66 protein-coding genes (1 of these 66 cut by a window edge) are annotated in these 53440 nt (G+C 62.8%); 41 read left to right on the forward strand and 25 right to left on the reverse strand.

Going from position 1 to position 53440, the window contains the following annotated elements; all coding sequences use genetic code 11:
* The first annotated feature begins 676 nt into the window (after positions 1-676).
* From O5O54_RS19445 to O5O54_RS19485, 9 genes are all read left to right on the forward strand, one after another.
* Positions 677-1015 carry a hypothetical protein gene (locus tag O5O54_RS19445; RefSeq protein ID WP_279483513.1) on the forward strand — a complete coding sequence of 113 codons (339 nt, stop codon included), beginning with the start codon at positions 677-679 and terminating at the stop codon, positions 1013-1015.
* A 309-nt stretch (positions 1016-1324) separates the two neighbouring features.
* Positions 1325-1582 carry a hypothetical protein gene (locus O5O54_RS19450; RefSeq protein WP_279483514.1) on the forward strand — a complete coding sequence of 86 codons (258 nt, stop codon included), beginning with the start codon at positions 1325-1327 and terminating at the stop codon, positions 1580-1582.
* A 794-nt stretch (positions 1583-2376) separates the two neighbouring features.
* Positions 2377-2514, forward strand: a complete 138-nt coding sequence (locus O5O54_RS19455; protein ID WP_279483515.1) for a hypothetical protein — start codon at positions 2377-2379, stop codon at positions 2512-2514.
* A 126-nt stretch (positions 2515-2640) separates the two neighbouring features.
* Positions 2641-3075: an antirestriction protein gene (locus O5O54_RS19460; RefSeq protein ID WP_279483516.1), complete on the forward strand. Its 435-nt coding sequence runs from the start codon at positions 2641-2643 to the stop codon at positions 3073-3075.
* Between the two features lie 217 nt (positions 3076-3292).
* Complete coding sequence (locus O5O54_RS19465; protein ID WP_279483517.1) at positions 3293-3568, forward strand: hypothetical protein; 276 nt, start codon at positions 3293-3295, stop codon at positions 3566-3568.
* A gap of 1 nt (position 3569) precedes the next feature.
* Entirely contained in the window at positions 3570-3695 is a 126-nt protein-coding gene (locus O5O54_RS19470; RefSeq protein ID WP_279483518.1) for a hypothetical protein, read from the forward strand.
* 87 nt (positions 3696-3782) lie between these two features.
* Positions 3783-4133 (forward strand): hypothetical protein, encoded by a 351-nt coding sequence (locus O5O54_RS19475; protein WP_279483519.1) that lies wholly within the window; start codon positions 3783-3785, stop codon positions 4131-4133.
* Positions 4134-4182: 49 nt separating this feature from the next.
* Positions 4183-4440, forward strand: coding sequence for a type II toxin-antitoxin system Phd/YefM family antitoxin (locus O5O54_RS19480; protein ID WP_279483520.1), 258 nt, complete (start codon positions 4183-4185; stop codon positions 4438-4440).
* On the forward strand, positions 4433-4849 hold the full coding sequence (locus O5O54_RS19485; protein WP_279483582.1) for a hypothetical protein: 417 nt from the start codon (positions 4433-4435) through the stop codon (positions 4847-4849). The genes O5O54_RS19480 and O5O54_RS19485 overlap by 8 nt, the downstream gene beginning before the upstream one ends.
* Positions 4850-4922: 73 nt before the next feature.
* On the opposite strand, the gene O5O54_RS19490 is transcribed toward O5O54_RS19485, so the two are convergent.
* Both O5O54_RS19490 and O5O54_RS19495 read right to left on the reverse strand, forming a co-directional pair.
* Positions 4923-5219, reverse strand: coding sequence for a hypothetical protein (locus O5O54_RS19490; RefSeq protein ID WP_279483521.1), 297 nt, complete (start codon positions 5217-5219; stop codon positions 4923-4925).
* 72 nt (positions 5220-5291) lie between these two features.
* Positions 5292-5771, reverse strand: coding sequence for a hypothetical protein (locus O5O54_RS19495; protein ID WP_279483522.1), 480 nt, complete (start codon positions 5769-5771; stop codon positions 5292-5294).
* Between the two features lie 559 nt (positions 5772-6330).
* Between O5O54_RS19495 and O5O54_RS19500 the strand changes: the two genes are divergently transcribed.
* Positions 6331-6834, forward strand: coding sequence for a hypothetical protein (locus tag O5O54_RS19500; protein WP_279483523.1), 504 nt, complete (start codon positions 6331-6333; stop codon positions 6832-6834).
* A gap of 593 nt (positions 6835-7427) precedes the next feature.
* On the forward strand, positions 7428-7730 hold the full coding sequence (locus tag O5O54_RS19505) for a single-stranded DNA-binding protein (RefSeq protein WP_279483524.1): 303 nt from the start codon (positions 7428-7430) through the stop codon (positions 7728-7730).
* A gap of 40 nt (positions 7731-7770) precedes the next feature.
* On the opposite strand, the gene O5O54_RS19510 is transcribed toward O5O54_RS19505, so the two are convergent.
* On the reverse strand, positions 7771-7965 hold the full coding sequence (locus O5O54_RS19510; protein ID WP_279483525.1) for a hypothetical protein: 195 nt from the start codon (positions 7963-7965) through the stop codon (positions 7771-7773).
* Between the two features lie 141 nt (positions 7966-8106).
* Between O5O54_RS19510 and O5O54_RS19515 the strand changes: the two genes are divergently transcribed.
* Both O5O54_RS19515 and O5O54_RS19520 read left to right on the forward strand, forming a co-directional pair.
* The gene (locus O5O54_RS19515; protein ID WP_279483526.1) at positions 8107-8370 is read left to right on the forward strand and encodes a hypothetical protein; all 264 of its coding nucleotides are present in this window, start codon (positions 8107-8109) and stop codon (positions 8368-8370) included.
* Between the two features lie 151 nt (positions 8371-8521).
* Positions 8522-9361, forward strand: a complete 840-nt coding sequence (locus O5O54_RS19520) for a helix-turn-helix domain-containing protein (RefSeq protein WP_279483527.1) — start codon at positions 8522-8524, stop codon at positions 9359-9361.
* Between the two features lie 272 nt (positions 9362-9633).
* Here O5O54_RS19520 and O5O54_RS19525 read toward each other — a convergent pair whose 3' ends face one another.
* Genes O5O54_RS19525 through O5O54_RS19535 form a run of 3 tightly spaced genes read right to left on the reverse strand, consistent with a single transcriptional unit; the run spans position 9634 to position 11844 of the window.
* Positions 9634-11340, reverse strand: a complete 1707-nt coding sequence (locus tag O5O54_RS19525; protein ID WP_279483528.1) for a type IV secretion system DNA-binding domain-containing protein — start codon at positions 11338-11340, stop codon at positions 9634-9636.
* Entirely contained in the window at positions 11337-11567 is a 231-nt protein-coding gene (traD, locus tag O5O54_RS19530) for a conjugal transfer protein TraD (RefSeq protein ID WP_279483529.1), read from the reverse strand. Before traD ends, O5O54_RS19525 begins: the two co-directional genes overlap by 4 nt.
* 16 nt (positions 11568-11583) lie before the next feature.
* Complete coding sequence (locus tag O5O54_RS19535) at positions 11584-11844, reverse strand: TraC family protein (protein WP_279483530.1); 261 nt, start codon at positions 11842-11844, stop codon at positions 11584-11586.
* A gap of 309 nt (positions 11845-12153) precedes the next feature.
* Between O5O54_RS19535 and traA the strand changes: the two genes are divergently transcribed.
* The 7 genes from traA (at position 12154) to O5O54_RS19570 (ending at position 21232) form a co-directional block, all read left to right on the forward strand.
* Positions 12154-16044, forward strand: a complete 3891-nt coding sequence (traA, locus tag O5O54_RS19540; protein ID WP_279483531.1) for a Ti-type conjugative transfer relaxase TraA — start codon at positions 12154-12156, stop codon at positions 16042-16044.
* Between the two features lie 137 nt (positions 16045-16181).
* Entirely contained in the window at positions 16182-17135 is a 954-nt protein-coding gene (locus O5O54_RS19545; protein ID WP_279483532.1) for a hypothetical protein, read from the forward strand.
* A gap of 128 nt (positions 17136-17263) precedes the next feature.
* On the forward strand, positions 17264-17764 hold the full coding sequence (locus O5O54_RS19550) for a DotD/TraH family lipoprotein (RefSeq protein WP_279483533.1): 501 nt from the start codon (positions 17264-17266) through the stop codon (positions 17762-17764).
* Positions 17761-18690, forward strand: coding sequence for a type IV secretory system conjugative DNA transfer family protein (locus O5O54_RS19555; RefSeq protein WP_279483534.1), 930 nt, complete (start codon positions 17761-17763; stop codon positions 18688-18690). Before O5O54_RS19550 ends, O5O54_RS19555 begins: the two co-directional genes overlap by 4 nt.
* Positions 18687-19898 carry a type IV pilus twitching motility protein PilT gene (locus tag O5O54_RS19560; protein ID WP_279483535.1) on the forward strand — a complete coding sequence of 404 codons (1212 nt, stop codon included), beginning with the start codon at positions 18687-18689 and terminating at the stop codon, positions 19896-19898. The genes O5O54_RS19555 and O5O54_RS19560 overlap by 4 nt, the downstream gene beginning before the upstream one ends.
* Positions 19899-19911: 13 nt before the next feature.
* Complete coding sequence (locus O5O54_RS19565) at positions 19912-20790, forward strand: hypothetical protein (RefSeq protein WP_279483536.1); 879 nt, start codon at positions 19912-19914, stop codon at positions 20788-20790.
* 100 nt (positions 20791-20890) lie between these two features.
* Entirely contained in the window at positions 20891-21232 is a 342-nt protein-coding gene (locus O5O54_RS19570; protein ID WP_279483537.1) for a hypothetical protein, read from the forward strand.
* Between the two features lie 25 nt (positions 21233-21257).
* On the opposite strand, the gene O5O54_RS19575 is transcribed toward O5O54_RS19570, so the two are convergent.
* The 10 genes from O5O54_RS19575 to O5O54_RS19620 all read right to left on the reverse strand — a co-directional run bounded on the left by O5O54_RS19575 (position 21258) and on the right by O5O54_RS19620 (position 31956).
* On the reverse strand, positions 21258-23492 hold the full coding sequence (locus O5O54_RS19575) for a DotA/TraY family protein (RefSeq protein ID WP_279483538.1): 2235 nt from the start codon (positions 23490-23492) through the stop codon (positions 21258-21260).
* Positions 23489-23782 (reverse strand): hypothetical protein, encoded by a 294-nt coding sequence (locus O5O54_RS19580; protein ID WP_279483539.1) that lies wholly within the window; start codon positions 23780-23782, stop codon positions 23489-23491. The genes O5O54_RS19575 and O5O54_RS19580 overlap by 4 nt, the downstream gene beginning before the upstream one ends.
* A gap of 202 nt (positions 23783-23984) precedes the next feature.
* Positions 23985-25136, reverse strand: coding sequence for a hypothetical protein (locus tag O5O54_RS19585; protein WP_279483540.1), 1152 nt, complete (start codon positions 25134-25136; stop codon positions 23985-23987).
* Complete coding sequence (locus tag O5O54_RS19590) at positions 25133-25717, reverse strand: hypothetical protein (RefSeq protein ID WP_279483541.1); 585 nt, start codon at positions 25715-25717, stop codon at positions 25133-25135. The genes O5O54_RS19585 and O5O54_RS19590 overlap by 4 nt, the downstream gene beginning before the upstream one ends.
* A complete protein-coding gene (locus O5O54_RS19595) occupies positions 25714-26487 on the reverse strand; it encodes a hypothetical protein (RefSeq protein WP_279483542.1) in 774 nt (257 codons plus the stop codon). The genes O5O54_RS19590 and O5O54_RS19595 overlap by 4 nt, the downstream gene beginning before the upstream one ends.
* Positions 26487-27377 (reverse strand): hypothetical protein, encoded by an 891-nt coding sequence (locus tag O5O54_RS19600; RefSeq protein ID WP_279483543.1) that lies wholly within the window; start codon positions 27375-27377, stop codon positions 26487-26489. The genes O5O54_RS19595 and O5O54_RS19600 overlap by 1 nt, the downstream gene beginning before the upstream one ends.
* Positions 27374-30394, reverse strand: coding sequence for a hypothetical protein (locus O5O54_RS19605; protein ID WP_279483544.1), 3021 nt, complete (start codon positions 30392-30394; stop codon positions 27374-27376). The genes O5O54_RS19600 and O5O54_RS19605 overlap by 4 nt, the downstream gene beginning before the upstream one ends.
* Before the next feature lie 5 nt (positions 30395-30399).
* Positions 30400-30774 carry a hypothetical protein gene (locus tag O5O54_RS19610; protein ID WP_279483545.1) on the reverse strand — a complete coding sequence of 125 codons (375 nt, stop codon included), beginning with the start codon at positions 30772-30774 and terminating at the stop codon, positions 30400-30402.
* 7 nt (positions 30775-30781) lie between these two features.
* The gene (locus tag O5O54_RS19615; RefSeq protein WP_279483546.1) at positions 30782-31258 is read right to left on the reverse strand and encodes a hypothetical protein; all 477 of its coding nucleotides are present in this window, start codon (positions 31256-31258) and stop codon (positions 30782-30784) included.
* 65 nt (positions 31259-31323) lie between these two features.
* A complete protein-coding gene (locus O5O54_RS19620; RefSeq protein ID WP_279483547.1) occupies positions 31324-31956 on the reverse strand; it encodes a hypothetical protein in 633 nt (210 codons plus the stop codon).
* Positions 31957-32168: 212 nt separating this feature from the next.
* Here O5O54_RS19620 and O5O54_RS19625 point away from each other — a divergent pair, with 212 nt between their 5' ends.
* From O5O54_RS19625 to icmT, 5 genes are read left to right on the forward strand one after another with little or no spacing between them, the layout of a single operon-like run.
* On the forward strand, positions 32169-33134 hold the full coding sequence (locus O5O54_RS19625; RefSeq protein ID WP_279483548.1) for a thioredoxin fold domain-containing protein: 966 nt from the start codon (positions 32169-32171) through the stop codon (positions 33132-33134).
* Positions 33131-33769: a type IVB secretion system apparatus protein IcmL/DotI gene (locus tag O5O54_RS19630; RefSeq protein WP_279483549.1), complete on the forward strand. Its 639-nt coding sequence runs from the start codon at positions 33131-33133 to the stop codon at positions 33767-33769. Before O5O54_RS19625 ends, O5O54_RS19630 begins: the two co-directional genes overlap by 4 nt.
* Positions 33750-34814: a DotH/IcmK family type IV secretion protein gene (locus tag O5O54_RS19635; protein WP_279483550.1), complete on the forward strand. Its 1065-nt coding sequence runs from the start codon at positions 33750-33752 to the stop codon at positions 34812-34814. The genes O5O54_RS19630 and O5O54_RS19635 overlap by 20 nt, the downstream gene beginning before the upstream one ends.
* On the forward strand, positions 34814-36370 hold the full coding sequence (locus tag O5O54_RS19640) for a DotG/IcmE/VirB10 family protein (RefSeq protein WP_279483551.1): 1557 nt from the start codon (positions 34814-34816) through the stop codon (positions 36368-36370). The genes O5O54_RS19635 and O5O54_RS19640 overlap by 1 nt, the downstream gene beginning before the upstream one ends.
* A gap of 1 nt (position 36371) precedes the next feature.
* A complete protein-coding gene (gene icmT, locus O5O54_RS19645) occupies positions 36372-36779 on the forward strand; it encodes an IcmT/TraK family protein (RefSeq protein ID WP_279483552.1) in 408 nt (135 codons plus the stop codon).
* Here the strand turns inward: icmT and O5O54_RS19650 are convergent.
* The 5 genes from O5O54_RS19650 to O5O54_RS19670 form a co-directional block, all read right to left on the reverse strand.
* Positions 36765-37262 carry a DUF922 domain-containing protein gene (locus O5O54_RS19650; RefSeq protein WP_279483553.1) on the reverse strand — a complete coding sequence of 166 codons (498 nt, stop codon included), beginning with the start codon at positions 37260-37262 and terminating at the stop codon, positions 36765-36767. The genes icmT and O5O54_RS19650 overlap by 15 nt on opposite strands.
* A 76-nt stretch (positions 37263-37338) precedes the next feature.
* Positions 37339-37626: a hypothetical protein gene (locus O5O54_RS19655; protein WP_279483554.1), complete on the reverse strand. Its 288-nt coding sequence runs from the start codon at positions 37624-37626 to the stop codon at positions 37339-37341.
* The gene (locus O5O54_RS19660) at positions 37623-38300 is read right to left on the reverse strand and encodes a ParA family protein (protein ID WP_279483555.1); all 678 of its coding nucleotides are present in this window, start codon (positions 38298-38300) and stop codon (positions 37623-37625) included. Before O5O54_RS19660 ends, O5O54_RS19655 begins: the two co-directional genes overlap by 4 nt.
* A gap of 428 nt (positions 38301-38728) precedes the next feature.
* Positions 38729-39427: a hypothetical protein gene (locus O5O54_RS19665; protein ID WP_279483556.1), complete on the reverse strand. Its 699-nt coding sequence runs from the start codon at positions 39425-39427 to the stop codon at positions 38729-38731.
* A gap of 138 nt (positions 39428-39565) precedes the next feature.
* Positions 39566-41608: a bifunctional diguanylate cyclase/phosphodiesterase gene (locus O5O54_RS19670; protein ID WP_279483557.1), complete on the reverse strand. Its 2043-nt coding sequence runs from the start codon at positions 41606-41608 to the stop codon at positions 39566-39568.
* 277 nt (positions 41609-41885) lie between these two features.
* Here O5O54_RS19670 and O5O54_RS19675 point away from each other — a divergent pair, with 277 nt between their 5' ends.
* The 4 genes from O5O54_RS19675 to O5O54_RS19690 all read left to right on the forward strand — a co-directional run bounded on the left by O5O54_RS19675 (position 41886) and on the right by O5O54_RS19690 (position 44646).
* Positions 41886-42923, forward strand: a complete 1038-nt coding sequence (locus O5O54_RS19675; RefSeq protein WP_279483583.1) for a class I SAM-dependent methyltransferase — start codon at positions 41886-41888, stop codon at positions 42921-42923.
* A gap of 312 nt (positions 42924-43235) precedes the next feature.
* Positions 43236-43778, forward strand: coding sequence for a hypothetical protein (locus tag O5O54_RS19680; RefSeq protein ID WP_279483558.1), 543 nt, complete (start codon positions 43236-43238; stop codon positions 43776-43778).
* 138 nt (positions 43779-43916) lie between these two features.
* Positions 43917-44387 (forward strand): hypothetical protein, encoded by a 471-nt coding sequence (locus O5O54_RS19685; RefSeq protein WP_279483560.1) that lies wholly within the window; start codon positions 43917-43919, stop codon positions 44385-44387.
* Complete coding sequence (locus O5O54_RS19690) at positions 44374-44646, forward strand: hypothetical protein (RefSeq protein ID WP_279483561.1); 273 nt, start codon at positions 44374-44376, stop codon at positions 44644-44646. The genes O5O54_RS19685 and O5O54_RS19690 overlap by 14 nt, the downstream gene beginning before the upstream one ends.
* 18 nt (positions 44647-44664) lie before the next feature.
* Here O5O54_RS19690 and O5O54_RS19695 read toward each other — a convergent pair whose 3' ends face one another.
* Together O5O54_RS19695 and O5O54_RS19700 are read right to left on the reverse strand one after the other, a co-directional pair.
* Positions 44665-45357, reverse strand: a complete 693-nt coding sequence (locus O5O54_RS19695; protein ID WP_279483562.1) for a thermonuclease family protein — start codon at positions 45355-45357, stop codon at positions 44665-44667.
* Positions 45354-45734 carry a helix-turn-helix transcriptional regulator gene (locus O5O54_RS19700; RefSeq protein WP_279483563.1) on the reverse strand — a complete coding sequence of 127 codons (381 nt, stop codon included), beginning with the start codon at positions 45732-45734 and terminating at the stop codon, positions 45354-45356. Before O5O54_RS19700 ends, O5O54_RS19695 begins: the two co-directional genes overlap by 4 nt.
* A gap of 590 nt (positions 45735-46324) precedes the next feature.
* Between O5O54_RS19700 and O5O54_RS19705 the strand changes: the two genes are divergently transcribed.
* From O5O54_RS19705 to O5O54_RS19715, 3 genes are read left to right on the forward strand one after another with little or no spacing between them, the layout of a single operon-like run.
* Positions 46325-47233, forward strand: a complete 909-nt coding sequence (locus O5O54_RS19705) for an ArdC family protein (protein WP_279483564.1) — start codon at positions 46325-46327, stop codon at positions 47231-47233.
* Between the two features lie 58 nt (positions 47234-47291).
* Positions 47292-47558: a hypothetical protein gene (locus O5O54_RS19710; protein ID WP_279483565.1), complete on the forward strand. Its 267-nt coding sequence runs from the start codon at positions 47292-47294 to the stop codon at positions 47556-47558.
* Positions 47559-47580: 22 nt separating this feature from the next.
* Positions 47581-48309, forward strand: coding sequence for a hypothetical protein (locus O5O54_RS19715; RefSeq protein ID WP_279483566.1), 729 nt, complete (start codon positions 47581-47583; stop codon positions 48307-48309).
* Between the two features lie 66 nt (positions 48310-48375).
* Here the strand turns inward: O5O54_RS19715 and O5O54_RS19720 are convergent, their stop codons facing one another.
* On the reverse strand, positions 48376-48738 hold the full coding sequence (locus O5O54_RS19720) for a helix-turn-helix transcriptional regulator (RefSeq protein WP_279483567.1): 363 nt from the start codon (positions 48736-48738) through the stop codon (positions 48376-48378).
* A gap of 250 nt (positions 48739-48988) precedes the next feature.
* On the opposite strand from O5O54_RS19720, the gene O5O54_RS19725 reads away from it, so the two are divergent.
* Together O5O54_RS19725 and O5O54_RS19730 are read left to right on the forward strand one after the other, a co-directional pair.
* The gene (locus O5O54_RS19725) at positions 48989-49234 is read left to right on the forward strand and encodes a hypothetical protein (protein ID WP_279483568.1); all 246 of its coding nucleotides are present in this window, start codon (positions 48989-48991) and stop codon (positions 49232-49234) included.
* 131 nt (positions 49235-49365) lie between these two features.
* Positions 49366-49887, forward strand: coding sequence for a hypothetical protein (locus tag O5O54_RS19730; protein ID WP_279483569.1), 522 nt, complete (start codon positions 49366-49368; stop codon positions 49885-49887).
* A 5-nt stretch (positions 49888-49892) separates the two neighbouring features.
* On the opposite strand, the gene O5O54_RS19735 is transcribed toward O5O54_RS19730, so the two are convergent.
* The gene (locus O5O54_RS19735; RefSeq protein ID WP_279483570.1) at positions 49893-50270 is read right to left on the reverse strand and encodes a helix-turn-helix transcriptional regulator; all 378 of its coding nucleotides are present in this window, start codon (positions 50268-50270) and stop codon (positions 49893-49895) included.
* A 229-nt stretch (positions 50271-50499) separates the two neighbouring features.
* Here O5O54_RS19735 and O5O54_RS19740 point away from each other — a divergent pair, with 229 nt between their 5' ends.
* The 7 genes from O5O54_RS19740 to O5O54_RS19770 form a co-directional block, all read left to right on the forward strand.
* Positions 50500-51291: a hypothetical protein gene (locus O5O54_RS19740; protein ID WP_279483571.1), complete on the forward strand. Its 792-nt coding sequence runs from the start codon at positions 50500-50502 to the stop codon at positions 51289-51291.
* 74 nt (positions 51292-51365) lie between these two features.
* Positions 51366-51608, forward strand: a complete 243-nt coding sequence (locus tag O5O54_RS19745; protein ID WP_279483572.1) for a type II toxin-antitoxin system VapB family antitoxin — start codon at positions 51366-51368, stop codon at positions 51606-51608.
* Positions 51608-52084 carry a type II toxin-antitoxin system VapC family toxin gene (locus O5O54_RS19750; RefSeq protein WP_279483573.1) on the forward strand — a complete coding sequence of 159 codons (477 nt, stop codon included), beginning with the start codon at positions 51608-51610 and terminating at the stop codon, positions 52082-52084. Before O5O54_RS19745 ends, O5O54_RS19750 begins: the two co-directional genes overlap by 1 nt.
* Positions 52084-52284, forward strand: coding sequence for a hypothetical protein (locus tag O5O54_RS19755; protein ID WP_279483574.1), 201 nt, complete (start codon positions 52084-52086; stop codon positions 52282-52284). The genes O5O54_RS19750 and O5O54_RS19755 overlap by 1 nt, the downstream gene beginning before the upstream one ends.
* A gap of 148 nt (positions 52285-52432) precedes the next feature.
* Positions 52433-52864, forward strand: a complete 432-nt coding sequence (locus tag O5O54_RS19760) for a MucR family transcriptional regulator (RefSeq protein ID WP_279483575.1) — start codon at positions 52433-52435, stop codon at positions 52862-52864.
* Positions 52861-53385 carry a hypothetical protein gene (locus tag O5O54_RS19765; RefSeq protein ID WP_279483576.1) on the forward strand — a complete coding sequence of 175 codons (525 nt, stop codon included), beginning with the start codon at positions 52861-52863 and terminating at the stop codon, positions 53383-53385. The genes O5O54_RS19760 and O5O54_RS19765 overlap by 4 nt, the downstream gene beginning before the upstream one ends.
* Positions 53386-53408: 23 nt before the next feature.
* Positions 53409-53440, forward strand: the 5' end (the start) of a protein-coding gene (locus O5O54_RS19770; protein WP_279483577.1) for a helix-turn-helix transcriptional regulator. The gene runs 352 nt beyond the window's last position; only the first 32 of its 384 coding nucleotides appear in the window; it begins with the start codon at positions 53409-53411; its stop codon lies beyond the right edge, outside the window.

Raw genomic sequence — 53440 nt, forward strand, 5'->3', positions numbered from 1 at the left:
ATGGCGCCCCCACGGCATTTACTGCATCACCCGACCTCAACGAGCCAATCGCCGTCGTCATCGATCCGACCGGATCGACGATTGACGATCGTCAGAAATGAGCGGGCCAGCTCGGAAGGCGACCTCCATTGCATAGCTGTCACAATCGCAATTAGTTCTGTCAGACCACTCGGATCGTAAATGGTTCCGGCGATGCCGTAGGTCGGAACACGCAGGCCGTGTTCAGGGCGTGATCGTCAGCATTTTATAGCCAGGAAATGCAATCAAAATTCGCAACCTCAAGGATTTTTGGGTGGCGGATAGAACGAAAACGACAATCAAATGGGAGCCGTAAGCTAGAGCCCCAAATTGGCTAGCCCTTACAGCGGATTAGCGTCCGTTTTGTCAGGCCGCCTTTGGATCGCGAGACAATTCCGCCCGCGTCGTGGATGAGGGCCGGATGGGAATCATGCAACTGGAACGATAGCATTCGCTGGGCCAAGGCGAATTTAGGAAATCACCAACCGCTAGATAATGCTCCACACGCGCAGGTATTGAGACATGCGGCAATATGGAGTGGAAATCACACGTCACACCGTCATTTAGTAAACAAATCGTGTCGGAATCGTTTATGAGTGCAACCTTCTGCGATCTGAGGCTTATGGAATGACCCAAGGGCATTCTGAGGGAACGCGACGTGAAACTGCACTCATTAGACAATATCGGGGACGCGCGCGCCTTCACGAAGTCCCTTGCGACCGCCGCTGGTCGTCAAGACTTCTCACAGGCATCCGCGCGGGAAGTGATCGCTCAAGCGTTAGTAACGCTGGCTTCCTATTCCAAGCCTATCGACCAGCAGGAACTCGTTGAGCAGATTGATAAGCCAAGGCAGGCTTTCGATCAGGATGCTCTACCCAATCATGCGGCCGACAATCTGGTTTTCGATCTCCTGGGTCGTCAAAAAGATCACATCCGCAAGACGGCACAAACGATCGTCCGGCAGAAAATGCACTTCAGCTCGCTGACCCGCGCATAGGCGATCGGGTTCGATGTTGCACTGGACCCGTACTCGGCCGCTGCAACAACCCCTGGAACAGGCGTGTCCTGCGGACCAGGCTCTAGTCGCGTTGCGACCCGAGCCGCCGATCGGCGTCTCGTCCCTCCGGGTGACGATCCTTCACGCGGCTTCGCCCATGCCAACTACGCCGGGCATGCGCGGTAGCGCCAGCGTTTGGATCAGGGCCATTCAGAAACGGCGCGGGCCTATTCCCGACCGGCTGGAGGGCTCGAAAGCACTATCGCATGCCATTCATTGCAGCCCCATTCGCATGAGAAAGCATTTCCCGTGTCTGAACCCCTCATTCCCCATAGCGAGCATGCCAACGAGATCGTTGGAGCGAACATTCAGCGCGCCCGTCTGAATAGGGGGATCACCCTAGAGGCTCTGTCCGAAGAGACCGGCCTTTCCGTAGAATTGCTTAAAAGCTACGAGGACGGAACCGAGGCCATCATTGTGAGCGATGTCTACAGGATTGCCGTAGGGATGAAGGCCCCGCTCACCGCCTTCTGGAAAGGCGAAGAGGTCACGGTCGACGCCGACTGACCTGATCGTAGCGACCCGCGTATGGAACAGCACACGAGCCTTGCTGCGGTGGACGCAGCTAGGCCTCGCGGATGATTGGGTTCCGGAATCATTGCAGGCTCGCTGTCGCCTGCGGCATCTGCTGGGGCATAGTGTCGGAAGGCAGGTAAGCCCAAGTTTCCTGCAACGACCCCCCGCCTTCCGACATGCAGACGATCAGCTCAGGGACGAGCTAATGCTGATCGCACTCTCTTCCGAGAGCGGTTCGGGTTTATCGCGGAAAGATTGACACACGCATAATGAGTCTGGTGGAGCGGCATATCCCTCCGAAGGATCGTCACGGAAGACGAGGAGGCCCGGGTTCCCGCCCAGCCAACTCGCCTTCCGATCACCGATGCTGAATGGTTTGCACGCCGATCAGCCTTGCCCTGCCAAGAGCGCGAACGTTTTAGCCCGCGAAGCTTGGCACAAGCTGAATTTGTTCTTTTCGGTTGAGGCCGTGAGGCCGCAAAGGGGGAGAGAATGCGCGAGCGTCCACGATTACAGGCTCGATCGGGCCTCCCTGTCTTGGGTGGCGCCGCGAGGCGGCGCGGGGGTGCCGACCAGTGCCCTTCTAACCCTATCCTCCCTGATGACTGCCCATCATACGGGACGGTCTCGATCGTCAAGGACGATGGTTCCCCCAATTTTCACGCCGCTGCGCGACGAGAAAATCGGCTCCCCCATCGCCGGCTCCGCCGGTCGCCTGAAGGCGATCCCTGACCCTCTTCCCCCTTACCCGTGTCCTTCCTTCGTCATCAACGAAGGAGCTTCACATGACCTACGACATCTTCGCCGAGATCGCTGAACTGCGCGCCGAGCTGGCTCACTGCCTCCTCACCAAGCGCGAGCGTGCCGATGCGATCCGCCGCATCGAGCGCCTCACCGCCGAGGCGAAGGAGGCGGAGGCGTAAGCCTCCCTTCTTTGTCGTCCCTCGCCGCACCGCCCCACGGCCCCTAGAGGCCGAGGCAGGGGTGACGGGGCGAGCCCGTCAGATCAGAGAGAGGACGGGCGTTCCTCCCGCACCTTGGAGATCCCCATGTCCGACGTCGCCGGCTCCCCCGCCGTGAACCACCCCCATGCCGCCAGCGTCGTTCCCGACGCGCGGCGTATGCAGTTCCTACCCGACCTCTTCGGCGTCAGTCGCATGCTGACGGGCGAGAGCATGGTCTATTCCTTCACGCGCCATGCGTGCGCAGCCTATAGCGGCGGCCTTTGGGAGTTCCTCGAGCTCGACGGCAAGCCGCTCTACATGCGTCAGGCCCAGCAGCGCCTCACCCGGTTCGCCTATCCCGGCAACGGCTTCGAGAGCACCGTCACGACCGACGCCGCCGGCATCATCGCCTGCCTCATGACCTTCTCGCACCTGTCGTTCGACGATCGAACCGACCACATGGCCGAAGCCTTCCATCGGCTTCGCGAGTTCGCCCTCGACCACCCCGAGGTCAGCGAAATCTTCCGCGCGATCGACTGATCGAGCCGCCGCAGCTCGCCCCCCTCCGCAGCCTCCCCGCCGTTCCAGCACGCCCCCGCTCGCCCGGATGGTGCCCTGCACCCGCTCCGCCACCGTTTCAACCCGCAAGGGGTCCGCTGACGCGGCCGCCGTCTCCGCGGCGGTGAAACGCTCGCGGCCCGGGCGCGACGGCCACCTACCGAGCGGGGATCGGCCTCGCCGTCACAGGAGATCCGCCATGTCAGACACGCCTACCCCAATCGATCCTGCCGAACGGCCTCTCACCCAGCGCGAGAAAGCCGACAACAAACGGGACAACGAGAAATGCAAACTGGCCTCCTCGCTCTTCCACAGCCTCGCTCTCGCAATCTTCGGTTTCAGCGCCCTGCGGTTGCTCCTCGATCCAGCCGCGCAACGCCCGGACCTTCTGACCATTATCATCGCGGGCGTAGTCGCAGTGGTATTTGAAGCCACGGCCTATTATCCTCTAACCAAGCTGAAAGCGGAGAGCTGACATGGAGAACATCGATCCACTCCTGCTGGTAGTCCTGGTCGTTCTGCCCGTATTGCCCATCGGCATCTTGTACGTGAACTACCTATCGCGCCGCTCCAATCGCAAATACGGCCGATCCGACACCTGATCGCCAACCATCCACCAAGACCGCATCGCGAAGGGGCCATTCGGCCCCTTTTTCGCGTCCATCTCCCCCAGCTTCACGAGGTTGCCCATGCCGTCGGTCTACGACGCCGACAACTATGCCGGCCGCGTCAACTACGCTGCCACCGTCATCACCCGCCAAGGCGGCACCACACGCCACTTCGACACCTGCTTCGAGATGTGGGACGGCTCGGAGGTCGCCGTCGCGCTCTACCGGCGCTCCCTTCGCAACCCTCGCCTCGCCGCGAACCTCTGGCGCTACATCGGCCAGTCCTCAACCATGGCGGCCGTCGAACGTCTCAGGGACGTTCCGACCCGCGGTCTCGCCGCCGTCGCCGCCGAGACGCGGCGCCAGCGCCGGCAGGAAGCGGACGCAGAGCTGGCCGTCGCGCACCCGCCTGCCGATTTGGCATCAGCTTGAGGAGTTGCCGAAATAGTCGTATTATTCGTCTTATACGTAGGAGGCGCATATGCAGAAGTTCTCGACGGTCGACCTGCTTCGCAACACCAAAACCGTCACCATGGCCGCCGATCGACAGCCCGTCGGCATCACCCAGCATCGCAGAACGCGCTATGTCCTCATGACCCTCACCGATTTTGAGGCAATGCAGGCGCAGACCGACCCACGCAAGGTCTACCGCTCCCACGAGACCCCTCCCGAACTGGCCGCGATCATCCTGCCCGAACTGGACCGCTTGATTGCGGAAGGCGGCGATCAGGATGGCTGACCTTCCGGCCTCCGGCTCCGTCATCACCTATCCCTACCTGTGGGCTTGGCAGCGCGATCGCGGCGAGACCGAAGGGCGCAAAGATCGACCTGTCTGCATGGTGCTTGCTCTTCCCGGCCGACAAGGCACCACCCTCCTCCTCCTCGCCATCTCCGGGTCGCCACCGCGCTCGGACCAGACGGCGATCGAGATCCCGCCGCTGGAGATCCGCCGCGTCGGTTTGCGGGAATGGAAACAAGCGTGGATCACCGTCTCAGAGTTCAATCAGGACATCGCAGAACGCTCCCACTACTACGATCCCAACGTCGAGGTGCGGGGGACCTTCAGCAGAGGATTCCTGGCCAAGGTCGCCGCTGGCTTGAAACCGTTCATCACCTCGTCCGTCGCAAAGGTCGCTCGATCCGACTGACCAGCCGCATACAAAATGGGGGCCGATGGCCCCCTTTTTTTGTCCGCTCAGCTTTCGATGCACGATAGCCGCTTCACCACGGCCAGCCACGCCGAGCGTTGTCGACGATCATCACCGCCAGCCCGTAAATCATGATGAGGTTCGCGTAGAACCACACGATCACCACAACGGGGTGAACCACCTGGAGATGCGCCGAGAGCTGGAGATAGCCGAACACGCAGGCGACCCCCGCCACCAGCATCCCGACGATCGCCCGGCCCGGCACCATCATTCGACGGATCGGTCCTGCAACGAACCGATACAGGCTGTAGCAGGCAACGCAGATACCAAGGATCGGCAGGACATGATGAAGCTCGCTCATGCCCTTCATGATGCCTGCCATTGGTTGAAAATTCACAACCCAAATGCGTCCTTGCGTCCCCTGTGCTCGAAATGGACTGAGCTACTGCGGCAACGCCTGAACGACATCCGAAGAGGCGATGCGCGCCTCTACAAGCCCCACCGAGCCTTCGGGGCGCCGCTTCACGTCGGGGACAATATCGTCACCCGTAAACGCGCTTCCGTCCAGACCTCTGGAACGAAGATAATAGCGGCCATCCGGGGTCGACTCGTAATAGAACTCTTTCTGGAACTTCAACGTCGGGTCCATCATGGAAGGGGGATAGTTCACGATGGCAAAGAACACTCGCTCACCGTTTCCATAGTGTTTGACGTCCTCCTTATCAGCGAATACCTTGAGCGTTTCGGGATAGGAACCGTGTTCCGCTTTATAGAACTCAATCCGTCGCATCGTGTCGGCTAAACGCTCCTTTGAGAGCTTCACGACGTCCTCATAGCGAACCTCAGAAGGTAGCATGGTGAGAACTCCCATGGTGCCCATCATTCCAAGAACCGCACCTACAGCGATCCAGCGTTTGAACATTCCGGCCTCCGCTTTTCGGCCGAGCGCACACCGAGGATGCGTGCTGGCCAGTTATCTGACTTCTAGCAGAGCGCATTGAGGCCAGAAGCGGATTTGGTCGATGTGATGAACATAGGAGAGCAGATGACGTCGCAGCTTATAGGCGTGCCCCTTCGGGTCGGGCTCTAGTCGCTTCGCGCCCCGAGCCCCCTTCGGGGTCTCGGCCCTTCGGGTGACGATCCCTCACGCGAGCGCCTTCGGCGCCAAACAAAGGCCAGGAGAAGATGGCGGGGGCCAAGGCCAGTGCGATCGCGTGGCGACCTGCACGCCCCCGACAACACGGGCACCATCCATACGGTCCCGCCCCTTCGGGTCGGGGTTTCTCTCTCTCTGACAGATGGCAGTCTACACCAGGCCATCCGTTGTAAAGGACATCGCGGTCCCCCCAATTTTCCCGCCGCTGCGCGCCGACAAAATCGGCTCCCCCGCTCGCCGCCGCTGGCGGCCGCTCGCGCGGTCCCTGACAACTCTGGCCTACAGTGTGGACGAACTCCGTCATTCAAGATGAAGGAGTTACGACATGAACATCCAGCAGCACATGGAGCTGAAGACCCGCCTCGAGCAAACGCGCCGCGATCTCGGCGTCGCGCTTCTCAGCGTCACACAGTCCTCCAACCAATACTTCCATACCCGTGCGATCAAGAAGGTCCAGGCGATGTGCGACCAGCTCGCCGCCATCATCAAGGCCCAGCACCAGTTCGACGATGCCACCACCGACGAAGCCCGCGCTGCGGCCGCCGAAGACCTGGTGGAAGCCACGCTCCGCTTCGAGCTGGAGGAATACCACGCCCAGCCGGTCCACCTTGGCGACCACATCGTCATCGACAACTTCAGCAACGAGTACCGGATCGCGCCCTACGGCCGCTGGTTCTCGCTGAACGACAACCTTCCGATGCCGGAGACCGTCCGCATCGAGGACCGCGAGCTGAAGCATCTCTACAAGATCCTCGATGCCCTTCGCGACGACACCGGTATCGACTTCACCGCGATGACCGTTCAGTTCACGCCCGTCAGCAGCGACTAGAAAGGCGCGGGCTCCGCCCGCTTCTTTCCTTTGGGGCGAAGGCCCCCGACCGGATCGACCGGATCGTGGCCCTTGAGGCTTTGCCTCTTAGCGATCAGCGCCGTCACAGCCGGCGGTGAACAGAGGGCAGCCGGCGGCGCCCGACGAGCCGACAGAGCGTCGTCACATAAGCCCAAGCCGAGCCCCATCCTTCCGCGCACACCCTGACGCTCCCGATCAGCGCACTGTGATGAGCCCTCCCCCTTCCTGGCCCCTTCCTCCTACCCGCGTCCTGCCCACGATGGCACGCTGACCCACCACCCATCAGCCGCGCTGCCTTTCAACGTCCGGACCACATGGAGGCAACCGACGACAGGACACGATCAGCCTGGTGAAACCGACAGCCGAGAGACACGGCGTACCCACGGAAAGCTCTGTTGCTCCCCGGTCCTCGTTTCAAAAGATGCCGTTCTTGCCCGCTTGGGTCGCTATGCGCGCAACCGGAATGACGGTTTCCACCCCTCACGGGGCGGACCCTCCGCAATTCCCGTTGCGCGCGCGACACCGGGCGCGGGCTGGCGAGGGCATCGAAACGCGCACCGCAGGAGATCCCCATGCGCTCAGTCAACCGCCTCACCGTCCTCGGCAACGTCGGCTCCATCACCGTCTTCGATAACGTCCTGAAGGTCTCGGTCGCCACCGCGCGCACCTTCAAACAAGACGGCGAGCGCCGCGAAAAGACCGATTGGGTTCCCGTCACCATCTTCGAACCGGGCATGCGCGAGTGGGTCGAGGAGAACGTCAAGAAGGGGGATAAGGTCTACGTCGAGGCGCGCGTCTCTCAGAGCTCCTACGGCGAGGGCGACAACAAGAAGTACACCGTCGACGTGGTGGCCTCGCTTTTCAACAAGCTCTGAGGCCAGGATCGGCGAGCCTTCGGGCTCGCCCTCCTCCCGTTCAAAACTCCCGCCGGCTGTAGCCGGCGCTGATCGCGCGTTGCTGCGCAACGTAGGCTTCGCATAAGCCCCCGAGAGCACGCAGGGGGTCCATATCGTTGGCGGCCAGCGACTCGTGCAGTACCGCCCGACCGGCCTCCGACATCGCGTTCTCGACAACGCGAAGGGCTTCCTCGATCTCGCTGGCGTCGCTCATGGTTAATTTTTCCTGCGGCGAAGGCCCTAAGTTGTCGATTTTGCTTTCATCGTACGTGTATGCCGTGTCTATAAGCATGGTCAAACGCCGCAGAATCGGTGCAGGGTGCATTCTGGTTAAAATGTAGCTTCGAGGGGCGCGATGGGAATCGACCTGAGAGACAGCCTTCCGCGGGTCATGGACCACTACGAACGTCGCCTCGCACGCGGCGAGAAGGCGCGTCAGTTCTACATTCGCGAGGAGCACCTCGAGACCGTCAAACGCTTCATGATCGAGAACGGGCTTCCGAACCAGCATAGCGCCTTGCAGGCCATGCTGGATCAGTTCCGTCTCCAGCAGTCAACCGTTCGGGACAGCCAGCCGGCTGCCCGCAACGCCCGTCACACCACAAAGGACAGCGCATAAGCAAAACCCCGCAGCGATAACATCGCGACGGGGCTGCAAGAAGGCGACCTAAGAGACCCCCTTCTTACGGCTTCCGTACCCCCACTGTCAATCTAAAACGCGATGAACTCGCCACGGGATCGCTTTGCCTTTTCGCAAAGGACCGACCCCCATGGCAGAACGACCCCGCACGCCCATCAGCGTGCGAACGACGACCCTTGCCTGGACGCCAGGCGAGCCGATGTCGCGCGACCTGTTGGCCCCGATTGAGCCACAGGCGGCCGAGCCCGTGCATCCAGATTTCAGCGCGCGCGCCGCCATCTGGAAGGACCATCGCGCCGGTCTGATCTCGTTCTCCGAGGCGCAACGACGCTCGGCCGCGATCGGCGCTCCGCCGACCGCGCCGCCTCGCTTGTTGCCGCCCTCGCAGAAGCTTTCAGGCGCTCCCAGGAAGCCCAAGGAGACGCGCCCCCTCGCGCAGCGTCCTTCGCCCAATGACAGCCGCCAGTATGCGCCTGCCATGGCGACCACGGCCGCGCGCGACGACCGGCTAACGCCGAACGCCAAAGCGTTCCTTCAGGTGCTCCGGGCTCGCTGCGGGAAGACCCGCGAGACCACCATCACCACCGGCACCGCCGGCAACATCATGTCCCGATCGACGCGCACCATCCGGCGCTACCTCACGCAGCTCGTTCGCTGGGGCTACATTGAGACGAAGGTCCGCATGAACCGCAACGGGATGCACATCGGGCTGACGATCATCGTCACCGATCTCGTTGCGCCCTTCTACGAGTCCGCCAAGGGCCTCGCCCGTTGGCTGGCCGAGACGCCATCGGCCGCGCTCCGCCCCTTCACCGGCGTTGTCGCAGGAAAACAGGGTAGGACACTTATGTCATCCAAAAACCAAACCCCAATATCTTCCCTTATGGGGAAAGCGGACACGAGCCGCTTTGCGTCTCGTGGAAGGCTTGGGAATGAAGATGGGGGCGGATTTCGCCCCTTCGGGAGATAGGTCGAGCCCTCCATAGGGGCTCCTTCCTCCACACGCCATCACCCAGCGCCCTGCGCACCCTTCCGCTTGCGATCTCGCATCCAGAGGGGCGTTTTCGCGTGGGCGAGCGATTTTGGAGGTGACGCTTTTCAGTAGGGACGCGGCGGCGTTTCAGAGCGCGCATTGTCGCCCCTGATTGAACAGTTTCGCACGCGCGCCGGTCTTCTCACTGCGCACGAAAAAGGCCGCCTTGCGGCGGCCTCTATCCCATGGATCACGATCGTTTCGGTCAGCTACTCGACCGGTTCGGGCTTCCGCTTCTGGACGGGCTTCGCCTTGATCCATTCCGCTTCCTCATAGCCCGGCCGTAGCTCCGTTCGGTCGATGAATGGGACGAGGATCTGGAAGAGATCGCGACCGTAGCCGAGCACCATCACCCACGTTCCGACGTTGGGAACGACGCCCAGCTCGGACGACATTTCGGACTCTCGGAAGGCGTTGTCCTCGTACTCGTGCCATTCCTTCACCGGGCCGTTCTGACCCGGCTTTGTCCGCAGCTCCTTGATGCGCGTCGAGCCGAGAATACGCATCAGCCACGACGCTGTTTCACCGGGCTCCGTTCGGCAGACGACCTTGGTCTGGATCGACGACATCCACGTCTTGAAGGCTTCCGGCCCATAGACCTTTTCGACCGCGTGGAAGTCCTGCAAGCCGATTACGACCGGCGCCCCGCGTTCGCGTCCGGCGCTGACGAGCTGTTCCAACCCGTCGATCTTGGCAAGGCGCGCAAACTCGTCGAGGAAAAACCAGGTGCGCTTGCCGTCTGGCTGCTGGAAGTCCTCGTTGAACACCGAGTTGGCGGCGATCGAAAAGAACGCTGCGATCCACGATCCCGACATCTCGCTGAACCGCCCGCTATGGCCGACGGTGATCGTGTTGGGCAGATTTCCGCCCTGCATAAATTCGCGGATCGAGAACTGCTTACGCCCCGCGTAGTCGCCCCAGCCGATGCTCAGCAGCTCGAAATTGTTGATCGAGTTCTGGATGCCGCTGCGCGTGCTTGACCACTGCTTCTCGTCGGCGATCAGGTAGGTGAGCGCCGCCGGGTGATACTCCTTCGCCCACTCGGTCAGCTCCTCCTTCGAGGCTGTGAAGCTCTCGAACAGATCACTCCATGTCCACCGTCCTGGCTTGCGATCGTGAAGCATGATGATGACGACCGCCGCCACACTCTGCCCCGCCTGTTCGAAGTACAGGTAGTCCTTGTTCTTGATGAGGTTCATCGCGAGGTTGATGCAGTCCGCCCGTGTTTGGACGTCACGCGCGATCGCCCAAACCCAGGACCGCTTATCAGCCGGATTGACGTAGATCCCGGCGCCTCGCGGATCAATGCTCATAGGCTGACCGGCTGGCATCAACGCATAGACATGGGGCTTGTACCCGTAGACGATCTTGCGATCGCCCGCGTCCGTCACGGACTGCAGGAGATGGCGAAGGAAGTTCGTCTTGCCGCTTCCCTGCCCACCGAACACGATCATGCCGTTCAGCGCCCGTAGGTCGCTGATCGCCCAATCGCCGTAGACCGGCAACCCCCCCTTGCGCTGTTCCTTGCGCGCTTCGGCAACCAGCTCCGGGTAGCCGGCCACGGTCGGTCCCGCCAGAATGTGGCGCTCCTTCTGCCGCAGCCAACGCTGCCAGACGCCGAAGGCGAAAATGCCAAAACCGATGATGAGCGGAGCGAAGGTGATAAGCTGGTAGGTCGTGATCTTCCGCATGTTCTGGTAGCCGTTGTAGCTGAAGAAATAGCGGCATTCCAAAACGTCCCATGGTGCCAAACACACCAGGGCATGGGACCAGTTGACGTACATCGGCGGTCCGCTCGGCAGACCCCAATATTTGTTGACGAACATCAGCGCCCACATCACCGGCACGCCGACGATGCCGATGCCAAGCGCTGCAAATGCCCACCATACGGTCGGCTGTTCCTGTCGACGTATCATTCCATGAAACCCTTCCGACCGAGATCCACCATGCGCGCCCGGTACTCTCCATCGGAGAGACGAGCCGCACCGTCCATGAGGATGCCAAGGATCAGCGCCTTGTCGGCCTGGCGAAGCCCGGCCTTCACCACGAGACCGCCCAGCGCGATCTTCTCATGAGCGTCCTGGCGACGGGCATTGCCCTTGGGTGTCGCCTCCGCTCGCTGGATCTCTCGTTGCAGCGCCACGCGCTTGGCCTCCAGCCTACGCTTGCGTTTGGCCTGCGGCGTTTCCGTCTGCGGCCGCTGACTTCTGAAACGTTGCGGCGAGCTGCGCCAACGCCTTCGCCAGTTCGTCCTCGGGAATGCTGACGGTGAAGAAGCCCGCCTTTCGAGCCAGTCGGCCGAACGCCGCTTCCTCTTCCAGCTCAACCCGGCGGATCTCCGCCTTCAGTTCCTCCATCTGCTGACGCAGTGCATTGGCCTTGGTCTGCGACCCACTGGCGACTGCCCTTGGTTTGCGCATGGATGATCCCCTTGATGTTGAACGCGTTCGCCTCGAACGGGTCCATAAACAATTAATTGGAGTTGGGGCCAAGCCCATTCCGCGCACTTGGTTGACGGCAGGAGCCGTCCTCCAGCGGTTTTTCCTTCAACAGCCCGCCCCCGGCCGCTTCTCTTCCGGCCTACCGGAGCGAAGCGACCCTGCTCGGCATGAAGGTCGCGCAGCGACCGCCCGAGCATCAGGCTGTTTTTACAGACTGCGCACTTACCTGTTGCGTTTCGCAACAGTCCCTGTAGGGCTCTTAGGGGGCCGCTGACGAGCGGCTAGAGCATGGTTTGGTTCGTGGCGATCTACAGCTTTCGCCAGTCAGTGGTCTCCGGAGGAAGCGGTCGCTCGGCGGTCGCCGCCGCCGCGTACCGTCACGCCGCCGTGATGGTGTGCGAGGCCACCGGGCGAACCAACGACTTCTCGGCGAAGCGCGGCGGCATCCATTCCGAGCTCGCCATTCCCACCGACGCCCCGGCCTGGATACGCGCCAGCCTCGGTATCGCCGATCCGCAAGCCCATCATCTGGAAGGCGCGGCCGCGGTCACGGCGTCCGAGATCCTGTGGAACGCAGTTGAGATGGGCGAGAAGCGGATCGATGCGCGTTTTGCCACCGATCTGATCGTCGCCCTTCCGCGCGAGCTGACCGAGGCCCAGAACATCGAGCTGATCCGCAGCTTCGTGGCGCTGAACTACACGGCCCATGGCCGCGTCGCGGATTGGGCGTACCACGCCCCCGAGGACAAGCAGCACAATCCGCACGCCCACATCATGACCACCGTGCGGCCGCTGACGGAGACCGGGTTCGGCCCCAAGACCGTCGCTCAGATCGACGCTGACGGTGAGCCGATCCGCTCCGACAAAGGCGCCATCGCCTACGCCAAGTGGGCGGGGTCCAAGCCCGAACTCATGGCGGTTCGCGAGGCGTGGGCTAGCGCCGTCAACGTCGCGCTGGCAGAAGCCGGCCTCGAAATCTCCGTCGATCATCGCTCGTTCAAGGATCGCGGCATCGTCGGAATCGAGCCCACGACCCACCATGGCCTTGTCCACCACATCGGCTCGGTTCGCGAGCACGATGCCCATGTCCAGGCCGACCTCGCGACACGCGCGCGCAACTTCCAGGCCCTTGTCGCCAACCCGTCGCTCGTCCTCGACCACATCACCCGTGAGCAGTCGACGTTCGACACCCGCGACGTCGCCCGGTTCATCCATCGCCATGCCGGCGAGGGCGACGACTTTGCCTCGCTCCTTCGCCGCGTCGGCGCCCTTCCCGAACTCGTCACGGTTCAGGCGCAGATCCACGACCCCGAGACGAACCGCGTCGTTCAGCGCGAGCGCTTCACGACGGTCGCGGTCCTCGAGCGCGAAGCCGCGATGATCGAGGCGGCCGAGCGACGGGCCGCCGATCTGTCCTTTGCCGTCGATCCCGAGCGCAAGGAAGCCGCGATCGAGCGCGCTCAGATCACCCAAGGATTTGCCTACACGGCCGAGCAGCGCGCCGCCGTCGATCGACTGACACAGCCGACGGGCTTGTCACCGATGGTCGGTATCGCGGGCGCAGGCAAATCCACGGTTCTGCGGGCCGTGGGCGAGGTCTATGTGGCCGAGGGCGTCAGCGTCTATGGCGCGGCGCTCGCCGGCAAGGCGGCGGACAATCTGCAAATCTCGTCCGGCATCGAAAGCCGCACACTCGCGTCCTGGGAACTGGCCTGGAGCAGTGGCCGCGACCAGCTCCAGCCCGGCAGTGTCTTCGTGATCGACGAGGCGGGCATGGTCGCATCGGCGCAGATGGCGCGTGTCATGGCCGAGCTCGACAGCTTCGGCGCCAAGGTCATTCTCGTGGGCGACGCGCGCCAGCTCCAGCCGATCGAAGCGGGGGCCGCCTTCCGCTCGATCGCGGCCGAGACCGGCTATGTCGAGCTGACGGAAGTGCGCCGCCAGGAGCGATCCGACCATGCCGAGGCCAGCATCCTGTTCGGTGCCGGCGACGCCAAGTCCGCCCTCAACATCTACCACGGCAACGACACGTTCCGTCCGCACAACCGCCGAGAGGACGCTCTCAGCGCTGCGATCGAGGGCTGGCATTCCGACTGGCGCGCGAATGTCGATGTGGTCATGCTCGCCCACACCAACAACGACGTGCGCGACCTCAACATGCGCGCCCGCGCCGCCATCCAGGCCGAGGGTGGCTTGACCGACGAACGCTCCATGCTGACGGCCCGGGGACAGCGCGCGTTCGCCGTAGGTGATCGCGTCATGTTCTTGGAAAACGACCGCCAGCTTGCGATCCGCAACGGCAGCATCGGCATGGTCGAGCGGTTCGAGGATGGCGTCATGTACGTCGCGATCCCCGACCGCACTGAAGCCGTCGCCATTGGTGCCGGTGGCTACATCAACGTCGACCATGGCTACGCCTCGACCATCCATAAATCGCAAGGCTCGACCCACGACCGCGTGCATATCGTCGCGAGCGGCATGATGGATGCGCAGCTCACCTACGTCGCCCTGTCGCGTCACCGTGAAGAGGTGACGATGCACGTTCCGCTGGAGTCCTTCACCCGGCCTGGTGCCTCAACGCTTGCGACCGTTGCCGACGCCATGGAGCGTCTGGCGGCCGACAAGCTGAAGGACACATCGATCGATTACCGGACGACCGTCGACTACATCGAGGCGCGCAGGGCGCTGGAAGCCGAGCGCGCGATCGCGCCCGTTCCGCAAACGCTTCTCGACCGCTTTCGCGTCTTCCTTGCCGATCGCGGGCTCCCCGATCCGGCTGAAGTCCTCCACTCCGTTCGGGCGTTCGCCGCCGAGGTTCTGAACCGTGCTCGCGTTCCGGACGCGAGCGCGCAGATCATCGTGCCGGATCACGTGCTCCATGCGGATCGGGGCGCCATCGCGGCGCTCAGCCCCTCGGCGGATCTTGGTGCTGCGATCGCGCGCCTCGATCACGTCCAGCAGCATTCTGCGGCCATGAACCATGAGGGCCTTGCACGGCGATCCGCGTTCCGGGCGGCCGAGAACGAGCTGACCTTGATGCGGTCCTCGGACGCGCTGCGCGCCTATGCCGAGCGCGTGGCCCTCGTCGTTACCCCAACGCTGGTTGTTGCGATCGGCCGCGACGCGGAGGCCGTTGTGGCGGACGACCGCCTCGCGCATTTGCCCGAGCCGACCCGCATCGCTTTGCGCGAGAACTGGACGAGCGTTCATGCGGTCTCGCGTGCCGCTTGGGAGCTTGGGCTTCTTGAAACCGTGCGCTCGATCGACACTGGCTTCCGCCAGGAGCGCACTGCGTCTGCGACGATCGCCGCCTACGAAGCGTCGATCCGCGAACCCGTCGTCGCCACGGTTGCGCAAACGGCGCATGTGCCGGTGCCGGCACCTATTCCTGAACCTGCGACACCGCCGTCGCCCTTCCTTGCGGCGATCACCCATTGGCCCGTCTCGGTCGAGCAAGCGGTCCAGCGAACCCTCGAAGCCCATCCCCGTGTCACCGGCTTCCACGATAGCGCGCGCAAGCTCGCGGCGATCGTCTGGCGCGATCCCGAGGCGGCTATGACGAAGATCCTGGCGGAGCTTCCGGAAGGCTTCCGTGAACGTCGCATTGTGGTCGACGACATCGCTGCGAACCCGCAGACGTATGGCGAGCTGAACGGTGGACGCACCATGCTCATGCGGCCTGATGCAACCCGTCAGGCCGCGATCGAACGAGCACCATCGTTCTCACAGGCTATCGCTGAAATTGGCGAAGCGATTGAGCTTCTTCGGCCGTCCGTCCACGCAAACGAAGTGGCTTGGCGGGAGCGGATGGCGAAGCCTTTGCCGTCCCTATCACCGGAGGCCACACGGATCGTTGAGACACTCGTCATGGCCTACGGTATGAAGCGTCCCGACCGGGAGCCGGCGCACCAGATTGCGCTCCAAGCCATCGCGAACAAGGAGGTGCTGGCCGAGGTCAAAGCGTGGCGTCGCGAACTGGATCTTCGCCTCGAGGGACCGGACGCGCTCAGCCGCATCCCCGAAACCTCCTCGCCCAAGGCGAAGGAGATACACGCCACGGCCGAGAGGGTCGAAATCGCGCTGAAGGAAGCGCAGAACACCGCGAGCATCGAGATCGCCCGCGAAAAGAGCCTGCATATCAGCCTCAAACGCGACATCGGGATCGACATCGACATTTGAGGTTTGGCATGCTGCGTCAGCGACGTTGGTCAGTTGGAGCCGTTTGGTTGGGCATACGCCCCCAGGCTCGGACGTCCCGTCGCAGATGCAGACGCACCCGTCTGCCCTCCTTTTCCCCTTTCGGACGGATCATACCCATGCAGAGCGATCAGAACGGATCTCCGCGAAGCGGGGTAGAGGTCATTTCTCAGTCCGATCTCCTGGTTGTTCCACCTCAGTATCATGCTCCGATCATCGAAGCCGACCAGACCGTGACCATTCCTGTCCCGGTCAGTCAGGAGATCCCCATTCAGGCGTCGGCGACGCGAGTGATCGCGGCCGACGCACCGTTCATCCCCTCAGTGATCGATTGGCCCCAAACGGTCGATCAGACCGTTGCGCAGGTCCTTCGGGATCATCCGAGCGTGACCATGTTCACGGATGACGCCCGGACCCATGCCGGACATGCCTGGAAGGACCCCGAGAACGTTCTGGCGAAAGTCCAGCACGCTATATCCGCCTCACCGGATCAGGCTGCGACAATTCTTGCCAGCGTCGAGGCTTCGCCGCAGGCCTATGGCGAATTGGCAGGCGGCCGAACGTTCCTTGGCAGATCCGACGCCGAGAGGTTGGACGCGTTGGAGCGAGTGCCGCTGTTCACCGCTTCTCTACGAAATTCCATCGATGAAGCCGATCGGCTCGCCCCGTCGATCCGCGAAACGGAAATTGCGTGGCGACATGAAATGTCGTCTCCAATACCTGTCCTATCCGCCGCAGCCCTTAGCATCGTCCACGATCTCGCCCAGGCCGCGGATCTCAAGTGGTCGCAACGCGAGCCTGCGCACGAGCTGGCAGTCACAGCGTTAGGGCAGGAGGCGTTCTCGGAGGTCAGGGAATGGCGCCAGGCGGTCAACGCTCGTTTGGCCGTTCCCGATGCCATCGATCGTATTCCTGGCCTCAGCGACGAACGCAAGGATAGCATCGTCGCCACCGTCTCGACGGTCGATACGGCTGTTCGAGAAGCCTCGGCGACCCAGCAGCGCTTGGTCCAACGTGAGGTGACGATCGAAATCAGCACGTCCCCTGCGGTCGACATTACCCCAGGCATCTGACCGGGTTAGCGTCCGTTTACCATGTGACAACAGGGCAACAAGCCTGGCGCGAAGTTCGCGGGCTAATTGAGGTTGTGCAATGGGCTGGTAGTAAGAATCCGGTACGCACCGAAAGGGAAACGCCAACCGTGCGCAGTCTCGGCATCACACTTGGGCTTTGCCTTGCCGTCACAGGCTGCGCGAAGGCGCCACCACCGGATCTCACCGGCATCTCCGGCTACATAGCACAGCAGACCGCATTTACAGACGACCAAAAGGAATATGCCGCGCGCCACGGCGCGCTCGCCGGCTACAATGACGATGCCGTGCAGATCGTCCCGAATTATCCGAGCGACGAGCTGTTCCTCCTCGTCGAAAGCCGCTGGAACGGCACGGTCGAGGATCTAACCAAGCGCATGGCTCAGCTCACGGGCTATCGCGTTGCCGCTTCCGGCGAGAAGCCCGGCGCCCCGATCACCGTCGCCGTCAATCAAGCGGACCTCACCGCGATCGGCCTCCTGCGCGAGGGCTTCGCCCAGGCGCGCACACGCGCAACCCTCACCATCGACCAGAACAACCGCGTGATGACGATCCGCTACAAGCGCCCCGAGTCCAGCCCTGTGCCGCACCAGGATGACGTCACCCTATGAGAGCGTCCGTCCTTCTGGCGGTCCTCGCCGCATCGACCATCCTCGCCGGCTGCCAGACCGCCAAGGTCGGGGGCAAGGACAAGACCCTTGCCGACGACATCCTGGTCAACGTGCCTGCCCACACCGGCAGCACGCTCCCGCTCGCCGGCAACAACGACCTTCTGGCGAAAGGGCCGCCTCCCCTCGACTTCGCCTCCTTCTCCAAGCGCGCGCGCTCCGGCAAATACGCGACCACCGAGGTCGAGAAGATCCGCCACGAGGTTCTGCGGGACGCGGCCACCGCCTATGCCTCGCAGGCGGGCTACTATCGCCGCGCCTACGACATCATGCGCCAGCTCGAGGTGGAAAGCGGACGCCTGTCCGAGTCCTTCAACTTCAACCGCGTCGTCTACGTCGCGCCGAAGGAAGCCGGGTTCGTCGTCCCGCCGATCGTCACGCGCGGCACGTCCGCGCTCCAGATCAACGACACTGGCACCAAGAGCGTCGCAGCCGATGAATACTACCGGATCGAGGTGCCGGGGCGCCTCGTCGGCGTGGTGCCCACCTGGCGCGACTACCTCGTGCTGGCGCTGGAGCAGCCCAACGAACCCGACATCGAGTTCCTGCCCCAGGACGACGACGAGCGGCGGATCTTCGACGCCTACCTCGCCGAAGGCTGGAAGGTCGGCGAGGGCATGGCTGACGACGCCCTGAAGGCCGCCATGAACGACCTACGCCGGGACTATCTCGGCATGGTCGAATATCGCCGTCTTGTCGACGCTGGCCTTATCAAGGAGCTCGCGGTTCGCTGGGAAGAGCGCCGGGCGACCGGGGCGCCGGACGAGCTGTTCATCGGCGAGCGCACGGTTCGCATCGTGGACGCTGCGACCTTCGTGCGCGACCCGAGCCGGTGGAAGCCCGTCACCCGCCGCCTCGCCACACCATGATCGACCGCGAGCTATTCGAGACCAGCCCCTTCGATCCTGATGGCGTCTACGTCCCGGTCCTGAAAACGGAACCGGGACGCTACGATGCCGACGGCACCGAGCTGTTCGACCTCTTCGCGGCCGCCGCGGTCGCGCGTGGCGCGTCCGACATCACCTTGCAGGACGACACCCGGCCGCGCATCCAGATCAACGGCACCTGGTATTTCGGGGCCGGCAAGATGGTGTCGGCAGCCGAGAACGTCGCCATCCTCTCGCGCCTTTGGAAGGGCACGGACGCGGCCTCCCTCCTCCGGCAGGGCCGCGCTTTGGACTTCCGCTTCGAGATCCGCATCGATCGCCGCACGCGCCAAGGGTTTCGCGTCAACGCGACGCCAATCATGCGCGACGGGACGAACGGCATGGAGATCACGCTTCGCGCGCTCCCCAACAAGACCCCGACCCTCGACAGCGTTCGCCTCGAGGACGAGTTGCGCGACGAGCTCGACCACCGCGCCGGCATCGTGGTCGTTGCCGGCGCCACCGGCCAGGGGAAGTCCACCACAATGGCGGCCGTGACCCGGATGCACTTGGAGGCCAAGCGCGGCATCAAGATCGCCGACTTCCAAGCGCCGATCGAGTTCACGTTCAGCGACATCCTCGACGAGAATGAAGCAATGGCGTCGATGATCGGCCAAAGCGAGATCGGTGAAGGCCGCAATCTTCCGACCTTTGCCGACGGCATCAGGTCCGCGATGCGCCGCGCGCCGCAGATCATCAACGTCGGCGAGTCTCGCGACCGCGAAACCATGTCCGCCTCGATCGAGGCGTCGTTGACCGGCCACCTCGTCAACACCACGACCCATGCCGGCAGCGTGGCCGAGGCGCTCCGCCGAATGGCGACTGTGTTCCCGCCCGAGGAGCGCGAGGGCCGCGCCTTCGACCTGATAACCTCGCTCCAGCTCGTCATCGTGCAGCATCTCGTCCGCACGCGCGACGGTCGCGGCCGAGTGGCCGTGCGGGAATATCTGCGGTTCGACGACGACGTTCGTGATCGCTTCACGTCAGCTCCCGTCACCGCTTGGACGGGCATCGTTTCCGACCTCATGGAACGGCCGCCTCCGAACGTCCTCGCCAGGTCGTTATGGAGGTCGGCCTACCAACTCCTCGATGACGAGCGTATCAGCGAGCAGGAAGCCAAACGCTTCTTCCCGCGCTCCGTGCGCCAGTAGGCAAGGAAACCTCATGCGCAGCCTTCGTCGTCTCGCCCTATGCGGTTTCAGCCTCGTTGCCTTCGCCTCCGCGGCATCGGCCGAGACGATCGTCCCGGTGAACGACGATCCGCCGATGGCCGGGTTTCCGGAAGGAACCGTGCTGGACGTTCTAGGCGTCAAGCTCGGCATGACGCCGGATGAGGTTCGCGCGGCCTACGACGGCGAACTGAATGAGGAGCGGCGTAAAATCCGCGAGGTGAACCCCGACACCGGCGCCAGCTTCGAGATCGAGTACATCTACGAGATGTCGACGGTTTTGCCGCCCCGTCCCTTTGGCGCACCTATCACCGCCGAGAACGTCCTGGTCGTCACCTTTGGTTCGCCATTCGTCTCGAACAGGGCCGTGAAGCTCGTGAACACCTACAGGCCGCCGAGCGACACGCCTATCTCGCCGAAGGGCTTCATCGACCTGATGGAGCGAAAGTACGGGCCAGCTTCAGGGATTTTTGTGGACCAGAACCGACCAGTGTGGGTGTTCGGTTCTGATGGTCGCGTAGCGATCGACGCTATGCCACAGGTCTACGACCGAACGAACGATCGAGCTGGCTACGAAATGCCCAACAGGCATGACTACACGTTCGGGCCTATGCCGACGTGCCTTCGCGCATCGGAGTTTGAACTCTTCAAGAAGACGTCCCTACCCTACAAGTTCGACCCTGCGCGCAAACTTGAGAAGGACGGGTGCGTTGGTGGCATCGTCGGATATGCCGGCGGCGAAGCCGACACGAGCGAACGCAGGGTCATTGCTATCGATCAACGTCGGGTCGACTTGGACTTCGCCGCTTTGGACGCGGCGGTGAAGGCTGCATATTCGGCAGACCGGCCTTCCGTCATGGAACCCAAGCTCTGAACGAAGTTGCGAACCGCCATGGAACGGTGTAGTTCTGCATTCGTTCTATTTTACGACAGATCCGGTTGTTGTCGTCATTCCGTTCGATGAGGAGGGCAGCATGCCGACCATCCTGCTTCGTTGGGCTTTGCCCCACCGTGGCCCCTGCACACATCTGACGGGTTTTGAATACAGGCTCCGCATCCTAGTGTTCGGTGCTTTGTATTTCGCCGCCCTCCTGCCGACGGCGATCGGCGCTGTCTTCATCGCCTTCGGTGCCATTCCCGGCCTCCTCATTATGGTTGGCCTTTCGGGTGTGATGAACGGTGAATCAATCTGGGTCTTGCAGGGCGAGATCATCATCGTTTCGCTCGCCTGCGCCACCTGTCTGTTGACATACCTGTTCAGCAGGTTCTTGCAGCATCAGTATCTGACATCACGAGGCCGCAAGCGGTTTCAATAAGAAAGGGGGGCACTGCCCCCCTTTTTTATTTGCCGTCCTTCTCTTTTAATTCCCTACGAGGCAGTATGGGACGAGTTCGCCGGTCATAGTCGGTGATCGCCCGATTACTGGTGGCTCCCACGGCCTTCAGGGCATTACCTGTAGTCGCGCCGCCAGCAGCCGCACCAATCCGTGCGCGATTGGCTGTCCCATCATCGAGGTCGACCGCGACGTTATCGAACCAGCGGAGCACACGGCTTGGGAGTTCGGCCGCCAAGCTGAACGATCGCTCCAGCAGGATGAGATAGAGAAACGTCATCATGATGAGAGCTGCGAAGATCCCAAACCACGATATGACCGAGAAGTAGCTGTCGGTAGTTAGAGACTGTGCGGCCGTCATGGCGTAATAGAAGCCGCCGTTGATAAGCGTGCCCATCACACGAAAGATCGCCATGCCGGCGAGGAAGCCGAACAGCATGAGAACCGGCGTCAGGAAGAGGGCCAAGAGGAGAACGTAGCCCTTCCTCGCGTTCGGCCCCACCATGCCCCCGTTCCGATCCATGGAGAGGTGCGCGATCGCCCACAAGGGGCCAGCGAAGATCGCCTCGACCACAAGCAGCAGGAAAGCCCCGATAGAGATGACCCAGATGAGGGTCGGCACCAAAGGCAGAATGAAGGAGATGAACATGCCGATGAAGGCTGTTCCGCTCAAAATCCAGCCAAGGACAGTACCGACAAACACCGTGCCACCCCCCAAGAACGGGACCATCGCTGTTATAGCCAGGGCGCCAATCGCTGCCACGGCGGCAACCGCCAGCACGCGGCCTACGGTCATCAGGGTGAGGAGCGGATCTTGATTAAACCCTCTGGCCGGATCGAGAAATCTGAAGGCGTCGAAGAAGCCATTGGGTGAAGGCATCCAGGCCGAGAGTTCGCCCGCCGTGTCGGCATATGCCTGACGCTCGTTCGTAAATGCCTGGATATTGGACCGCGCAACCGACTCGTTCCACCAGTTCACCGCGATGTTGTAGGTGTTGAGGACTTCAGCCAGGAACTCACGCGTGTCGCCATCGCGGTCTCCCCACCACCAGGTCGACATCTGCGATCGAACGGCCTGGAACGTCGAGCCGTTCGTATTCGAGGCGTTTCCGATGGCATCACCCGGAGACGCGATCGGCATCATCTGCATGATCGCCGAGGCGTCGGCCGAGAACCGCGACACGATCGCGTAGTAGAAGCCTGCCTGGGTCCACCCGCCGTTCTTCATGTTCGCGGCCAGTTGGGTGTTCGACACCTGCTGGTCCGTCTTGACGAGCGACTCTTCGGTCGACCGCTGCGCTTGTTCCTCGATTGTCGTGACCAGTGCGTTCGTCACAGCTCGATGGCGAGCCCGCCAAGCTCGCAGGTCACGGCCGAGGTTGCGCGGTGCCGGCAGAGTTTCGCGCTTGCTGGCAGCGGCAGCTACGGCTTTGGCAACAGGCGTAAAATCATCCAGCGTCGCATCGATGGCGTCCTTCATCCCGCTGTGCCAAGTCTCGTAGGAAGACCCTGATGCGGTCACGACCCGCTCAAAGCCAGCGGGAGCCTCGGGAAGGCTGATCTTGCCGCATGCCGCGATGCGATCCGGTATGGAATACTGGTACGTATCAGGGGTCTGCCCTGACCAACTTCCCGTCATCGGCGGGAGGTCCCCGCCTTTGGCGACCTCCTGATTGTAGGACGCGGTGCAAAGCTCCATGCGCCAAACGGCCTGGAGGAATTGGGCATCGAGAGAGGCATAGTCCGGGGTGGCGACCGGGAGACGGTCCTGCACGATGGCATCCACTGTCTCGTCCCAAAAGAACGAGCCCGTCGCGGTGCCGGCATTCACGACATAGGCGATCGCGTGCTGCGCGCCGTTGTAGCCCGTCGGCAGAGGGATAAGGCAGGCGGCCGCGACGATCATCCGGATCGGGGACCATAGCGACGAGTGACGCTGGCCCAGGACCGAACCGTCATGCGCCGTCTCCGTCACGCCGACGATGATGTTGTAGACCAGGAGCAGGAGCCCGATCGCGAAGAAGATCACGTTGAAGTTCGCGATCAGCCTCGACACCAGCGTCGACGACTGCCCACCCATCTCCCCGACGACAGGGAAGAGCGGGCCGAACACCATATTGAGGTATTCGTTGGTTTGGGGATCGCCCTGGCCGCGAAAGATGTCGACGAGGCTGATGTCCGCCGCCGCCGCGGCCGAGGCCGAAAGGAGCAACCAGACGAGCGTCGCGGGAAGACGGTTCATGGCCTCTCCTTCTCCATGATCTGCATGTTTCGCGGAAGGCGATGGTTCAGATACTCGACGGGCGCACCGAAGCGCCCTTGCTGGATCTGCCAAGCCCGGAAATCGGCCACCAATGCCTTCACCGCCATGAAGGAGGCGCCGGCACAAAGGCCGATGCCGAACGGGAGGGTGAGGACGTCGTAGAGCGCCGCCAGAGGCACGGCGACGATGAGGGCGACGGTCATCACTGCGAACACGCCCCGGTCGCGTTCCCAAGCGAACAGGGCGGTTTCGATCTGGTTCGCGCTCAATCCGCCTGAGTGCGCTCGAAATCGCTCGATCCCGCCATCCTCGTCCCGGCCGAAGAACCCCCGCCGATCGAACGATCTAGGGCGCAGGGACGCGATCCCCTCCGCAGCCCCGTCGTAGCCCTCTTTGGCGACCTTGGACGCTAGGTCTACGCCCGGTGCCCGGAAGACCCTCCAGCGTCTTTTTCGGTGAGGATCGGCCATCCTACTGTGCTGCCGCCGTATCGAAGCCGGTCGTGATCGCGGTTCCCGATGTGTCCCGGTTGTCCAGGTCTGTCGCGAGGTTGGTCGCATTCACGACGGCATCTCGCTTCAGAAGCTGGAACATCATCCAGTTCACATGGAGGTTGAGCGCGTTCGTTAGTGCGATCTCGCGCGAAACCGCTTCAGGGGCCATCGTCGCGAGCTGCTGATGCCAATCAGGGTTTGCAAACCGCGACTGGACGAAAATGTCGATGACCTGCTGGTTCGAGACCTTCGCACCAATCTCCTCGGGATAGGTCTTTGGTGCGGCCTTCTTCGCCCATTCGACCATACCGCTGCCGCCATACGGCGCAGCGAGATCGCCGAGATAGGCGAACGTCGCGTGAGATGCTGAGCGCCGTGCCTCGTCAATCTGACGAGCGGCTAGCTGCGCTTTGCCCTGCGGCGTTTTAAGTTCGTCCTTTGTCAACGGCCTCGCGGGGGTCGGATCGACGACATTGTTCAGAAGGCGTGCGGCGGCCTGAGCCGTCTTTTCATCGGACGTGTCGAGGGTTTGTCCATCGAGCAGAAGCCGAAGATCCGTCGTCGGATCGAGGCGTCCACCGTGCCCTTGCAGCGCTTCGCGGTCCGCGACAATCACTTGTGCGACGGAAAGCCCGCCTGCCGCGACGGCTTGGCCCTCCCGACCATTGCCGCGGCTCCAGTTGCGGGACGAGTTGACGAGATCATTGCCGCCAACGCCTTCCGAGCCGCCCCCGCCGCCGCCGCCGCCGCCGAACTGGATGATGCCGGACAGATCCGTACAGGCCGAAGCCGCCGGATCGTAGCGTCCGCCCTCGGCCTTCGCGCGCGCGATGTAGCGCTGACGCATCGTCTCGTTCTGCTGCGCGGCATCCTCGACGCGCTGCTGCGACTTTGCCGTGCGCGTCTCATAGCCGGAAAGCTGCGCCGTGCTCTGGCCGAGGGCTTGAACGATCGCCTGCTGCGCCTGCTGGACGGCAGCGGTGGTCGCATCGACCCGTCGGCCGAGGTCGACTCGCAGATTGTTCACGGCGCTGACGACGCAGCCGTCACAGACCGCGGCGGCATCCTGCGTTCCCCCGAACAGAGCCGTGGAGGCGGTGAGCGCCGCCAGCGCGAGAAACCGCTTCATCGGCCGCTCCCATAGATGCGCTCGTACTCGTCGCGGAGCTGCGTGCCCTCGCCGAGATCCTCGCGCGTGTAGAAGCTCGGGCTTCCGCCCTGCGAGCCGAAGCCCACAGTCGGCGTCGTGAACTGGATCTGCATGCCGCCACCTGAACCGCTGAAGCCAGGGATGCCCAACCGATCGAAGCTCGGAAGCTGCAAGGCGGCCGTCAGAGGCTCGGTGATCTCGGCCCACTTCTCCTGCGCGAACGAGCAGAGCTGCTGTTCGGCGCCCGCCACAGCCCCATTCAGGAGCGACTGGAGGTTCGGCAGCGAGATCATGGTGTCGAGGTTGATCGAGAACAGATCATCCAGGCACCCGAGACCCGAGACGCCCGCCGGCAGCTTCAGCGCCGCCTCGGCGCGCTTCACCTCGGCCTCGATGCCAGATCGGATCGCCTCCGTCAGCGTCGACGCCACGCTGCTATCGCAGCCGGCGCCAGCGTTCTTGAAAAGCTGCGCAATCGCGTCCTGTGCCTGCGCAGGCGCGACCGGCAACGCGCCGATCGCCGCGATCGTCGCGATCGCAAAACCACGAGCCAACATCATGACCCCCCCAAATTCGCGCGCTGCCCTTGGAACGGCAGCGTTTCCTGAATGACTACCGCGCGCTTCGACCCGAGACCGGGGAAGCCTTCCGTCGCGTCGTACATGCCGTCCTGGTAGTAGTTCGTGGTGTCGCCGGTCCCCCCGGCCCACTCCACTTCGCCACCGCCCACCCAGGTCTCGCCCGCATGCTTGCCCATGCGGTTCAGGAGGTACTCGTTGAGCTTGGTGGCGCTGCCGCCGTTCGCCCGGATCGCATCGGCACTGAGACCGGAGGGGCTGAAGCCGGAGGCCGCCCACCGGTTCAGACCGGGACCGCCCAGGAAGTGCGCGGCCGAGAGAAGCCCGTCCGTCGTAATCGGGCGACCCGCAACCTTCGAGCCGATCGCGCCGCGCGTCGTCGAGCTGAACCCATTGAGGTTCCGATCGGTGAACCGCTTCATGCCGGCGTCTTGCAGATTTTTGCCCGCCTGCGTGTAGCGCAGGTCGTTGAGGTTGTTCACGCCCGCAGCGCGCGCTTCCGGCGTGAAGGTGTAGCTCGACCATTCCCGCTTCGCGCCGCCGGTATAGGTCATGTAGCCCAGCCCGGCGAAGGTGGACGGTATGAACTGGTATCGGCCGAGCGCCTTCGTGGTGCCCGCGTGGTTGAAGACGGAGTAACTGCCGCCGGACTCGGCGCCCGAAACGTTGTTGATGTAGGACTCGCTGGCAAAGCCCAGCGCGGTCGTTCCAACCAGAGCCGCGATGATAAGGGACGCGCGAAGGAGCTTCATCACCGCAGCTCCGGCAACTGCGTTGAAGGCGGCGCTTCGGCGATGACGCGCGGGGTGCCGGCAGGGATGACGTCCATCGGCAGGATGTGCTCGAGCGTTTCGCCCGTCGTGGCGCTGACCACCGACACGTCCTGCGAGGTCTGGATCTCCAGGGCGCGGAAGCCATTGGCATCCGTGCGTCCGTCACCAACGCCTGCGTCGGGTCCGATCGCATAGAACTGCTGGATGACCTTGCCGGCGTCCGTCACCAGAAGCGGGCACTCGTCGTTGCCGCAAACCGCGATGCCCTGCATGAAGATCAGCGTCTCGTCGCCGTTCATCAGGTTGACGTCGAGGGCGTCGATCGTCGGGGCGTCCGAGGTGCCGGCGACGTCGGGCTGGTTGGCATTCAGCCACTCGACCGCCAGGCGCATTTCGGTTTCGGTCGCCGGTCGCCGTGTCGGATAGCCGCCATAGAGGTTCGGCTCGTACTTCGCGCCGCCCCACTGCCATTCCCGGTTCTTGGAGAAGATCGACTTGAGGCCGGTCACTTCGTCGACCTCGCCGAGCTCGATCTCCTTTCCCGGCCCCCGCCATACCTCGGCCCATTCGCCTCCGGTGTGGTAGAGAACCGCGACCGAGCAGTCCCGCTCGCAGCTCGGTCCGAACCCGATCTTGACGGCCAACTGGTCCGTCGCCCCCTCAACCGGGTCGCGCAGCCAGATCCGCTCGGCCGAGACGTACTGAAACTCCGGCTGATACATCCGCCGCGCAATCTGCGTGGCCGTGCGGTCCTCTTTCTCGAACCGCACCTTTTCGAGGCCGACGCCTTCCTGCGCAAAACCCGGCGCCGTCATGGCGAGCATGACGCCGATCGCCGCCCCCGCAGCGAACATCCCCCTGGATTTCATCGAGACACCTCACGCACCAAATCATCGGCAAGCTGCTGGACGACGTTCTCGCGCGCGCGATCGTCGATCGCGGTGCCTGCGTCCTCCAGATCGGAAAGGCGGCGCTCCAGCGTGGCGCGGGCAGAGCCGCCCGGGAAACGCTTCGCCAAGATCGCCCGGGCCTGTTTCGAGCCGAGACGATCGTAGAGCATCCGGCGCAACGCGGCGTCCTCGGCCGTCGTCGACAGCGCCCATAGCTCGTTCGGCCCCGGCTGGTTCACCAGCTCTTGGACATACGTGCCGCTGCGCAGCTTCATCATGGCGAGGACCGGGGCGCCATCAGCCGTCGGTCCCGTGAGCCCGCGCATGACCTCCTTGATGGAGGGGCCGAGGTTGTAGTCCTTGCAGATCCGGTCGCGGCTTTTCTCGGTCGGGACGTTGCAGAACCAAAAGGTCGAAGCCAGCTCCTGAATGGCTGGGTCGAAGTCTTCAAGGAGCTGCGACGCGAGGAGGATCTGGACGCCGTTCTTTCGGCCGACGCGCACGTCCTGAACGATCTGATCGCGAATGCCGAGCCCGCCGGTCAGGTGGTACTCGTCCATGCCAAAGAGCTTGGCCATCTGCCGGTTGTTCTCGACGCGCCGGAGATGCAGCGCGCGGGCGCCTTCGGCGAAGTCACCGTGGAGCGTCTTGCCGCGGATCTCGTCCGCATCGAGCCAGAAGTCGGTGGTCGTCGCCTGACGGGCGACCATGTACATGATCGCCGCCTGGCGCTTCGCCTGCGCACCGGAGGTCGTCACGACGTCCGCGAGATCCAGCGAGATGATGCGAGCGTTCGACAGGTCGAAGCGTGTGGGCTGCGCGAGGATCGGGAAGTCTCGGGCCGCCGAGGTCATCATGCGCTGGAACGCGCGCACGACCGTCTCGCCGGTCGGGGTCCGCATGTCGCGGAACTGTTCCGAGACGGTCTCCTCGTTCGCCATGAGGACGAGATCGGAGAGAACCGGCACTGCGAAGCGCTGCGCAAGCGCCGCTTCGTGCAGCTTGCCCTTGGTGCCGAGGAAGTCGGCGACTTCCCACCACGTCGTCTGCTTGTCGCTCTGAAAGCTTAGCGCCTTCAGCGCCGCGTCGACCTCGTGGCTTTCCGTATACTGAAACTTCTTCGCTCCCTCGTCCGAGAGGCGGAGGTAGGCGGCATCGATCGAGGCGGCGGCGACCTGCGACATGCCATCATAGGACTTTTCCTCGCCGTCAGGCGTGCAGATCAGCGTCACGAGGTTGACGAGGAACGCGCGCTCGTGCGCCAGCGGGAAGCGTAGGAAGAGCTGGGTGTCGAACGGGTTCATCGCGTTCGAGCCGTCCATCTTCAGGCGATGGTAGACGGCCTCATGCCGGCGATGCACGGGAAGCGCATCGCGGATCATGAGGATCAGGCCCGAACTCGACGGCCCGATGTCGATGATCGAGATACGCGGCAGGAGACCGCCGTTGTCGTCCGAGCGGCCCGATTGCCGGCTCAGCGCCACCGCAAAGCAGATCGTGTTCAGAAGAACGGACTTACCGGCCCCCGGCGTGCCGGTAATGATGTCCACCCAAGAGAGCTGCTGTGCCGAGCCCGGCTGATAGGGCCAAAGCTTGCCGTCCTTCGTGCGCAGGAGAACCGCGCCGCGCGACCACGGGCTTGCGGGCCGCGCGATCGGCGCCATCGCCAAGGCTTCGGAGAAGGATGCCGAGGCAGCCGGCGCCGTCGAGGCGGCCGAAATCCCGACCGCCGAGGACATCACGCATTCCATCGGATCGCCCGAAAGGGCGTCCGTCTGGCAGTTGCCCCACCGCTCCACCGTGCGGCGGAGCTGCGCCACATGCCGGCGAAGCTTCACTTCCTCGCTTTTGTCGCACCACACGGCGAACGAGACGCGCCAGCGCACCACCGTATCGCCCGCCCCATCGCTCTTGCGAAGGCGCTCGAAAGCGTCCCTGATCCGCGTGTTCGAGATCGGGGCCGCCCAGGTGAAGAGCTGGAGGTATTGCTGCTTGAAGACCTGCCCCTGAAACCCGCCCGCGTCGACCATCATCGAGCAGCGCCAGGACATGCGCTCCTCGCCTTCCAAGACGCTGCGGATGAGCTGGTTGAACTCGACCACGACCTCCGGGCCGAGCGTGATGTCGAAGCCTGAGAACACGTAGTCGCCGAGACACACCGTCGTTTGGTCGAGGACCTCGCCGTGCTCGGTCATCACCTGCCGCGCGATGATCGGCCAGAGAAGGTTCGTCACGTCGCCCTGGCTCAGCTCGCGCTCGCGCGAGGGCATGCGGGCGCGCACGTAGTCGCCAGGCAGCGTGCCCTTCCACGTCTTGCCGTTCGGCATGAAGGCGGGGTTCATGATCCCGCGCATGACCGACAAACCCTCATGGGTCGTCAGCGGCTTGAGGACGATGCCTTGGGTCGAGAACTCGCGCACCAGCGCGTCGCTGACGCTCATGTGGCGCGTCAGGAGGCTATCGAGCGCAAGGCTCGGAAACTGGCCCTCGCGCATCGGGGGCGAGCCCTTCAGGCGCTTGGACACGCCGTTGGCGGCTTCCTTGCTTTCGGTGCGCGTCATCAAGGACGGGCGCGACCAAAGCGTCAGGTAGCAGCGTTCGCCGGACAGCTTGAGGGGAAGGAGCGCGAGGCGCTCCGAGAGAATGTCGTCGAGGTCGAGGCCCGTATCTTCCGCGTTCCGCCGCGTATGGCGGATCGCGCGAGCGATCTCCTCGTGCCCGAGGTCGGGCGACTGCGTGAAGAAGAACTCGATCGAATGTCCGGGCCGCGTGAGATAGGCACTCAACGCGACCCGGAGCCGTTCGACGGACTCAGTAATCTCCAACGGCCCAGGCAGAGACCTGAACCCGTCGAGCTCGAAGAGGCTGGCAAGGCTTCCATCGTCCGAGACGAACGTCGTCTCGTTCTCGGTCGAGATCAGACGGCAGTAGCCGTCCAGCGACTTGCGGAAGACCGACCGGCCAAGGAAGCTTGCAACCCCATCGAGCAAGGACAAGGAGCTTACTCGACTTCGCGCAGCGTGCCGTCGATCGACGAGCGCGTGCCGCCGTCACCGAAGAACGTGTCGACCGACAGGCCCATGAACACCGGCAGTGCCAGCAGCGCGGCGGCAGCGGCGCCCCACTTGAAGGCGGCCATCGGCGAAGCGTTGGGATCGTGGTTGTTGCGGCTGTTCTTCCAGAGAACGGTGATCGCGACGATCGCCGAGATGACGCCGCAGATGAAGGCGGCGGCGAGCAGGAAGTCGCCCATCGGGCCGAGGAAGCCCGTGCGGACCGTATCCATCGTGCCGCCGAAACCGGCTTCCTGAGCGTTGGCGGTGCCCGCGAGCGCCATCATGGCGGTGCTGACGGCGAGAATGTGAAGCTTCTTCATGAGACCCTTACCCTACGACCAGGCTTTCGATCATTCCGACGAACACCACGATGTTGATGGCGAGCGTGCCGCCAATCAGGTGCGTGGCACCCTTTCCAACGAGACCGGAGCCTGGGTGAACCGGCGCTGCGTTGAGAAGAAACAGGCCCCGGATCATTCCGATGAGGCCGATGATTTGGACGATGCGCAGGAGCGCGACGACGATGGAGCGAGCGTTGTCGTTCGTCATCGACTGCATGGCTTCCGGCGCGTAGGCGAAAATCTCCGTCGGCTGAGCGGCCGTGGAGGTCATGAACAGGGTTTCGAGCGAGGCACCGACAACGGCGGGTAGCCCCAGCAGGAAAGCCCCGATCACCCAATGCGCGATGACCGCTCCCTTGGAATGGGAGCCCGACACGAAGCGGCTTGGCGTGTCGCCATGCTGGGCTGCGATCAACACCCCGCGGATCAGCAGCACCGTTCCTGCGATGAAGCAGAACGCCACCAGGAGGGCCTGGAGCGGAGGAACGATGTCGCTGACGCGCTGGATGAAGTCCGCAAAGCCCTGCATCAGTTCGTCGCTCCCTCTTCGGGATCGACCTTGGCGGGCTTCTTGGCTGGCGCGGCCTTCTCCGGCGCAGGCGCTTCAGTCACCGCCGCCGGGGTGACGACAGTATGCTTCGCCCGCGTGAGAAGCTGCGGCTGTTGCGTCTCCTCGCCATACACTCCAGATGCGTCCGGCTCGATGGGGAACTCCGATGCCGGATCTTCTTCCACCGGCTGCGTCAGAGCGCCGACCACATCGCGCCGCGTCGCTTCGTTCTGAGCATGGAGAGCCCGGATATGGGTCGCGAGCTTCTGGATCACGCCATCGTGATTAAGAAGGCCGTCCATTTCTTCCTTCAGCCGCTTGTTTTCCGCCTCTACGACGTCAAGGCGTTGGGCAAACACCGCTAATGCGTTCTGAAGCTCGTCATTCGAGGGCTTCGGGGACGGGGTTAAAGCGGCCCTTAACTCCGATGCAATACTATTGGTCTGGATCGGATCGTATGTTTCAACCGCGCCAGAGACGTAATTTGCGATGACAGCGCCACCGAGGATCAAAGGACAAACGACTAGAAGAGAAATAAGCGCGAGGCGCTTACGCTCTGACTTCCTTTCGCTCTTGTTGTTTTCCCAACGGGAAACGATGTCACTTGCCATTCCGAACCCCGTTTGCGTTCCCGTACGCTTATGCTATGTCTTGTTTGTCACGTTTTTGCACGCGCCCTGCCAGGCACCTAACCCTTTTTTAACACAAGTTAGGCGTGCGTGAGGCGGCAAATCGGATGGTAAGGTTACTCGTAGTCCTGGCGTGTAGCGTGGCTGCTACACCTTTTGCCCTCGCTCAGGATCAGCGAGCGGCTCCTATTTCCGTGCCCAGCAGCCTGTCGCGGTTCACGGATGTGCGACCGGGCGTGCCTCTTGGCGTGCTCCAGTCGTGGATCGTGTCAGAGGGCGGCCAGCAGCGCGTAGTTGTCACAACTCAAGATGGTTTTACGGTCGTCGGAGATGTGATCGGCCCGCAGGGTCAGGACATTTCCTCTGCCCTCTTGGCCCTTTCCGGGTTGTCGCGGCCGCAGACGATCCCGCCCAATCCTCAGTCATCACAGCTCACGATGCCCCCCGCGCAGCCGGCGAGCCCGGCTGCGGCGCCGCAGGCCATGACCCCCTCCCCCGCTTCGCCGTTGCAGCTTCAGACGGCAGAGCCGGCATTGCAGCCGCCAGCAGCGGTCACGCCCTCGCCGCTCGCTTCCGCAGCTTCAGCGGCCGCGCCCGCAGGAGCTACGCCGCCGATCGTGATGGAAAAGGCGCAGTCGCTCGACCAGCTCCTCGAGCAGGCGATCGACGTCAGCGCGTGGTTCAGCGCCGGAACGCCGAAGCCCGGTGCGCCGGTCATCTTCTTCATGGCGGACCCGACCTGCCCGCACTGCGCGGTCGCCGTCGACATGCTGAAGGACAAGATCCAAGCCGGCGACATCGATCTTCGCGTCATCCTGGCCCCGATCCGCAGCCAACAGGCCGTGTTCGAAGCGGCGTCGATCCTGCAAAGCCCGACACCGGGCGCGGACTTCATGAACCACGAGCTGTCCAAGACGACCTCGACCGTCAGCACGTTTAAGGTTCTCCAGCCGTCAGAAATCCAGCCGGATGTCGTTCGCGCCCTCCAGCGCAACGTCGAGTGGATGCGCGGCAACGGCATCCAAGGCGTGCCCTTCTACATCTACAACACGGCCGAAGGCGCGAAGGTCGAGTTCGGTGAGGTGAAGGACAGCATGTTGGCCGCTGCGATCCCGGTGCGCGGCTCGGTCCAGACGGCGGCCCAGGAGCCCAAGCCATGAGCAACGCGGGCTACGGCAATGCCGAGAGCGTGCTGGTCCGCTCCAACACCTACAAAGCCGCACTCAGGGCGATGACGATCTATGCCGCCTGCGCGACCGCCGCCGCTGTCGTCAGCACGTCGGTCGCCCTGTATGTGACAATGGCGAGGCCCGAGCCTCGCTACTTCGCCACCACGTCGAACGGTCAGATCCAGCTGCTCACGCCGCTGGATCGGCCACATATGTCCGCGGCCGACGTCCTGAACTTCTCCGTTCGAGCCGTCACGAACTCGCTGACCTACTCGTTCGACAACTACCGGGCTCAGTTTCAGGAGTCCCAGCAGTATTTCAGCCAGCCTGACGGTTGGAACTCCTTCGTGGAAGCCGTTCAGCGATCGAAGGCCCTCGATCTCGTCCGAAACGGGCGCTTCAACTCCAGTGCCACCGCATCGACGCCGGTCATCGTCAGGCAAGGTGTGAATGCCACCGGTAGCTACGAATGGATCGTCCAGATGCCGATCCGCATCTCCTACCAATCCGCTTCCGAAGTCACCGGCCAGTCCAACACGGTCACGGTGCGGCTCACCCGTCTTCCAACCTACGAGACGCCCTATGGTATCGCCATTTCGCAGTTCAATGCAGCAGCAGGCGGGTAAGTCCGTGCGAGCGTTCTCGGCCGCCTTCTTGGTCGCGTTGCTGACCGCATCGACGGCGCTCGCGCAATCGCCTGTCATCACGACGCCCGTCAATCCGCCGGATGAGGTAATTGAGGATCTTCCCGCGGCTAATGATGAAGCCACGTCGGTCGAACCGAATGTCCCGCCTCCCCGATCGTCGGCTGCGCGCTCGGCTTCGGGACAGGCTACCCAGTCGCGCCGCCTTTTGAACAGCCTCAATGATCTCGACCGACCGCTGACGCCCGAAGAGATCACCGCCTACGGACAGTCCCTTCGCGACCAGTTTCCGCTCGATCCCTCGCTCATTCGCGACTATCGGCGCCGGCTGAACGAAAGCCAACGCGCCGCAGCCGCGCCGCCGAGCGGCATTCGCCCTGAAGCGATCAGCCAGTCCCTGCGCGTGTCGCTCGACACGCGCGGGCCGACGCCGCAGCTCGACACGTCTCCGGGCACGGTCTCGATCATCTCGTTCTTCGATCAGACCGGAGCGCCTTGGCCGATCGCGTCGTTTGTCATCGGCCGCGAGGACGCCTTCCAGGTCAACGCGATGCAGGAGGGATCCAACCAGCTCGCGGTCGCCCCGCTGGTGGTTCACGGCTACTCCAACCTCGCAGTCTCGCTCGTCAACGAAGACCAGCCCCTCGTGATTGACCTCGAAACCAACGAGGCACGCTCGCACTACCGTCTAGATCTTTCGGTGGCAGGGCGAGGCCCGAACGCGATCGTCCCTGCCGTTCAGACCCGTGAAGCCAAGCAGAACGCCTCCGACGAGCTGATGATGGCGTTCGTTCAAGGGTCGGACATCCCGAAGACCGCCCAGCGCCTCAGCACGGACGATAGCGACGTCGCGGCCTGGCACTTCAACGGCAATCTCTACGTCCGCACGAACCAGACGCTTCAGGCCCCGTCCTGGTCCGCCACCCTTTCGGGACCGGGCGGGATCAAAGCCTATCGCCTCCGCCCCGCTCCGCTCGTGCTGATTACGCGCAACGGCCAGATGACCAAGGTCAGGATTTCCAAGTGATGAGCGACGATACCTCCGCCAACGAGAACACCGATGCGGCGGCCGACGAGGCTAAGATCGTCAGCCCTGACGCCGCTTTCGAGGGCAAGGGTGCTGGCACGATCAATCGGTCCAAGCCGCGGCGCAGCAAGGCCCCTGTGATCCTTGGCGCGATGCTGATGGCCGGTGTTGCAGGCGCCGTTTTCGTCGTCTTCTCTCGGGGCGAGGAGAGCCCGTCTTCGCGGATGGTCCGCACGCCTGAGAACATCAACACGACCCCTGCCGGCGAGCAGCTCGCCTCGTCTGAGCGCTACCGCAATTCACTCGCCTCCTCGAACCAACAGGGTTCGGAAGAAGCGGCTCGCACGCCCGACCAGAGCTTCTTGGCAACTCCCGATGAGCCGACGCGGCCGATCGATCCACCCAAGGAGCCTATCCCCGTTGTCGCGCCCACTCTTCCGCCTGCGAACGAGCGCAAGGTCGAGTACAAGGATAGGATCGTCTATCGCGACCGCCTCGTCTCCAACGTCGCAAACCAGATGCCGCCACAGCCGGAGACGGATTGGGAGAGCATCGACGCCATGGCCAAGCGCATGGCGGGTCAAGCCAAGGGGGCGGCTGGTGCATGGGGTGCTGGTCCCGCCAAGAGCACGATCGTCATAGAGCAGGACCTCTATCAGGCGCCTGACGGACGCCGCACGGGCGTCCAGGTGCGTGCGCCGGGCTCCCCGCAGACTGTGACCACCTCGAGCAGCTCGCGTAACCGCAGCCAGCTCGAAGTCGGCGACTACGTGGACGAAGCCGATCGGCAGGTTCTGCGGGACGGTCGCTCGCAGCGGGATCGTCAGGCCACGCACAGCCGCAATCCCTCGCCCGTCGAAACCATTCCGCAGGAGACGAGCTACCAGGCCGACCTCGACACGTCGCTCCCCTACCTGTCCGTCGCGCCCAGCGAGGACGAGCCTCGCTTGCAGGTCTCAACCGGACAGCCATACGGCGCCGGACAGCAGGTGTTCTCGGGCGATTACTACGCCACCGCCGGCTCCATGACCTACGCCGTGATCGTCAACGGGGCGGACACCGACACGCCAGGGCCGGTCGTTGCCAAGGTCATGCGCGGCCCCCTGAAGGGGAGCCGCCTGATCGGCACGTTCCGCGAGAACGACGAGACGACGGCCATGGTCGTTCAGTTCGATCGCGTGGTTCTGCCCGATGGGACGAACCTCGACGCCAGCGCCTACGCCATCGATCCCGCGAAGGGCACCCTGGCGGTCAAGTCCGAGTACGATGCTCGCTTCCTTCAACGCTACGGACCGCAGCTTGCCGGTGCGTTTCTCAGCGGCCTCGGCAACACGCTGGCGCAGACCCAAACGACCATCGTTCCGCTTGGCCTCAGCGGCGCCGGTATCGCTCGACCCAAGCCGCGGATCGAAGAGGGCCTCTATGCCGCTGCGGGCCAGGTTGGCGACCAGTTCGCGAGCGAGATCGAGGATCTTGGACCGGATGGTCCGATCGTGCGTCTGAACGCGGGCAAGCTGATCGGCGTCCTCTTCACCGAAAACGTCCAACGGTTCTGACATGGACAAGGACGACGGGATCTTCGGCACGCCGATCGAGTGGCGTTACACGATGCGCAATCCCCGCCTCGCGATCTTCGACGCGAGGCTGGTGTTCTTCGTGGCGCTCCTGTTCCTCCACGCACGCCTATGGACCGCTCTGCTGCTGTTTATCGGGGTCGCGGCGTTTTGGGGTATGGAGCTCTACGGCTACCGCTTCTCGTCCTCGATCCGGGGCATCCGCGCCCGGCTGGCCGGTCCTATCCGCCCAGCTCGGCCAAGGTCTCAGTATCGGGCGGCCGTGGATTTCGGGTTCGAGGGGCATCCGTTGATCGGACGAGCTGGCCAACGGACGCTTCCGATTGCCAAGCCAGCCGGGAATGCCGCGAAAGGGAAGGCTCCCCTCCCCTCCCCTCTACCGGCCGAGTAGTGACGATCGATCGCGCTCGGCGCGGTCGAACTGTTGCTGTGCCTCGTCGTGCTGACGTTCGATCTCGGCGACGACGGCAACGGCTTCCCGCCCGACAGCTTGGCAGTCGGGCATCACTCCAATCGCTTCCAGCTCGGTCTCCATATGCGCGCGGTACTCTGCCGCGATCACCGCATGGCGTTCCTCGTGCGCTCTTACGTAGTTCAGGAAGCGCCGCCAAGCGGCTACGGTGGCTTCATCCGCGCCGCGCGATGAGACCCATTCTGGCAAGACCATCGTGGCCGTCAGACGAACGGTGATGCTTCCAAGAACACAGCCGGCGATGGCTTGGACGTAGCTAAGCTCGGGTTCGAAACGGAACGTCGCGGAAGCCGCCCCATGCGCTCCGGCGCCAAGCATTCGCGACTGGTCAATCACCGACGCTCGCAGTTCCGCGATGGTGCTGCCGTGGACCGGATAGGTCTCGATCTCACGAGCGACCACGGCTCCTGCTTCGGCCGTAGCCGAAGCAGCGAACAACGCAATCGCTGCGAACGGGCCTCGCGTAGTCCACATACCCCTACCGAGGTTCGTAGATCCCTTGTTCCCGAAGGATCTTAGTCATGGCCTGCGGATAGGACAGATTGTTGTCCTGGCAGTATTTCACGAAAGCGTTCGAGACCGACAGCTTGACGCGCATGTTAAGGCTGACACTCGGTTCTGTATCACGCTCCTTGCGGAAGAGCCGCTCTTCGGGTTCCCGCTTCGTGAAGCCATTGCGATCCGCAATCGCTTCCGATTTTTCGTTTCCAGCGGCGACCGGCTTTCCGTCCGGCACCGAGGCGACAAGGGAGCGCAGACCACTCATGCCGCAACCTCAATCTCGTTGCTAAGAATTGATATGACCTCTTTCGTGAACTCTTCCGAGTTTACGATTGCATTCGGAATGCCGGAAACCTCTTTTGCGTCTAGCTCGTACAACGTGAGCTTACGCGCAAACATCGCCTTGTACGCAGACCTTTCGCATACCTTAGTGCTCATGCACGGAACGGATGCGTAAACGAGATCATTCGCGATCTCCTTCTCCATCTTTGAAGGCATCAGAGCCGCCGTGCGGGTGAAGACAACTCGGTAAGGGATAAGCCGACCCAAACCTTCTTCCTCCTCACGGATGAGCTGGATAGCACGGGCAGCCTGGTTCGCATCGACTGTACTCGCCTGAACCGGAATGAGCACAAGATGCGCACGTTGCAGCGCGCGTGATGTCATACGACTAGCCGTGCCCTCAAGGTCAATGACAAGAAACTTCGTCTTGCCCCTGAAACTCTCAATTCGGCTATAGATCGTGCTTTCAGTGACGTCCCCATGAACCTCGACCGAACTCGTCGAGTCTCCTGTACGCCATTCAGCAAGCGGCTTGTTCGGGTCGCAATCCAGTATCGCAACCGTAGCGCCCGCTTCGGCAAGGGTCGTAGCAAGGACAAGAGCGGTCGTTGACTTACCCGCTCCACCCTTCGGATTTGCAACTGCAATGACCTGCATCGTTCGGTCCCGGTTTTGGTTCAATCATCATGGCGACGACTAGCGACCAAGAGCAATCAAAGGCGTGTTAACGCTCTAAGTCGCGCCTGCACGCGTCAATTTGCAACAAATTACACCAAACAGCTTTCGCAACCATTAACGTGCTCCATGTCGGTCGCAACCGCTGTTTGATGCAAGCACGGCCTTCCAAAAGCTACTCAATGCGTGTGACCGCTACGGCGTGCTCCCTATGGCTACAGCTACCATTCGCCCGCAACCGCGTCCACCCTGTTGCGTCAGCGTTCATGCTATTGCGCTTTGATGCGTGCGAGCGCGATATGTAGCGTTCGAATGCGTCTTGTTGCGTTCTAGTGCGTTCAAGTGCGTTCGCCGCTGGGAGAGCGAGTGCTTCTCCTAACAATGCACTGAGGAGCTTGTGTCAGCGGAACTCAGTCATGCCAGCATCGGCTTGCATCGCCGTAACTAGCCTCAGACCTTTCGTCAGATGTCGAAGCAACGCCCTCTCTGTATCGAGGGGGAAGTTCCGTGACGGGCAAATCGCCAGCCTCAAACGGCTTCCCGCTGGACCATGGAAAGGCATTCATGCCTAGCCCAACAGCCCCCGTGATACCGGCGAAAATCAGCTTGCCGAACCCCTTCTTGAAGGCCCCCAGGAACGCCCCGAGCGGTTTGAACACCAGCATGGGTATGATGAGAAACGGGATCAGGAAGATAGCCACGATCAAGGGGACCATCGCCTCCAGCATCGGATCGCCGGCATAGCGCAGTCGCAGCTTCGGATTTCGTGCAGCCGCGAATGGGATCAGCGCCTCCATGAACCGCACATACTCGCCAGATCGATCGATGGCGGTATCGCCCTGCCAGTCCACCGAGGAAATATCGCGGGTGGACCAAAGCGTCCTCAGTCGGGCGCTGTAGACCGGGAATCCTGTGGTCCCAACGCCGCTCGTGTGATGGAGGTGCAGGAAGCGAAACGCGGCCCAGGGGATCACGCGAACCCGACCGTTGCGCTCGACCGATAAGCCCTCGAATGCGATCTCGAAGGCGGTCTCAATCCAATCGAAACCACCGCCATGTTTGGCGAGCTTGGCCGTAAACCGATAAGCCGGAAGATCGCGGCCTTGCACTCGTGCGCTCCAACAACGTCTATCAGCCGGCAGCGCTTGGTTTCTGGTGTGAGCGCCATCGACGCTGCCGATTTGACGGCTAACGACGATGGTCGGTCAATAGCGGAAGCGGACGGAACAGTCCGTCCGGAAGGGAAGCTACGCGATCTTGGAAGGGTAGGGGGCTGCTTCGGACGTCCGGTCGATCACCAGCGCCGGCGCAGAAGCCGGACGCGCGCCATTCGGCGCCGTCTTCGGCTTGTACGGGTCAATCGGACCAGGACGCCCCAGGTGATAGCCTTGCACCTCGTCGACGCCGCTGCGCTGGGAGAACTCCAGTTGCTCCTTCGTCTCCACACCCTCCATGAGGATGCGAGCCCCGCGGCGGCGGATCAGCGTGATGATGTCCTCGAGCAGCATTCGCCCTTCGGGACGATCGGCATCATGGAGAAACGACTTGTCGATCTTCACCTTGTCGAACTCGATCGTCCGCAGCCAGCTCAACCCGGCGAAACCCGTCCCGAAGTCGTCGAGCCAGATCCTCACGCCGAGATCCTTCAGCTCGCCTATCGTCTGAAGAACGTCCGCATCGATCTCCAACTGAAGGCCCTCGGTGATTTCGAGCGCAAGCCGATGACCCGGCACTTTCGTTTCCAGCAGGATCTTGGCAACCTGCATGGAGAAGCCCTTCAGCTTGAGCTGGATTGCCGAGACGTTGACGCTTACGAGCGGGACGATGCCCGGGGCCAGCAGATCGCGGCATACCGTATGGATCGCCCATTTGCCCAAGGGAACGATCGCGCCCGTTCGCTCCGCGACAGGGATGAACTCGGCCGGGGAAACGCTTTGACCTTCCGGGGACTGAAGACGCATCAGCGCCTCAAAGCCCTTCACCTCGCCGGTATGCGCGTCCACGATCGGCTGGTAGGCGAGCGATAGGAGGGCTTGGCCTAGCGCCTGCTTCAGGATACCGGCGACCCGATCAGACGAGTCGTTGTGCAGGGGGTTGTTGGCGTCGTAGACGATCACGCTGTTTCGACCGGCTTCCTTGGCGGCATAGAGTGCCTGGTCCGCCTCGGCTACGAGCTGCTCGACCCGGTTCGCTACACGGAACCCCGTGTAGCTCATGCCGACGCTCACCGTGACCATGGGAACGCCGTCCAGCCTGAACCCATGCTCGATGTGGCTGTTCTCGATCGCCGCTCGAACGCTGCCTCCAAACGCCAAAGCTTCGGCTTCGCCCGCGACCGGGACGATCGCCATGAACTCCTCGCCACCATAGCGGCCAAGGCGTCCCCCATGGGACTGCACGACAGCGCCGAGGATCTTGGCGACGCTCTTCAGGCAGTCGTCTCCCTTAACGTGCCCGTGCCCGTCGTTGAACTTCTTGAAATGGTCCACGTCGATCAGCGCCACCGCGAAGGCGGTCGAGTCATCCCGCCACTTCGCCCAATGGACCGCTAGACCCTCGTCCAGCGACCGTCGATTTTCCACCCCGGTCAGGTAGTCGGTTCTGGATTGCCGGTGAAGCTGTTCCCCACGCTGCTCTTCGGCCGCCTGGTAGAATTTCGCCTCTAGCTCGTTGAGGAACACCCGGTAGCGCTCGTCCGTCATGCGCAGGTTCACAATCAGCGTGAACACGAAGCAGGTGAGGAAGAACGAGGAGTAGAGGACGATCTGTGCCGGCTGGTATGCGCCGGACTCGTAGAGGGCGGAGACCATCACGAGGAGGAGGGCGCTGCAAACGATGAGCGACACACGCAGCCGGTAGGCGAAGAACAGCGTGGCACTCGCCATGAAGACGTTTCCGTAGAGAACGTAGGTCGAGAACGTATGCTGGTTGTGGGTCATGCTGGCGGTGGCGATCCAAACGCCAAAGACAACAAACAGGCAGAAGGCCGATGCGATGTCGAGGACTTCAGCGCCCGCGCCTCGGCGGAACAGCATTTCGATCAACGTCACGCCGAGGGCGCCAGACACGATCCGTCCTGCAATCGTCAGGTGCGCCGCGTCCGGCACAACGACCACATCAAGGAGCCCGAAGATCACGTAGACGATGATGCCGGCCCACGAGCCTTTGCGAACAAGTTTGCGACGGTCGGTCTCGCGCGCGGCCCAAAACGCCGCGCGAAGGTCCTTATCGAAGGGCTGCATGAAGCCCCTGGCCTTTTCACGGCTAACGGCGCTGATCGCAGTGTCCATGTCGCTACCTTCACCCGAATCCGAACCGCAAGCTTGATGCGGCCAGCGACGAAAAACCAACGCCGAGGAATCAAGCACACCTACGATTAGAGCTTAGGGAAAAAGCAATCGTTGCTTGGTGTGGTTAGCCATCCACTACCTTGGCGAGAATGGGGCCGATCACGAAAGCGTCAGAGTTAACCAATCCCCAAAATGCCACACGCGTGATGCGATTATGGCCACGACACGGCGACGCCGCATCGATAGGGTTAACTCAACGTTAATTTGGGTTGCCAAAATGAGCCTGTCCCCAACGCACTTCGACGGCGAAAGCCTCATTACGCCCGAGCTTCTGGCCCAGCATGGCCCGTTGGCCATCGAGATGGGCCGCACGTCGGATGATCCGGTCACGGACATCCTCGCAACACTGTCGATTTTCGAGGTCCTTTTTCAGAACCGTTCGGACACCGCCCACGTCCTTACGGAGATGGTCGTCTACATCAATCGCGAGCGGAAGCGGCTCGGCCACGGGACGTGGAAGGCCATTTCACCGATCCTGCGGCAGCACTCGATCTGCGCCATCCTGCACCAGGATCCATTCACGGATTGGTCCTTCCGCAAGCCGCGCGGCTATTCCGGCGATGCCCACCTTCTCGATTACATCTACCTCCATCCCAACGTCGAAAAGTCGGTTTCGGGGGCTTCCGCGCTCGGTCAGCGCCTCTACGCCTACTCCAAGGACGTCTCGTCATCCGTTGCCGTCCGCGAGCGCCGCGATCTCCTCGCAAAGCTCGTCGATGAGACTGCCGCCCAAGTCGGACCCGAAACCGAGATCCTCACGCTTGCAGCCGGACACCTTCGCGAAGCCGAAAAGTCGGAGGCTTTCCGCGATGGCGGGATCAAGCGCTGGGTCGCGCTCGATCAGGACCCATTCAGTGTGGCGGTCATCAACCAGCAGTTCGGCGGGACCGCCGTCGAGCCGCTCGACGGATCGGTGAAGGGCTACCTTGCCGACGCCTATGAGCTTGGACAGTTCGATCTCGTCTACGCAGCAGGGCTCTACGACTATCTTCCGCGTGCGGTTGCGATCAAACTCACCCGCAAATGCCTTCAGTCGCTGAAGCCGGGCGGGACGTTCCTGTTCGCCAACTTCGCCGAGGACATGATCGACGACGCCTTCCGCGAAACGTTCATGAACTGGGAGCTGCTTCTGCGCTCAGAGGCAGATATGTGGGACATCATCAATATGTCCGTCGACCGCAATAAGGTCCAAGCCGACGTCTACACCGGCGAGAACGGCGTCGTGATCTACGGAAAGATCCAGCTACGCGTTTAAAGCGTGCTCGGACAAGAACGGCAAAAGGCACGGCAGCACGAAAAACGCTGCCGTGCCTTTTTCGTACCCGCTCCACAGCAGGCCACCGCCGCATCGTGATAACTAGGGGTGTGCCATCGCTGCATCAAGCCGGATCGCGAGCACGCTTGCGATCCCCACAGGCTCGCGCCGTAACCCTTTATTCAGAACCCGTCGGTTGTGTTTTCGGGGATGAGATGGTTAGGCCAACGGGACGACCTCGCGAGCGCCGCTAATCTCAGTTGTGAACCCTCGTGACAATCGGACGACGTTTCGGCCGAAGGAGCTACGCTTATGGAAAGCCTACCCATCCTTCGCGTCTTTGCCGTCCTCGACCCCAATGCGCGCGATGGGATGATCCCACAGGTGATTGCATTCGAGATTTGGGACGGAGCGAATTTCCTTGCTGCCTGCGGCACGTCCGCAGCCGTCGGGCCGACCATTGAGACCCTTTTGACCAACTACATCGCCCAGGCGGTTCACGCATATCCAATCGGCAAGCCGATCGTCATCAATCACGGCCAGACCGCGCTCGCGCTCGACGATAGCTGCGACATGGAGCAGGACGAGGCTGAGCATTCCAACGTCGAGGTGCTCACATTCACGATTGACTGCGATGCAGTAGGGCAGGGCGCAAGGCGCTTTGCTGTGTCCTCGTTCTCGGTGCTCGACGTTATCGACGAGGATCTGGCCACGTTCGCCCGCAACCCGGCTCCCCAGCTCCTGAAGGTCGCTCTGGCCACCATCGACATCCCCCGGCGCATGGGCTGGGTTGAGCGCGTGTTCGACCGCAAGCGGACGTTGGAAGCCAAGTACGTCGCCGCGCTGACCTACTAGTGCGCCGGTAGGGCGGATGCCGGCACGACCGAAAATCGCCGACGCGCGCCTTCGCCTCTTGGCGGCGGAATCCTCGATCAGCTAGACTCGGCCTACACCGCAAACGAAGCGTCCCGATCAGCCGAAAGCGTAGAGTCCGTGCCGATCCGACCCGAAATGCTCGGCTTCTATCCGATCGACTGGCCGCAGCTTTCGGCCTCGATCCGCTTCCGCCGTGCTGGAGGGCGCTGCGAGAAGTGCGGGCGCCCGCATATGCAGCGCGTGTGCCAGCTCGCCGACGGGCGCTGGTACGATGCCGAGGCGCATCGCTGGCGCGATGACAGGGGGCGCAGCGTTCGCACGAACCTTCTCCCGCCCTTCGAGATCCCGCCGGAGCTCGGATTGCGCGTCGTCTACGTCGTTCTAGCCTGCGCCCATATCAGCGACGACCTGTCCGATTGCTCGCCCGCCAACCTGAAGAGTTGGTGCGGGCGATGCCACCTTGCCCACGACCGCCCCATCCATCGCCGCCAGCGCTGGCTCACCTGGCGCGCGACGAAAGCCATCGGCGACCTGTTCACGGGCCGCTACACCGTTCCCCCACGAGGAGACCAGAATGCTTCAGGCTGAATACGAAAAGCTGCCCTGCTACGAGATCCCCGCCGCCGTCGACGCAGCGAGCGAGTGGATCGAGACCGGCCTTGGCCAGGTCGCCGTCTACCGGTTCGACGAGGGCCACATCAACGTTTGGTGGCGCGACCACGGCCCGCTGCACGAGCGCATGATGAAGCTCACCGAGGGCCGCGCGGAATGGAACCGCGGCGGCCATGCTTGGCATGTGGCGGCCGTGGACGCCGACGCCATCGTCGAGGGCGTGCGCGCCATCTGAACGCCTCGACCGGCCAGCCTATCGCTTGGCCGGTCTCCACCCTGCGGCTTCCGCCTCGGCGGCCGAGCAGAACCAGCGCTCGCCTTTCGACGTGTCGATCCGGGTCCGCCCGTAGTTCTCCTGGCCGGGAGAGTGATAGATGCGGTTCTCGCCGCTGACGTTGCCCTTGATCGGGCAATCCGCCGGCTGCCCGCTTGCCACCTGTTCGCTGCGCAAACGCTCGCCGTCGCGCCATTGAGCTGGCTCGATGAAGGACCCGGCCCATAGACCGGCCTTCGCCGCCTTGGCTTCGGCTTCCTCGCGATCGTAGCGCCCGTCGCTGTAGCGACGGAACACGATCGACCAGCCGGCTTTGACCATCTCGGCATTCAGGACGACGTTGCCCGGTGTCCGGCATTCGGCCACCAGGCGGCCGTAGCGATCGCGCTCGATGCCGAGGCACACGACGCGCCCCGATCGGCCGATCAGTGACGCCAGATAGTTCGCGGCATCCGGGCCGCAGAGGTAGCGGCGACCCGAGGCGTCATCGCAGGTTTGGCCGCTTTCCGGGGCGTCGATCCCGTAGAGGCGAATCCTTTCCCCTGCGCTTTCGATCGCCAGTGTGTCACCGTCGACTACGGTTGCGATGCCCTCGACCCGCTCCGCCGCTATGGCGGGAATGCTCGCGCTCAACGCAAACACGGCGATAGCAACAGCAACTGAGTGTTTCATTCCTTCGAGCCCTTTGCAGCGACTTGCTTGGCGAGTTTGCCAAGCAGCTCAACTGTCTCCGGCTCAAGAAGATCCAGATTGAAATTCTCCGAGCTGTCCTTCAAGTCATATTCGGGAATGACTTGTCCGGTAGCCGGATCTTCCAATCCGGCAAAAAACGCAGTCTCAGGAACGCGCAACAAGATTGATAGCTGTTGCAGCGCCCATACCGATAGACGGGTTTCACCAGTCTCGTATTTTTGGACTTGCTGCCAGCTTATGTCCAGGGGCTTCGCCAGAGCCTCCATCTTCAAGCGACGAGCAATGCGTATAGATCGAACGTTGCCGCCAATTTTAACATCGACTTCAGTCGCAGTACCGGCATTGCGTTGTGACATGGCGGCCTACCAAATACAGCGCGGCTATCTAACACCTGCGCGTGAACCCCAAGGGACCGAAACGGATCGTTTAAGCTTTTCGGCCCCGTCAATTAGACTCGCGAGCACCCGTTAGACAAGTGCCAGCTTTCGCGAGTGTCAGAAGCTCGTGACGGTTGTGAGAGATTTGCTTTGCCGTTAACGTCAGAACCTTACATCGTCAGGATGGCAAACGACCGTTGTTATTTGTTGTCATTTAGAAAAACATCTTAGCCGCAGCGACGTTACCCGGAATATCTCCTGGCAATGTCGCAAAGAGTCGAATAATACGACGAAGTTTCATTGACGCCTGCAACGGGAAGTACCAAGTGTTTTATACAACGTGTATCATACGTTGAATTTTGCAATTGCCAGGGGGGGCGGCTTGATTGCTCTCCATCGATGAGAACGATCTAATCTAAGTCTCGTTTACGATCGACCGCAATCGAGGTTTGCGGGTTTGGGATCAAGCGCACATCGGAGACTAGAGTTCGAGTGAGATCGAGCCCGATTGACGGGCTAATTTGAAGAGAGAGGCCATCGCCTCTGCGGTCCGTCGAAGGATTCCCGACATGGACCGCACCTCGATCTACGAGACCGTCACCAACAAGATCATCAGCGACCTCGAAAGCGGCATCCTGCCCTGGACCCAGCCTTGGCAGTCGGGTGTCGGCAAGCCCGGCTTCTCCTTCCCGGCCAATGCTACCACAGGCGCGAACTACACCGGCATCAACGTCCTCCTCCTTTGGATGCACGGTGCCGAGATGAGGTTTCCGACCCAGCGCTGGCTGACCTTCAAACAGGCAGAGGCCGCAGGGGGCTATGTGCGCCGTGGCGAGACGGGCACGAAGATCGCCCGCGCCGGCACCTTCACGCCCAAGGGCGAGAAGCAGCGCGCGGCCGAGGAAGGCCGCAGCGAGGCCGCAATCCCGTTCCTGAAGGCATTCACCGTCTTCAACGTCGCGCAGTGCGAGGGGCTGGACGAGGAGATCACCGGCATCGACCGCCCCGAGATCGATGACACGCGCGACCTACCGCGCGTCGAGGCTGCCGATGAGACGATCGCCGCATGCGGCATCCGCTTCATTACCCATCCCGACAAAGCGTTCTACCGGATTACCGATGACGTCATCGCTATGCCGCTGATGGCCGCCTTCAACGATCCCATCAACTGGTATCGGACCGCTTTTCATGAAATTTCCCACGGAAGTGGGGCAAAGCACCGACTGAACCGGAAGTTCGAGCGGTTTGGCACGCAAGCCTATGCCCGCGAGGAGCTGGTGGCCGAATGCTCGGCCGCCTTCCTGTGCGCAGCCCACAACATCATTCCGACCGTGCGCCATGCCGACTACATCGGCAACTGGCTCGAGGTCCTGAAAAGCGACAACAAGGCGATCTTCCAGGCGGCGTCGCTTGCCACGAAGGCCGCCGATTGGGTGCTCGACCAGAAGGCCAAGCCGTCGCAGCTCTTGGCCGCATGAGTCCTGTCTGTCCATAGTCCTTTCCGGCACCGATCGGTGCCGGGGAACGGAGGAATCCATGAGCAGGCCCCCGCGCGACATCGAGTCCTTGTTCGGACCTCAGAACCTTCCCGCCATTGATGCGATGATTGAGGATGCGCTGAAGGACCCAGCGATGAGCCACTGGCTTCGCCATGCGTTGCAAGGAGCCTTGAAGCGAGATCCCGAGGATGCGGTCTACGATGCCAAAGTCCTCCTCGAGCTTCTCGAAATCCGTCGGAATGCCGTGATCCTCAGCTATGACGGCACGGTCGTCGACACCCAAGACCCGGACGAGGGTCGCTAGAGCGAGAGGCAGGGGAGCCCGTTTGACGGGCTTCCAGAGGAGAGCGAGGCTTTCCAGCCCGTCGGGAGTGACCCCGATGCTTGGATTGGCCGAACGCTACGCTGAAACCTACTCGATCGAGGGTGGTGCGCTTCAGGGGCAGTGGACGAGCTTCACGTTTCAGCTCGCCGACGCGCTGAACGCTGTGACGGGTCAGACTTGGACCCCGGATCATCCGACCGAGGCGCACTCGGCCAGCAACTACGCGAGCTATAGCCTGGTGCGCGAAGACGGCTTCCGCCTGCGCATTTCGCGCCACGGAAAGCAGGGCGTGGCATCCATGGAGGCGCCCCGCAAGCGCGCCCATGTGGTCCACGGGCGAGGTGCGCCGATGCCGATCACCAAGCGCCGCTTGCCGCATGTGTTCGACCCGTTCGGATCGGTTGCCGGCATAGCAGCCGAAATCCAGGCCCATGTCATTCAGCCGAACGAGGCCGACTTCGCGCTCCTGCGCACGGCCGAGGACCGGCGCAGCGAGACCGCCGATCGCCTCGCCAGGGCGAGCGCGGCGCTCGCCGAGATCACCGGCCCCAGCGTATCCGATCCTCGCGATGAGGACGGACGCTCACACCTTCTGCAGGACGGCAGCGTCTTCGGCCGCATCCGCTTGAGCCGGGGAGGATCTTGCTCGCTGGAGATCAACGGCGTCGACCATGAGACGGCGATTGCGATCGCGGCGCTCGTGAAGTCTCGCCAGGCTGCCGCGGCTTGAGCCGCGCAGCTTGCTTCATTCGATTTCTAGGGGATCGGCGTCGATGTCGAGTACCCTTTGGTTGCCTTAAGCGAATTTCTTCGCGAGCTTCTCAATCAGGCTCGCCGTTTCGGCGTCCAAAAGGGCCATATCGAGTTTCAAAAAGAGCTCTTTTGAGCCGTACACGGGAATGGGCTCGTTCGTTACAGGGTCGTCAAGACCTGCAAAGAATGCAGTCGCAGGAACCCGCAGTAAATTGGCAATTCGTTTCAGCGCGTGTGCCGATACTCTTGTGTGACCAAGTTCGTAAAGCTGACATTGCTGCGCGGTCTTACCGAGCAAATTCGCCATGTCCTGCGTCGCAAGGTGCCGATCTTTCCGTATGGATCGAATGTTGCGGCCAATTACGACATCGATTTCGCCTGCTGGGAAGGCGTTCTTTTTAGGCATGGTGGACGTCCAATAACGCATCATCAAAGCCCCTGCGACCGAACCCAAGAGACTGCGCCAGACCAATACAGGGTCTCGTGCTCAACGACCAGGGTCGGGAGTACGCATTTGACGCGTGCTCGTTGCGGGCCGACGGCCTCGATCGCGGACGCTCGCGGCGGGACCATGGCACTCATGAAAGTCCGCCAAACTGCCGCGGCTTGCGGCCGCGCAGCTCGCTTCCTTTCCACACCGATAAGGATCAAAGGCCATGGCGCCCAAGACCTATTTCTCGCTTCTCACGCGAGATCTGAGCCATCCGATCTCGAACCAGTGGGTTCCGGACTTCGGCGACTACGATCGTAAGGTCGTGCAAGCCGAACTCGACGACTACCGCCAACAGGGATGGTCTGCGGCCGAGCTACGGATCATCGAGACCGCTCCTGGTCAAAAAGACATCGACGCGGCCGTCGCGGCGCTGAACGAGGCCGAGAGCGCCAAGGTCGCCCGCTCATGACGCGCCCTGCGACCGTCGCTTGGCGGCTGCCCTTGTTCGACCGAGCCGTTCCGCCTCGGCCGAGCCCGCAGCGACCCGCCCGTCTTGTGATCCTCGCCTGTTCGGGCACCAAGCGCCCGGGCGAGGGAAAGATGCCGGCGATCGACCGCTACAACGGCCCGCTCTGGCAAACCCTGCGAACCGCCGATCCCGGCGGCTCGCTTGCCCAGGTGGCGTTCCTGTCGGCGCATTATGGCTTTCGCGCTGCATCCACGCCGATCGCCGACTACGATGCGCGGCTCACGCGCGAGCTGGCCGACGCTATGATCGCTGGCGGAATGACGACGCGATGGCCGCGCCCTCGGCTGCCGTCGATGCCGGACAATTCTGGCGATCATCCTGGTGTCGAGATCGCCGGGCTCCACCATGCCGCTCGTACGCCGCTGCGCGACATCGCGCTGGTCGGGGGCGCCCTTTACCTCGAGGTGATGCGCGCCTTCCTTGCAGGCTTTCGCGAGATGGGCTGCATCGCCCCGGATGCGACCGTCACCGAGATCAACGGCCCGATCGGCTTCATGCGCCGAGACCTTCGGTGCTGGCTTGAGGGCCACGCCTCAACCGATCTAGCGGATGAACGGATGGCTGGACAGCTTTGCGATCCCGCTGCTTTCTAGCGGGATCAGTCTTTGCCTTTCCCTTCCCGGCCTTTGATCTGCTCCGCAAGCAGGCCGATCAGGCTCATATACACCGGATCAAGCTCGTCCAATCGGAAGAAGAACAAGTCCTCCTCAATCTCGACGCTCGGAATGGGCTGCTTCGTCGCGGGGTCGTCGAGGGTCGCGAAGAACGCTGACACCGGGACATGCAGCAAGTCCGACAGGACGCAGAGCTTCGTAAAGGTAATCCGCGCTCTGGCTTTCTCGTACATCTGTAAATGTACGTAGCTTACTCCTAGCGCCTCACCCACTTGCGCCAGTGATAAGCCGCGCGCATGCCGGATCGCGCGGATATTTTCGCCGATACAAACGTCGATTGGTCCCGCTCGCTGGGTCTGCATGCTTTATTCCTCAGCCAGCTCGCCACGAGTGAGGGCCGTCCGAGCGCCGCGAAACCCATCGCACGCGCTAAGCGCCGCGCAGAGCTAGTCCCGATTTCGCGCGTAGTGCAAGCCTACATGCCCGTTTGAGGTGTGCCCGGCGTGCAATTCCAGGTGCGTCAAAACGGTCAATGTCGACCGTCCCGCTGCCCTTCCACCACCATCAACCGCTCACCGATAGGAGATCACCATGCGGTTCAACCGTTGGCGCCGTGTCGAAGGCTATGTCGAAACCTCGCGCAAACGCGCCGCTTTCGAGCGGTCGCAGCGCCTGAAGCGCGAGAAGCTCCCGCTGTTCGCCGAGCTGATCCGCGAAACCCAGCACGACGTCGACACCGAGATGGCCCGTCGGCATAAGAGCTGGCCCATTGCCCAACAGCAGGGGAGGGACGCCCGTGCCGCCAAATGGCGTGAGGCACGTCGCCGGCTTTGGAGCCATGGGCACAACATGCGCCAGCTCCTTCGCGCCCTTTGGCGCGAGTGCCCTTATCCAGCGGACCCGACCTATCTCCTCGATCTGTTTCACCAGATAGACGTAGGTCGCGTGGACCCAGAGCGGCCGCCCTGGCGATTCCACCGCGAGATCACGCCGCGGATCACGCCGAACCCTATCACGTTCGACGAGGCCTTCCGTCAGATCGGGCACACGAAGGTCGGGGGAGGACCGAAAACCATCGGCGCCGATCGGCGCACCTTCTGCGGCAACCTGGGGTCCGGCCTTCTCTTCCTCGAGTCCACCGTCCGCCTCGTGGAGCCGAACGAGAGCTTCTACACCTCGTCCAACCATCGCCTTCGCGATAGCCACGTCGGCCGTAGCGGCCATTGGATCGACATCGAGGTGTTCGGGAAGGCGAGCGACGAGGATCTTTGCGTCATCCAGCGCCTGGCTCAGATGGTCGACACGCGGCCCGTGAGCGTCCGCCTGTCCGGCAATTGGGCTCGCAGCTCGTTCAACGACATGGAGCCCGGCTGCGCGGCGTGAGCGGGGCACTCGCTACCAGCTTGCGCCGAAATATCCAATCTCGCATATTCGCATATACGCTTAGGGATATGCCCATGGCCCTTTACATCAAAGACCCCGACGTCGACGCGCTTGCCGATGAGCTGAAGCGGTTGACCAACGCCCCGACCAAAGCCGAGGCCGTGCGCGTCGCGCTCCGGCGGAGCGTCGATCTCGCGCGCCAGCGGCTTCCGATGGAGGACCGCCTGGCGAAGGCGTTCGCCATCGTTGACCCCGACGGGCCGTTCGGCCCCGGCGATCACAAGACAACCACGGACGAGCTGTGGGGGGAAGACTGATGCTGTTCATCGACGCATCCGTCATCGTCGCCATCCTCCTACGCGAGGACGACGCCGAAGCCCTCTACGATCGCCTGATCGACAACGGCGGCCCCTACCGCGTGTCCCCTATCGTGCGGATCGAGGCATCGCTTTCCATCGCCCGCGCTATGGCTGCCAACCAGAAGCCAAGCGCCCCTGCGACCCGACAGACGATCGAGCGGGCGCAAATGGCCGTCGATGCGTTCATAGAGGCGATCGGTGCCACCGACGTCTCGATCACAAGCTCGATCGGCACTAAGGCGATCGAGTCTGCTGGCCGCTTCGGCAAGATCGTGGGGCATCCGGCCAGGCTCAATATGGGCGACTGCCTCGCCTACGCTTGCGCGAAGGGCTACCGCGCCGGTCTCGCCTTCAAAGGCGATGACTTCCCGCATACCGATCTCGGATGGGATGGGATCACAAGCTCACACCCCCGCCCGAAAGGAGCGCATTGATGAAGCCGGATTACAGCCAGTACGACGATCAATCTCTCGATGCTGCCATCAAGGCGTGGGGCGTCGCATGCGAGGCCAGCCGCGACCGCAGTCACATCGATGTCGCTGATCGCATCCGCAATGAACTTCTTGGCGAGCGCATCCGTCGATCCGGCCCGAGCGACGGGGCGATCCGGCCCCGTCCGAACATGCCTGTATAGTGCCGCGGCCAATCGCGTCCAAAGCAGTCTGATTGGTGAGATACCGCAGGTCGCGAAATGCCAATCAGGCTGACCAAAACTACACCGTGTGTTTGTTTCGCTGACATCCTTGTGGCAAATAGGGGGCTCCCCGCGCACAGAGGACCTGATGGCCGACAACCTCGATAACATCGACGCACGCCTGGAACAGACCGCCGAGATCGTCGCCGCCTACTTCTCCAACAACCATGTGCGGCAGGAGGAAGTCCCCCAGGTGATCGCGGCCGTCTACGCCGCGGTGTCCGGGCTGGCCCAGCCCGCAGCGATCGCCGCTCCTGAGCCGGAGCCGCTCCAGCCCGCCGTGCCGATCAAGAAGTCGGTGACGCCGGACTACATCGTGTGCCTGGAGGACGGGAAGCAGTTCAAGTCGCTGAAGCGGCATCTGGCGACCCACTACGACATGACGCCCGACCAGTACCGGGCAAAGTGGGGTTTGCCGAAGGACTATCCGATGGTCGCCGCGAGCTACGCCGCGCGCCGCTCGGAGCTGGCCAAGACCATCGGCCTCGGCCGTAAGGCGAAGGCGCAGCCCGAAGAATGAAGCGAACCGTCAAGCCGTTCGTCGTGGAGCGCAAGCGCCGCGCTGCGGGCGCTGGCGACGGCCCGCCTTCGATCTGGTCGAAGGCGGACGGAGACGCGTTTCGCGATGTCGCGAAGGTCGCTCGCCCGGAGGACGCCCCTGCCAAGCCAGCGGCGCCTCGCCCTGTGGCTCATGCAACGGCCGAGCCGCGCATCCTCGCAGCGAAGGCCGCCAAGCCGGCGCCGGAGGCCCCGCCGCCCATCGCCGAGGAACCGCCGCGCACCAAACGTCAGAGAGCGCGTCGGATGAGGCCGGAAGGGGAGATCGGGGAGCAGACGGCCACGCCGATCGCCGATGCCGCTCCTGCGGGGGTGATAGAGGGGGAGGGCGCACCTCCGTCCCTGATGCTATCAACTGCGGCGCCTGAAAGCGTGCCGCCTTCGGTCGAGGACGGGCGGGTGCGCAGGCTGCGCGAGAAGCGCGCGGCGGCTCGCAAGCGGCTCCCGCTCCACGAACGCTGGAAGTGGGATCTTCCCAACTAGGCCCTGCCACCGGATCGAGCCCAATGCCAAAAGTGAAACGACGCAGACCTGATCC

It is taken from the genome of Aureimonas sp. SK2 (assembly GCF_029813115.1).
Lineage (GTDB): Bacteria > Pseudomonadota > Alphaproteobacteria > Rhizobiales > Rhizobiaceae > Aureimonas.

What these genes read in the sequence shown, in the direction of transcription:
- O5O54_RS19455 (WP_279483515.1), top strand. Translation starts at nt 2,377, where the DNA reads ATGACCTACGACATCTTCGCCGAGATCGCTGAACTGCGCGCCGAGCTG.
- O5O54_RS19460 (WP_279483516.1), top strand. Translation starts at nt 2,641, where the DNA reads ATGTCCGACGTCGCCGGCTCCCCCGCCGTGAACCACCCCCATGCCGCC.
- O5O54_RS19465 (WP_279483517.1), top strand. Translation starts at nt 3,293, where the DNA reads ATGTCAGACACGCCTACCCCAATCGATCCTGCCGAACGGCCTCTCACC.
- O5O54_RS19470 (WP_279483518.1), top strand. Translation starts at nt 3,570, where the DNA reads ATGGAGAACATCGATCCACTCCTGCTGGTAGTCCTGGTCGTTCTGCCC.
- O5O54_RS19475 (WP_279483519.1), top strand. Translation starts at nt 3,783, where the DNA reads ATGCCGTCGGTCTACGACGCCGACAACTATGCCGGCCGCGTCAACTAC.
- O5O54_RS19480 (WP_279483520.1), top strand. Translation starts at nt 4,183, where the DNA reads ATGCAGAAGTTCTCGACGGTCGACCTGCTTCGCAACACCAAAACCGTC.
- O5O54_RS19485 (WP_279483582.1), top strand. Translation starts at nt 4,433, where the DNA reads ATGGCTGACCTTCCGGCCTCCGGCTCCGTCATCACCTATCCCTACCTG.
- O5O54_RS19490 (WP_279483521.1), bottom strand. Translation starts at nt 5,219, where the DNA reads ATGAAGGGCATGAGCGAGCTTCATCATGTCCTGCCGATCCTTGGTATC.
- O5O54_RS19495 (WP_279483522.1), bottom strand. Translation starts at nt 5,771, where the DNA reads ATGTTCAAACGCTGGATCGCTGTAGGTGCGGTTCTTGGAATGATGGGC.
- O5O54_RS19500 (WP_279483523.1), top strand. Translation starts at nt 6,331, where the DNA reads ATGAACATCCAGCAGCACATGGAGCTGAAGACCCGCCTCGAGCAAACG.
- O5O54_RS19505 (WP_279483524.1), top strand. Translation starts at nt 7,428, where the DNA reads ATGCGCTCAGTCAACCGCCTCACCGTCCTCGGCAACGTCGGCTCCATC.
- O5O54_RS19510 (WP_279483525.1), bottom strand. Translation starts at nt 7,965, where the DNA reads ATGAGCGACGCCAGCGAGATCGAGGAAGCCCTTCGCGTTGTCGAGAAC.
- O5O54_RS19515 (WP_279483526.1), top strand. Translation starts at nt 8,107, where the DNA reads ATGGGAATCGACCTGAGAGACAGCCTTCCGCGGGTCATGGACCACTAC.
- O5O54_RS19520 (WP_279483527.1), top strand. Translation starts at nt 8,522, where the DNA reads ATGGCAGAACGACCCCGCACGCCCATCAGCGTGCGAACGACGACCCTT.
- O5O54_RS19525 (WP_279483528.1), bottom strand. Translation starts at nt 11,340, where the DNA reads ATGATACGTCGACAGGAACAGCCGACCGTATGGTGGGCATTTGCAGCG.
- O5O54_RS19535 (WP_279483530.1), bottom strand. Translation starts at nt 11,844, where the DNA reads ATGCGCAAACCAAGGGCAGTCGCCAGTGGGTCGCAGACCAAGGCCAAT.
- traA (WP_279483531.1), top strand. Translation starts at nt 12,154, where the DNA reads ATGGTTTGGTTCGTGGCGATCTACAGCTTTCGCCAGTCAGTGGTCTCC.
- O5O54_RS19545 (WP_279483532.1), top strand. Translation starts at nt 16,182, where the DNA reads ATGCAGAGCGATCAGAACGGATCTCCGCGAAGCGGGGTAGAGGTCATT.
- O5O54_RS19555 (WP_279483534.1), top strand. Translation starts at nt 17,761, where the DNA reads ATGAGAGCGTCCGTCCTTCTGGCGGTCCTCGCCGCATCGACCATCCTC.
- O5O54_RS19560 (WP_279483535.1), top strand. Translation starts at nt 18,687, where the DNA reads ATGATCGACCGCGAGCTATTCGAGACCAGCCCCTTCGATCCTGATGGC.
- O5O54_RS19565 (WP_279483536.1), top strand. Translation starts at nt 19,912, where the DNA reads ATGCGCAGCCTTCGTCGTCTCGCCCTATGCGGTTTCAGCCTCGTTGCC.
- O5O54_RS19570 (WP_279483537.1), top strand. Translation starts at nt 20,891, where the DNA reads ATGCCGACCATCCTGCTTCGTTGGGCTTTGCCCCACCGTGGCCCCTGC.
- O5O54_RS19575 (WP_279483538.1), bottom strand. Translation starts at nt 23,492, where the DNA reads ATGAACCGTCTTCCCGCGACGCTCGTCTGGTTGCTCCTTTCGGCCTCG.
- O5O54_RS19585 (WP_279483540.1), bottom strand. Translation starts at nt 25,136, where the DNA reads ATGAAGCGGTTTCTCGCGCTGGCGGCGCTCACCGCCTCCACGGCTCTG.
- O5O54_RS19590 (WP_279483541.1), bottom strand. Translation starts at nt 25,717, where the DNA reads ATGATGTTGGCTCGTGGTTTTGCGATCGCGACGATCGCGGCGATCGGC.
- O5O54_RS19595 (WP_279483542.1), bottom strand. Translation starts at nt 26,487, where the DNA reads ATGAAGCTCCTTCGCGCGTCCCTTATCATCGCGGCTCTGGTTGGAACG.
- O5O54_RS19600 (WP_279483543.1), bottom strand. Translation starts at nt 27,377, where the DNA reads ATGAAATCCAGGGGGATGTTCGCTGCGGGGGCGGCGATCGGCGTCATG.
- O5O54_RS19610 (WP_279483545.1), bottom strand. Translation starts at nt 30,774, where the DNA reads ATGAAGAAGCTTCACATTCTCGCCGTCAGCACCGCCATGATGGCGCTC.
- O5O54_RS19620 (WP_279483547.1), bottom strand. Translation starts at nt 31,956, where the DNA reads ATGGCAAGTGACATCGTTTCCCGTTGGGAAAACAACAAGAGCGAAAGG.
- O5O54_RS19630 (WP_279483549.1), top strand. Translation starts at nt 33,131, where the DNA reads ATGAGCAACGCGGGCTACGGCAATGCCGAGAGCGTGCTGGTCCGCTCC.
- O5O54_RS19635 (WP_279483550.1), top strand. Translation starts at nt 33,750, where the DNA reads ATGCAGCAGCAGGCGGGTAAGTCCGTGCGAGCGTTCTCGGCCGCCTTC.
- O5O54_RS19640 (WP_279483551.1), top strand. Translation starts at nt 34,814, where the DNA reads ATGAGCGACGATACCTCCGCCAACGAGAACACCGATGCGGCGGCCGAC.
- icmT (WP_279483552.1), top strand. Translation starts at nt 36,372, where the DNA reads ATGGACAAGGACGACGGGATCTTCGGCACGCCGATCGAGTGGCGTTAC.
- O5O54_RS19655 (WP_279483554.1), bottom strand. Translation starts at nt 37,626, where the DNA reads ATGAGTGGTCTGCGCTCCCTTGTCGCCTCGGTGCCGGACGGAAAGCCG.
- O5O54_RS19660 (WP_279483555.1), bottom strand. Translation starts at nt 38,300, where the DNA reads ATGCAGGTCATTGCAGTTGCAAATCCGAAGGGTGGAGCGGGTAAGTCA.
- O5O54_RS19670 (WP_279483557.1), bottom strand. Translation starts at nt 41,608, where the DNA reads ATGGACACTGCGATCAGCGCCGTTAGCCGTGAAAAGGCCAGGGGCTTC.
- O5O54_RS19675 (WP_279483583.1), top strand. Translation starts at nt 41,886, where the DNA reads ATGAGCCTGTCCCCAACGCACTTCGACGGCGAAAGCCTCATTACGCCC.
- O5O54_RS19680 (WP_279483558.1), top strand. Translation starts at nt 43,236, where the DNA reads ATGGAAAGCCTACCCATCCTTCGCGTCTTTGCCGTCCTCGACCCCAAT.
- O5O54_RS19690 (WP_279483561.1), top strand. Translation starts at nt 44,374, where the DNA reads ATGCTTCAGGCTGAATACGAAAAGCTGCCCTGCTACGAGATCCCCGCC.
- O5O54_RS19695 (WP_279483562.1), bottom strand. Translation starts at nt 45,357, where the DNA reads ATGAAACACTCAGTTGCTGTTGCTATCGCCGTGTTTGCGTTGAGCGCG.
- O5O54_RS19700 (WP_279483563.1), bottom strand. Translation starts at nt 45,734, where the DNA reads ATGTCACAACGCAATGCCGGTACTGCGACTGAAGTCGATGTTAAAATT.
- O5O54_RS19705 (WP_279483564.1), top strand. Translation starts at nt 46,325, where the DNA reads ATGGACCGCACCTCGATCTACGAGACCGTCACCAACAAGATCATCAGC.
- O5O54_RS19710 (WP_279483565.1), top strand. Translation starts at nt 47,292, where the DNA reads ATGAGCAGGCCCCCGCGCGACATCGAGTCCTTGTTCGGACCTCAGAAC.
- O5O54_RS19720 (WP_279483567.1), bottom strand. Translation starts at nt 48,738, where the DNA reads ATGCCTAAAAAGAACGCCTTCCCAGCAGGCGAAATCGATGTCGTAATT.
- O5O54_RS19725 (WP_279483568.1), top strand. Translation starts at nt 48,989, where the DNA reads ATGGCGCCCAAGACCTATTTCTCGCTTCTCACGCGAGATCTGAGCCAT.
- O5O54_RS19730 (WP_279483569.1), top strand. Translation starts at nt 49,366, where the DNA reads ATGCCGGCGATCGACCGCTACAACGGCCCGCTCTGGCAAACCCTGCGA.
- O5O54_RS19735 (WP_279483570.1), bottom strand. Translation starts at nt 50,270, where the DNA reads ATGCAGACCCAGCGAGCGGGACCAATCGACGTTTGTATCGGCGAAAAT.
- O5O54_RS19740 (WP_279483571.1), top strand. Translation starts at nt 50,500, where the DNA reads ATGCGGTTCAACCGTTGGCGCCGTGTCGAAGGCTATGTCGAAACCTCG.
- O5O54_RS19745 (WP_279483572.1), top strand. Translation starts at nt 51,366, where the DNA reads ATGGCCCTTTACATCAAAGACCCCGACGTCGACGCGCTTGCCGATGAG.
- O5O54_RS19750 (WP_279483573.1), top strand. Translation starts at nt 51,608, where the DNA reads ATGCTGTTCATCGACGCATCCGTCATCGTCGCCATCCTCCTACGCGAG.
- O5O54_RS19755 (WP_279483574.1), top strand. Translation starts at nt 52,084, where the DNA reads ATGAAGCCGGATTACAGCCAGTACGACGATCAATCTCTCGATGCTGCC.
- O5O54_RS19760 (WP_279483575.1), top strand. Translation starts at nt 52,433, where the DNA reads ATGGCCGACAACCTCGATAACATCGACGCACGCCTGGAACAGACCGCC.
- O5O54_RS19765 (WP_279483576.1), top strand. Translation starts at nt 52,861, where the DNA reads ATGAAGCGAACCGTCAAGCCGTTCGTCGTGGAGCGCAAGCGCCGCGCT.